Source organism: Citricoccus sp. SGAir0253, from assembly GCF_005877055.1.
In the GTDB taxonomy this organism is placed as follows: domain Bacteria; phylum Actinomycetota; class Actinomycetes; order Actinomycetales; family Micrococcaceae; genus Citricoccus.
In genome coordinates, this window is the sequence record NZ_CP039424.1 from 284358 (window position 1) to 341726 (window position 57369).

General features: G+C 73.8%; 44 protein-coding genes and 2 pseudogenes (2 of these 46 running past the window's edge). 24 read left to right on the forward strand and 22 right to left on the reverse strand.

From position 1 onward, the window contains the following. Positions 1–838, forward strand: a pseudogene (locus E7744_RS01335) (CaiB/BaiF CoA transferase family protein); it begins 304 nt to the left of the window's first position. Positions 839–916: 78 nt separating this feature from the next. Here the strand turns inward: E7744_RS01335 and E7744_RS16055 are convergent. Beyond that, positions 917–1102, reverse strand: coding sequence for a helix-turn-helix domain-containing protein (locus E7744_RS16055; RefSeq protein ID WP_246858501.1), 186 nt, complete (start codon positions 1100–1102; stop codon positions 917–919). Further along, complete coding sequence (locus E7744_RS16445; protein WP_138424632.1) at positions 1090–2487, reverse strand: PucR family transcriptional regulator ligand-binding domain-containing protein; 1398 nt, start codon at positions 2485–2487, stop codon at positions 1090–1092. Before E7744_RS16445 ends, E7744_RS16055 begins: the two co-directional genes overlap by 13 nt. An 81-nt stretch (positions 2488–2568) precedes the next feature. Between E7744_RS16445 and E7744_RS01345 the strand changes: the two genes are divergently transcribed. From E7744_RS01345 to E7744_RS01365, 5 genes are all read left to right on the forward strand, one after another. Continuing rightward, entirely contained in the window at positions 2569–4011 is a 1443-nt protein-coding gene (locus tag E7744_RS01345) for an aminotransferase class III-fold pyridoxal phosphate-dependent enzyme (protein WP_246858601.1), read from the forward strand. Positions 4012–4141: 130 nt separating this feature from the next. Beyond that, on the forward strand, positions 4142–5347 hold the full coding sequence (locus E7744_RS01350; RefSeq protein ID WP_137772563.1) for an acyl-CoA dehydrogenase family protein: 1206 nt from the start codon (positions 4142–4144) through the stop codon (positions 5345–5347). Between the two features lie 43 nt (positions 5348–5390). Further along, on the forward strand, positions 5391–6875 hold the full coding sequence (locus E7744_RS01355) for an aldehyde dehydrogenase family protein (protein ID WP_137772564.1): 1485 nt from the start codon (positions 5391–5393) through the stop codon (positions 6873–6875). Then, on the forward strand, positions 6872–7789 hold the full coding sequence (locus E7744_RS01360; protein WP_137772565.1) for a 3-hydroxyacyl-CoA dehydrogenase family protein: 918 nt from the start codon (positions 6872–6874) through the stop codon (positions 7787–7789). Before E7744_RS01355 ends, E7744_RS01360 begins: the two co-directional genes overlap by 4 nt. Positions 7790–7981: 192 nt before the next feature. Next, on the forward strand, positions 7982–9475 hold the full coding sequence (locus E7744_RS01365; protein WP_137772566.1) for an APC family permease: 1494 nt from the start codon (positions 7982–7984) through the stop codon (positions 9473–9475). A gap of 41 nt (positions 9476–9516) precedes the next feature. Here E7744_RS01365 and E7744_RS01370 read toward each other — a convergent pair whose 3' ends face one another. Together E7744_RS01370 and E7744_RS01375 are read right to left on the reverse strand one after the other, a co-directional pair. Beyond that, on the reverse strand, positions 9517–11736 hold the full coding sequence (locus tag E7744_RS01370) for a tannase/feruloyl esterase family alpha/beta hydrolase (RefSeq protein ID WP_168199715.1): 2220 nt from the start codon (positions 11734–11736) through the stop codon (positions 9517–9519). Positions 11737–11939: 203 nt separating this feature from the next. After that, on the reverse strand, positions 11940–12923 hold the full coding sequence (locus tag E7744_RS01375; RefSeq protein ID WP_137772568.1) for an MDR family oxidoreductase: 984 nt from the start codon (positions 12921–12923) through the stop codon (positions 11940–11942). Between the two features lie 243 nt (positions 12924–13166). On the opposite strand from E7744_RS01375, the gene E7744_RS01380 reads away from it, so the two are divergent. Beyond that, complete coding sequence (locus E7744_RS01380; protein WP_137772569.1) at positions 13167–13601, forward strand: universal stress protein; 435 nt, start codon at positions 13167–13169, stop codon at positions 13599–13601. A gap of 138 nt (positions 13602–13739) precedes the next feature. Here the strand turns inward: E7744_RS01380 and ppsA are convergent. Beyond that, positions 13740–16177: pseudogene (gene ppsA, locus E7744_RS01385) on the reverse strand (phosphoenolpyruvate synthase). 85 nt (positions 16178–16262) lie between these two features. Next, the gene (locus E7744_RS01390; RefSeq protein WP_246858502.1) at positions 16263–19064 is read right to left on the reverse strand and encodes a cation-transporting P-type ATPase; all 2802 of its coding nucleotides are present in this window, start codon (positions 19062–19064) and stop codon (positions 16263–16265) included. Positions 19065–19304: 240 nt separating this feature from the next. Here E7744_RS01390 and E7744_RS16450 point away from each other — a divergent pair, with 240 nt between their 5' ends. Then, positions 19305–20405 (forward strand): hypothetical protein, encoded by a 1101-nt coding sequence (locus E7744_RS16450; RefSeq protein ID WP_137772572.1) that lies wholly within the window; start codon positions 19305–19307, stop codon positions 20403–20405. Between the two features lie 69 nt (positions 20406–20474). On the opposite strand, the gene E7744_RS01400 is transcribed toward E7744_RS16450, so the two are convergent. Together E7744_RS01400 and E7744_RS01405 are read right to left on the reverse strand one after the other, a co-directional pair. Next, the gene (locus E7744_RS01400; RefSeq protein ID WP_137772573.1) at positions 20475–21371 is read right to left on the reverse strand and encodes a sulfite exporter TauE/SafE family protein; all 897 of its coding nucleotides are present in this window, start codon (positions 21369–21371) and stop codon (positions 20475–20477) included. Beyond that, on the reverse strand, positions 21368–21958 hold the full coding sequence (locus E7744_RS01405; protein WP_137772574.1) for a rhodanese-like domain-containing protein: 591 nt from the start codon (positions 21956–21958) through the stop codon (positions 21368–21370). The genes E7744_RS01400 and E7744_RS01405 overlap by 4 nt, the downstream gene beginning before the upstream one ends. Before the next feature lie 134 nt (positions 21959–22092). Here E7744_RS01405 and E7744_RS01410 point away from each other — a divergent pair, with 134 nt between their 5' ends. Continuing rightward, positions 22093–22350: a metal-sensitive transcriptional regulator gene (locus E7744_RS01410; RefSeq protein ID WP_137772575.1), complete on the forward strand. Its 258-nt coding sequence runs from the start codon at positions 22093–22095 to the stop codon at positions 22348–22350. A 91-nt stretch (positions 22351–22441) separates the two neighbouring features. Here E7744_RS01410 and E7744_RS01415 read toward each other — a convergent pair whose 3' ends face one another. Further along, the gene (locus tag E7744_RS01415) at positions 22442–23881 is read right to left on the reverse strand and encodes an MBL fold metallo-hydrolase (RefSeq protein ID WP_137772576.1); all 1440 of its coding nucleotides are present in this window, start codon (positions 23879–23881) and stop codon (positions 22442–22444) included. Positions 23882–24105: 224 nt separating this feature from the next. On the opposite strand from E7744_RS01415, the gene E7744_RS01420 reads away from it, so the two are divergent. After that, positions 24106–24309, forward strand: coding sequence for a hypothetical protein (locus E7744_RS01420; protein ID WP_371415365.1), 204 nt, complete (start codon positions 24106–24108; stop codon positions 24307–24309). A 132-nt stretch (positions 24310–24441) separates the two neighbouring features. On the opposite strand, the gene E7744_RS01425 is transcribed toward E7744_RS01420, so the two are convergent. Beyond that, positions 24442–25017 (reverse strand): NADPH-dependent F420 reductase, encoded by a 576-nt coding sequence (locus E7744_RS01425; protein WP_137772578.1) that lies wholly within the window; start codon positions 25015–25017, stop codon positions 24442–24444. A 127-nt stretch (positions 25018–25144) separates the two neighbouring features. Between E7744_RS01425 and E7744_RS01430 the strand changes: the two genes are divergently transcribed. Further along, positions 25145–25687 (forward strand): MarR family winged helix-turn-helix transcriptional regulator, encoded by a 543-nt coding sequence (locus E7744_RS01430; RefSeq protein WP_137774775.1) that lies wholly within the window; start codon positions 25145–25147, stop codon positions 25685–25687. Positions 25688–25895: 208 nt separating this feature from the next. Here the strand turns inward: E7744_RS01430 and E7744_RS01435 are convergent, their stop codons facing one another. Next, positions 25896–26420: a hypothetical protein gene (locus tag E7744_RS01435; protein ID WP_137772579.1), complete on the reverse strand. Its 525-nt coding sequence runs from the start codon at positions 26418–26420 to the stop codon at positions 25896–25898. A gap of 607 nt (positions 26421–27027) precedes the next feature. Here E7744_RS01435 and E7744_RS01440 point away from each other — a divergent pair. After that, positions 27028–28458: an aminomethyltransferase family protein gene (locus tag E7744_RS01440; protein ID WP_137772580.1), complete on the forward strand. Its 1431-nt coding sequence runs from the start codon at positions 27028–27030 to the stop codon at positions 28456–28458. Positions 28459–28834: 376 nt separating this feature from the next. Beyond that, complete coding sequence (locus tag E7744_RS01445; RefSeq protein ID WP_137772581.1) at positions 28835–30007, forward strand: hypothetical protein; 1173 nt, start codon at positions 28835–28837, stop codon at positions 30005–30007. Between the two features lie 139 nt (positions 30008–30146). On the opposite strand, the gene E7744_RS01450 is transcribed toward E7744_RS01445, so the two are convergent. The 4 genes from E7744_RS01450 to purB form a co-directional block, all read right to left on the reverse strand. Continuing rightward, positions 30147–30923 (reverse strand): winged helix-turn-helix domain-containing protein, encoded by a 777-nt coding sequence (locus tag E7744_RS01450; protein WP_246858503.1) that lies wholly within the window; start codon positions 30921–30923, stop codon positions 30147–30149. A 510-nt stretch (positions 30924–31433) separates the two neighbouring features. Next, positions 31434–32294, reverse strand: a complete 861-nt coding sequence (locus tag E7744_RS01455) for a methylenetetrahydrofolate reductase (RefSeq protein WP_137774776.1) — start codon at positions 32292–32294, stop codon at positions 31434–31436. 131 nt (positions 32295–32425) lie between these two features. Further along, positions 32426–33163, reverse strand: a complete 738-nt coding sequence (locus tag E7744_RS01460) for a trimeric intracellular cation channel family protein (RefSeq protein WP_137772583.1) — start codon at positions 33161–33163, stop codon at positions 32426–32428. Between the two features lie 29 nt (positions 33164–33192). Beyond that, positions 33193–34647, reverse strand: coding sequence for an adenylosuccinate lyase (gene purB, locus E7744_RS01465; protein ID WP_137772584.1), 1455 nt, complete (start codon positions 34645–34647; stop codon positions 33193–33195). Between the two features lie 138 nt (positions 34648–34785). On the opposite strand from purB, the gene E7744_RS01470 reads away from it, so the two are divergent. Next, positions 34786–36261 carry an aldehyde dehydrogenase family protein gene (locus E7744_RS01470; RefSeq protein WP_137772585.1) on the forward strand — a complete coding sequence of 492 codons (1476 nt, stop codon included), beginning with the start codon at positions 34786–34788 and terminating at the stop codon, positions 36259–36261. Between the two features lie 75 nt (positions 36262–36336). Here the strand turns inward: E7744_RS01470 and E7744_RS01475 are convergent, their stop codons facing one another. Further along, positions 36337–38715, reverse strand: coding sequence for a DUF1989 domain-containing protein (locus E7744_RS01475; RefSeq protein ID WP_137772586.1), 2379 nt, complete (start codon positions 38713–38715; stop codon positions 36337–36339). A gap of 490 nt (positions 38716–39205) precedes the next feature. Between E7744_RS01475 and E7744_RS01480 the strand changes: the two genes are divergently transcribed. The 3 genes from E7744_RS01480 (at position 39206) to E7744_RS01490 (ending at position 43158) form a co-directional block, all read left to right on the forward strand. Next, positions 39206–39559 (forward strand): hypothetical protein, encoded by a 354-nt coding sequence (locus tag E7744_RS01480; protein ID WP_137772587.1) that lies wholly within the window; start codon positions 39206–39208, stop codon positions 39557–39559. Position 39560: 1 nt separating this feature from the next. Next, positions 39561–41027, forward strand: coding sequence for a class I SAM-dependent RNA methyltransferase (locus E7744_RS01485; RefSeq protein WP_137772588.1), 1467 nt, complete (start codon positions 39561–39563; stop codon positions 41025–41027). Positions 41028–41181: 154 nt separating this feature from the next. Then, entirely contained in the window at positions 41182–43158 is a 1977-nt protein-coding gene (locus tag E7744_RS01490; protein ID WP_137772589.1) for an amino acid transporter, read from the forward strand. Here the strand turns inward: E7744_RS01490 and E7744_RS01495 are convergent. Both E7744_RS01495 and E7744_RS01500 read right to left on the reverse strand, forming a co-directional pair. Continuing rightward, positions 43155–43592: a hypothetical protein gene (locus E7744_RS01495; RefSeq protein WP_137772590.1), complete on the reverse strand. Its 438-nt coding sequence runs from the start codon at positions 43590–43592 to the stop codon at positions 43155–43157. The two genes, E7744_RS01490 and E7744_RS01495, sit on opposite strands and share 4 nt — an antisense overlap. Positions 43593–43695: 103 nt before the next feature. After that, positions 43696–45732, reverse strand: a complete 2037-nt coding sequence (locus tag E7744_RS01500; RefSeq protein ID WP_137772591.1) for a primary-amine oxidase — start codon at positions 45730–45732, stop codon at positions 43696–43698. Between the two features lie 344 nt (positions 45733–46076). On the opposite strand from E7744_RS01500, the gene E7744_RS01505 reads away from it, so the two are divergent. The 4 genes from E7744_RS01505 to E7744_RS01520 all read left to right on the forward strand — a co-directional run bounded on the left by E7744_RS01505 (position 46077) and on the right by E7744_RS01520 (position 51063). After that, a complete protein-coding gene (locus E7744_RS01505; RefSeq protein ID WP_137772592.1) occupies positions 46077–46670 on the forward strand; it encodes a TetR/AcrR family transcriptional regulator in 594 nt (197 codons plus the stop codon). Positions 46671–46850: 180 nt separating this feature from the next. Continuing rightward, positions 46851–47783, forward strand: a complete 933-nt coding sequence (locus E7744_RS01510) for a helix-turn-helix domain-containing protein (protein ID WP_137772593.1) — start codon at positions 46851–46853, stop codon at positions 47781–47783. Between the two features lie 153 nt (positions 47784–47936). Further along, positions 47937–49463, forward strand: coding sequence for an APC family permease (locus tag E7744_RS01515; RefSeq protein WP_137772594.1), 1527 nt, complete (start codon positions 47937–47939; stop codon positions 49461–49463). A gap of 190 nt (positions 49464–49653) precedes the next feature. Further along, on the forward strand, positions 49654–51063 hold the full coding sequence (locus tag E7744_RS01520) for an aldehyde dehydrogenase family protein (protein WP_137774777.1): 1410 nt from the start codon (positions 49654–49656) through the stop codon (positions 51061–51063). Positions 51064–51160: 97 nt separating this feature from the next. Here E7744_RS01520 and E7744_RS01525 read toward each other — a convergent pair whose 3' ends face one another. Both E7744_RS01525 and E7744_RS01530 read right to left on the reverse strand, forming a co-directional pair. Beyond that, complete coding sequence (locus tag E7744_RS01525) at positions 51161–52681, reverse strand: DUF1846 domain-containing protein (protein WP_168199716.1); 1521 nt, start codon at positions 52679–52681, stop codon at positions 51161–51163. A gap of 89 nt (positions 52682–52770) precedes the next feature. Next, on the reverse strand, positions 52771–53817 hold the full coding sequence (locus E7744_RS01530) for a GTP-binding protein (RefSeq protein WP_137772595.1): 1047 nt from the start codon (positions 53815–53817) through the stop codon (positions 52771–52773). A gap of 72 nt (positions 53818–53889) precedes the next feature. Here E7744_RS01530 and ykgO point away from each other — a divergent pair, with 72 nt between their 5' ends. Beyond that, entirely contained in the window at positions 53890–54012 is a 123-nt protein-coding gene (gene ykgO / locus E7744_RS01535) for a type B 50S ribosomal protein L36 (protein ID WP_137774779.1), read from the forward strand. 16 nt (positions 54013–54028) lie between these two features. Here ykgO and E7744_RS01540 read toward each other — a convergent pair whose 3' ends face one another. Further along, entirely contained in the window at positions 54029–54652 is a 624-nt protein-coding gene (locus E7744_RS01540) for a flavin reductase family protein (protein WP_137772596.1), read from the reverse strand. 183 nt (positions 54653–54835) lie between these two features. Here E7744_RS01540 and E7744_RS01545 point away from each other — a divergent pair, with 183 nt between their 5' ends. Both E7744_RS01545 and E7744_RS01550 read left to right on the forward strand, forming a co-directional pair. Beyond that, a complete protein-coding gene (locus tag E7744_RS01545) occupies positions 54836–55189 on the forward strand; it encodes a hypothetical protein (protein WP_137772597.1) in 354 nt (117 codons plus the stop codon). Beyond that, positions 55189–56940 (forward strand): hypothetical protein, encoded by a 1752-nt coding sequence (locus E7744_RS01550; RefSeq protein WP_137772598.1) that lies wholly within the window; start codon positions 55189–55191, stop codon positions 56938–56940. Before E7744_RS01545 ends, E7744_RS01550 begins: the two co-directional genes overlap by 1 nt. A 29-nt stretch (positions 56941–56969) precedes the next feature. Here the strand turns inward: E7744_RS01550 and E7744_RS01555 are convergent, their stop codons facing one another. Beyond that, positions 56970–57369, reverse strand: the 3' portion of a protein-coding gene (locus E7744_RS01555; RefSeq protein ID WP_137772599.1) for a phage holin family protein. It continues 8 nt past the right edge of the window; the window shows 400 of its 408 coding nt (coding positions 9–408); the start codon falls outside the window, past its right edge; its stop codon occupies positions 56970–56972.

Genomic DNA, 57369 nt, shown 5'->3' on the forward strand with positions numbered 1-57369 from the left:
CCGGCTTCGGCGCGGCCGGAGGCCGGGACATCCCCGGCTACGACTTCATCGTGCAGGCCCTCGGTGGGCTGATGAGCATCACGGGCGAGGCCGAGGGCTCGCCGTACAAGGCCGGCGTCGCACTCGTGGACGTGCTCACCGCCAAGGACGCCACCATCGCGGTGCTGGCCGCGCTCCGGGCCCGGGAGCACACCGGGCGCGGCAGCCACGTGCAGGTCAACCTGCTCTCGAGCCTGCAGGGCGCCCTGGCCAACCAGGGCCAGGCCTACCTCGGCGCGGGCACGGTGCCCGGCCGGATGGGCAACGCCCACCCTCGATCGTGCCGTACCAGCTGCTGGAGTGCGCGGACGGCCCGCTCGCCGTGGCCTGCGGCAACGACGGGCAGTTCGCCCGCCTCGCGGCCGTGCTGGGGGACGCGGACCTCGCCCGGGACGAGCGCTTCGCCACCAACAGCGCGCGGGTGGGCCACCGGGAGGAGCTCGTCCCCCGGCTGGAGGCGCTGCTCGCCGCCGCTCCCGCCCGCGAGTGGCAGGAGCGGCTGACCCGGGCGGGCGTGCCCGCGGGCCGGGTCGCCGGGATCGACGAGGGCCTGGCGCACGCCGAGGCGCTCGGGCTCGAGCCCACCATCGAGGTCCACGACGCGTCCGGCGCCGCCGTCGGCCGGCAGATCCGCCACCCGGTGACGTGGGAGCCGCCGCTGGCGCCGCGCACGCAGGCCCCGCCGCGGCTCGGCGAGCACACCGAGCAGGTGGTGTCCTGGCTGCGCGACGGCGGCGCCGCCTCGGCGGGACCGGCGGCAGTCACGGCGGGGGCCGGGAGGCCCGGCGTCGCCGGGTAGGCCCGCCGTTCCCGGCCCGGCAACTCCCTCGGTCCGGGCGGGGCAGGCGCCCGGCCGCCGTCGGGCAGGTCCGGCCGCTCAGGCGCCGTGCCGGCGCAGGGCCAGCCACAGCGGGGCGAAGACGTCCGGGTCGTCCAGGTCCACGCCGAGCAGCGAGCGGGCGATGCCGATGCGGTGCCGGACCGAGTTGCGGTGCACGCCGAGCGCACGCGAGACGTCCTCCCAGTGCCCGCGGTGGCGCAGGTACTCCGTCACGGTGCCCACCAGGTCGGCGCGGGGGTAGTCCGCCAGGGCCCGCACCCACGCCTCCGCCGGCGTCTCGTCCGCGCCGCCGGTGCCGACGAGCGAGCCCGCCGGGGCCTGGCGCACCGCCTGGCGCAGCGCCGGCAGCGTCCCGGCCACCTCGTCCACGGGGACCGGGTCCCCCAGGGCGCCGGCCAGGCCGCGGGGATGTCCTCGAGGAGGGGCACGACGTCGGCCCCGCCCTGGCTCCCCTCCCGGCCACCGTCCCGGCCACCGTCCCGCCCACCGCCCCCAGGCGCCGTGCGCTCGCCGCCGGACGCCGGGCCGAGGTCGGCGGGCAGCACCAGGTGGAGCACGCCGCCCTCCTCGTGGCGCAGCAGGCACTCCGCCACCGCCGACCCCAGGGGCGGCAGGCCCTCCTCGCGGGCCAGCGCCGGGGCGGCGCGGACGAGCAGGCCGGCGTCGTCCCCGGGCTGCATCCGCAGGCCCAGCACGCGGACCCGCGGCGGCAGGTCGTGCAGGCCGAGGTCCTCGGCCAGCAGGCGGGCCGCCTCGGCCTGGCCGCGCAGCAGCAGCTTGGCCACGACGGCGCCGAGGGCCGCCGTGGTGCCGGCGAGGGCCTCGCGCTGCCGCGCCTTGATCGCCAGCAGGATGCACACGGTGACGATGACCTGCCGGTCCGCGGCCGTGAGCGCCCGCCCCGGCCCGATCGCGAGGAAGCCGTGGATGCGGTCCCCCGAGGCGATCGGGTACTCCACCACCGGCTGGCCGTGGAGCTCGAACGTGGCCACGGAGTGCGCCCCGGCGCGGTGCAGTCGCTGGGTCTCGGAACGCAGCACCGGCAGCCACGCCTCCGTCTGCGCCGGCCAGTAGGTCTCCGGGCCGGGGTCCACGGGCAAGTACGCCGCCCAGCCGCCGAGCGCCTGGGCGATCCCGCGCACCACGGCGGGGGTGGCCTCCGGGCGCATCGCCGCCCGGGCCAGCGCGGTCTGGGTGCCCAGGCTGTTCATGAGGTCGGCCTGGCCGCTGCGGGCCGTCAGGCCCCAGAAGGCGCGGGAGACGGACTGGAAGGGCACGGCGTGGGGCACCGACAGCAGCTCGATGCCCGCCGCCGCGCAGGTCTCCACGAGGTGGGCCGGGACCTGCTCCAGCCAGGGCCCCAGGCCGATCCCCAGGGCGGGCAGTCCGATGGCCCGGAGCCGCTCCACGTAGGCGGCGGTGGTGGCCTCGTTGCCGCCCAGCGGCATGCCCGTGGTCAGCAGCAACTCGCCGCCGTCCAGGAAGGGGGTGGGGTCCTCCAGCTCGGAGATGTGCACGCCGCTGAGCTGGCGGGAGGACGGCGGGCGTCCGCCGACCGGCACGAGGTGGGGGCCGAGTTCCGTGCTGAGCTCGAGGAGGGAGACCATGGATGGATTATCCGATATCCGGGGCCGCTCTGGCCGGAATGCTCAATGACGGATGTCACCGGCCTCCGTAGCGTCGGCGCCATGACCCAGATCGCCGATGCCCCCGTCCACGCCGGCTCCCTGCCGCAGTCCCGCCACCTCGCCACCGCCGTGCCCGGCCCGCGCTCCCGTGCCCTGCACGCCGAGCGCCGCGCCGAGGTCAGCGACGGCTTCGGCACCGTGCTGCCGGTGTTCGTGGAGAGCGCCGACGGCGGGATCCTCCAGGACGTGGACGGCAACCGCCTCATCGACCTGGCCTCCGGGATCGCCGTGACCAGCGTGGGGGCGGCCAACGCCCGGGTGCGCGAGCGTGTCACCGCGCAGTTGGAGCGGTTCACCCACACGTGCTTCATGGTCACCGAGTACGACTCCTTCACGCAGGTCTGCCGCTGGCTCAACGAGCACACCCCCGGCGACTTCGAGAAGCGCACCGCCCTGTTCTCCACCGGGGCCGAGGCCGTGGAGAACGCGGTGAAGATCGCCCGCTCGGCCACCGGCCGGCCGCACGTGCTCGTCTTCGACGAGGCCTACCACGGCCGCAGCCTGCTGACGATGGCCATGACCGCCAAGGACAACCCCTACCGCCTCAACTTCGGCCCGCTGCCGCGCGAGGTGGTCCGGGCCGCCTCCGCCAACCCGCTGCGGCCGTCCGTGACGGGCGCCGTGGCCGGCGCCGGTGCCGCCGGCGAGGCCGGGGCGGCAAGGGACGCCAAGGTTGCCGGGGAGGAGATCGCCGCGCGGGCCCTGGCCTCCGTGGAGGCCACCCTCGCCGAGCACGGCGCCGAGACCTTCGCCGCCATGGTCATCGAGCCCATCCAGGGCGAGGGCGGGTTCATCGTCCCCGCCCCGGGCTTCCTGGCCGGGCTGCGCCGGATCGCCGACGAGCACGGGATCGTGCTGGTCATCGACGAGATCCAGGCCGGCATGGGCCGCACCGGCACCCTGTTCGCGAGCGAGCACGAGGGCGTGGCCGGGGACATCACCCTCTCCGCCAAGGCGCTCGCCGGCGGCCTGCCCCTGTCCGCCGTGACGGGCCGGGCCGAGCTCATGAACGCCGTGCACGCCGGCGGCCTCGGCGGCACCTACGCCGGCAACCCGCTGGCCTGCGAGGCGGCCCTGGCGGTGTTCGAGGAGTTCGAGGACGGGACGCTGCTGGCCCGCGCCCGCGAGATCGAGGCGATCGCCCGCGAGGTGCTCGAGCCCCTGACCCGCCAGACCGCCGTCGTCGCCGAGGTCCGCGGCCGCGGGGCCATGCTCGCCCTCGAGTTCGCCGAGCCGGGGACCCTGGCGCCGCGCCCGGACCTGGCCGCGGCCATCTCGAAGGCCTGCCACGCCCAGGGCGTGCTGACCCTGACCTGCGGCACCCACGGCAACGTGATCCGGCTGCTGCCGCCGCTCGTCATCGGCGCCGAGCTGCTGCGCGACGGCCTGGACGTCCTGCGCGCCGCCGTCCTGGAGGCCGCGGGAGCCGACACCGCCCGCTGACCTCGCCCGCCGACGTCGCCCGCCGACCTCGCCCTCCCGACCACCCCGCCCGCGCCGGCGCCCGCGCCGGCACCGCACCCGACCCCACGGACCGACCCCACGGACCCCGGCCCCCCAGACAAGGACGACCATGACCACCCTCGCCACCGGCCCGGCCGCCGACGCCGCCCTGGACATCGCCGACCCCGCCGACCTCATCGACATCGACTCCCTGCTGACCCCCGAGGAGCTCGCCACGAGGGCGCGGGTGCGCGCCTTCGTGGACGCCGAGATCCGGCCGAACATCGCCGAGTGGTACGAGAAGGCCCACTTCCCGCTGGAGATCGCCCCGGCGCTGGGGCGGCTCGGCCTGCTGGGCATGCACCTGACCGGCCACGGCTGCCCGGGCCGCTCCGCCGTGGAGTACGGCCTGGCCGGCGCGGAGCTCGAGGCCGGGGACTCCGGGCTGCGGACCTTCGTCTCCGTGCAGGGCTCGCTGGCGATGTCCGCGATCCACAAGCACGGCTCGGAGGAGCAGAAGCGGCAGTGGCTGCCGGCCATGGCCGCCGGCGAGGCCGTGGGCTGCTTCGGGCTCACCGAGCCCACGGCCGGCTCCGATCCCTCGTCCATGCGCACCTTCGCCCGCCGGGACGGCGGGGACTGGGTGCTCAACGGCACCAAGCGGTGGATCGGCCTGGCGAACGTCGCCCAGGTGGCCGTCATCTGGGCGCAGACCGACGAGGGCGTGCGCGGCTTCGTGGTGCCCACCGAGACCCCGGGGTTCGCCGCGACGCCGATCGAGCCCAAGCTCTCGATGCGCGCCTCCATCCAGTGCGAGATCGAGCTGACCGACGTCCGGCTGCCCGCGGACGCGGTGCTGCCGGGCGCCGTCGGGCTCAAGGGGCCCTTCAGCTGCCTCAACGAGGCCCGCTACGGCATCATCTGGGGCGCCATGGGCGCGGCCCGGGACTCCTTCGAGGCGGCCCTGGCCTACGCGCAGGACCGGCTGCAGTTCGACAAGCCGCTGGCCGGCTACCAGCTCACCCAGCAGAAGCTCGTGGACATGGCCCTGGAGATCAACAAGGGCTTCCTGCTGGCGCTGCACATCGGCCGGCGCAAGGACGCCGGGACGCTGCGGCTGCACGAGATCTCCGCGGGCAAGCTCAACAACTGCCGCGAGGCCATCGCGATCGCGCGCGAGGCCCGCACCATCCTGGGCGGCAACGGCATCACCCTCGAGCACTCGCCGCTGCGCCACGCCAACAACCTCGAGTCCGTGCGCACCTACGAGGGCACGGACGAGGTGCACACCCTCATCCTGGGCCAGCGGCTCACCGGCATCCCGGCCTTCCGCTGACACCCGGCCCGACACCCGGACTCACACCAGGAGACGATCCCGCATGATCACCGAAGCACCCCCCACCGTCCTGCTGCGCCACCTGGTCGCCGGCTCCTGGGAGGAGGGCACGGGCGCCCCGCTCGTCTCCGCCAACCCCGCCCGGCCCCACGAGGAGGTGGCGCACGGCCTGCAGGCCACCGCGTCCGACGTCGACCGCGCGATGGCCGCCGCCTCGGCCGCCGCCCGGGACTGGGCCCGGACGCCGATGCACGAGCGCGGCGCCGTCCTGGCACGCGCCGCCGGGGCCCTGGAGCGCCGCGCGGACGAGCTGGGCCTGGAGCTGGCGCGGGAGGAGGGCAAGACCCTCGCCGAGGGCACGGGCGAGGTCCTGCGGGCCGCGCAGGTCCTGCGCTACTACGGGGCGGCGGGGGACCGGGCGGCGGGGGAGGTCTTCGCCTCCCCGCGCCGCGGCGAGCGCATCCTCGTGACGCGCCGGCCGCTGGGCGTCGTCGGGGTCATCACCCCGTTCAACTTCCCGATCGCCATCCCGGCGTGGAAGATCGCCCCGGCCCTGGCCTACGGCAACACGGTGGTGTGGAAGCCGGCCAGCACCGTCCCGCTGCTGGCGGTGCGCCTGGCCGAGGCCCTGCAGGAGGGCGGGCTGCCGGCGGGCGTGCTGAACCTGCTCATCGGGCCGGGGCAGCTCGGGGCCGCCCTGGTGGAGCACCCGGGCCTGGACGGGCTGACCTTCACCGGGTCCACCGGCGTGGGCCGGCGCCTGGCCGCCGCCGCGGCAGCCCGGGGCGTGCCGATGCAGGCCGAGATGGGCGGGAAGAACGCCGCGGTGGTCCTCGCCGACGCCGACCTCGACCTGGCCGCCGAGCAGGTCCTGCTCGGGGCGTTCCGCTCCACGGGGCAGAAGTGCACCGCCACGTCCCGGCTGGTCGTGGACGAGGCCGTGGCCGGGGCGTTCCTGGACCGGCTCCGGGCCCGCCTGGACCGCTGGACCGTGGGGGATCCCACCGACGCCGCCACGCACATGGGCCCGCTGGTCAGCGAGTCCGCGGCCGAGGCCGTCCGGGAGGGGATCCGCACCGCCCTGCGCGAGGGCGCCGCCCTGCTCCACGAGGGGCAGGGTCCCGACGGCGGCGCAGCCTCCGCGTGCTTCGTCCCGCCCACGGTGCTGGAGGTGCCCGCCGGCCCGGCGGGGACGGCGAACACGGCCTGGCGCGAGGAGTTCTTCGGTCCCGTCCTCACGGTGGTCCGCGCCGCGGGGGCCGAGGAGGCCTTCGCCCTGGCCAACGACAGCGAGTTCGGCCTCTCCGCCGCGGTGTTCACCCAGGACGTCAGCCGGGTGCTCGACGCGGTGGACGAGATCGACGTGGGCATCCTGCACGTGAACTCCGAGTCGGCCGGGGCGGACCCGCACGTGCCCTTCGGCGGGGCGAAGAGGTCCGGATACGGGCCCAAGGAGCAGGGCGGCGCCGCCCAGGAGTTCTTCACCCACACCACCACCGTCTACCTGCGCGGAGGCACCCCGGCATGAGCGGGACGACCGGGACGACCGGCACCACCGCGACGACCGGAACGGCCGGGACGATCGAGCACGTCCTCGTGGTGGGCGCCGGGGCCATGGGCCGCCAGATCGCCATGACCGCGGCCCTGGCCGGGTGCCGCACCACGGTCCAGGACATCTCCGCGGACATGCTCGGGGCGGCCCGCGCCGAGCTGGAGGCCTGGGCCGAGGGGCGGGTGGCCAAGGGCCGGCTGGACCGGGACGCCGCGGACGGGGCCCTGGGCCGGCTGGCGTGGAGCCCCGACCTGCCGCGGGCCGCGGCCACGGCGGACCTCGTCATCGAGGCCGCCACCGAGCGGCTGCCGGTGAAGACGGAGATCTTCACCGCCCTCGGCCGGCACGCCCCGGCGCGCGCGATCCTGGTGACCAACTCCTCCACCCTGGGCTCCTCCAAGGTCGCCGACGTCACCGGGCGGCCGGAGAAGGTGTGCAACCTGCACTTCTTCAACCCGGCCCTGGTGATGGAGTGCGTGGAGGTCGTCCGCCATGAGCGCACCTCGGAGGACACCGTGGAGACGGTCATGGCGTTCGCCCGGCGGCTGGGCAAGCGCCCCGTCCTGCTCTCCCGCGAGGTCCCCGGCTTCATCGCCAACCGGCTCATGGGCGCCGTCCAGCGCGAGGCCCTGGCCCTGGCGGAGGCGGGGGTCGCCAGCCTGGAGGACATCGACACCGCCGCGCGCACGGCCCTGGGCCACCCGCTGGGCCCGTTCGAACTCATGGACCTGGTCGGCCTGGACGTCGTCGCCTTCATCGCCGAGGCCATCCACGCGGAGACCGGGGACGAGGCCGACCGGCCGGATCCCGCCGTCGCCGCGCTGGTCGCCCGGGGCCGGCTGGGGCGCAAGAGCGGGGCCGGGTTCTACGACTACGCCGGGAGCTCCTGACCGCTGCCGAGCCCTGGCCTGCGGCGTCCCCGGACGGGGCGCCGCCTGTGGCATGCCCAGGGCGCGGTGCCCCCCGCCGCGCTGACCTGCGGGGCTGGATGATCCGTCCAGACCGCTGGACGAGTCGCCCAAGGAGGGACCCCCGCCGCTGACTACAGTGATCCGGGTCACAAACCGACGAAAGGCAGCAGCATGGCGCTCCGCACCCCTCCTCCGCCGGCTCCGCAGGCACACCCCCAACCGGCCCTGAAGAAGGTCCTCAACCGCTGGGACACCCTCGCCATCGGGGTCGGCTCCATGATCGGCTTCGGCTGGGTGGTGCTGACCGGGGACTGGATCACGACCGCCGGTCCCCTCGGCGCCGCGCTGGCCATGGCCGCCGGCGGCGCGATCATGGGCGTGGTGGGGCTGACCTACTCGGAGCTGGTGGCCGCGATGCCCCGCGCGGGCGGTGAGCACAACTACCTGCTGCGGGCCATGGGGGCCCGCTGGTCCTTCCTGGGCTCGTGGGCGATCGCCGGCGGGTACATCACGATCGTCGCCTTCGAGGCGGTGGCCCTGCCCAAGACCGCGCTGTACCTGTTCCCGGACCTCAACCAGGTCTTCCTCTGGGAGGTGGCCGGCTCCGAGGTCTACCTGACCTGGGCTCTCGTGGGCGTGGTGGCAGCGGTCGTCATCACGGGGATCAACATCCTCGGCGTGAAGCTCGCTGGCGCGGTGCAGACGTTCGTGGTGCTGTTCCTCTTCGCCGTCGGGGCCCTGCACCTCCTCGGCGCCCTGACCAACGGCGAGCCGGCGAACCTCGAGCCGCTGGTGTCCAACGGCGCCGCGGGCTTCTTCGGGGTGCTCATCGTGGTCCCGTTCATGTTCGTCGGGTTCGACGTCATCCCGCAGGCCGCGGAGGAGTGCGACCTGCCCCCGCGCCGCATCGGCCGCTACGTGGTCATCTCCGTGCTCATCGCCGCGGCCTGGTACGTCATGGTCATCCTCACCACGGCGTCCGGCCTCTCGGTCGGCCAGCTCGCCACGAGCGAGCTGGCGACGGCGGACGCGATGGGGGCCCTGTTCGGCACGCCGGCCATGGCCAACCTGCTCATCGCCGGCGGCATCGCGGGCATCCTGACGTCCTGGAACTCCCTGCTCATGGGCGCCTCCCGCCTGCTCTACGCCATGGCGGAGTCCGGCATGCTGCCGCGGTGGTTCGGCACGCTCCACCCCCGGTACGGCACCCCGGTCAACGCCCTGCTGTTCATCGGCGTGCTGTCCCTGCTGGCCCCGTTCTTCGGCTCGGCCATGCTGGGCTGGCTCGTGGACTCCGGCTCGCCGAGCATCGTGATCGCCTACCTGCTGGTGGGCGTCGCCTTCGTGATCCTGCGCCGCCGGGAGCCGGACATGGACCGCCCGCTCCGCGTCGGCGGCCGCGGCAACGGCGGCCTGGTCATCGGCGGGGCGTCCGTCCTGCTGTGCGCCGGCCTGCTGAGCCTCTACCTGCCGGGCATGCCCGCCGGGCTGGGCGCCGCCCCGTGGATCCTGTTCGGGCTGTGGTGGGTCCTCGGCGCCGCCTTCCTGCTGCGGGTCCCGCGGGGCATCACCCCCGGTCCCGACGCCGAGCACCGGCTGCTCGCGCTCCTCGCCTCCCGCCGGGGCCGGGAGGTGCCCGCCCCCGCCGAGCTCGTCGGCCGGTGACGCTGGGACGGGGCGCCTCGACGCCCCGTCCCCCGCCGGCGTCACTGCTCGTCGGCCACCATGGTCTCGTAGCGGTACAGCAGGGTGGCCGCCTCGGCGCGGGTGATGCGCTGTGCCGGCCGGTACGAGCCGTCGCGGTAGCCCTCGGAGATACCCTCCGAGGCCAGCCACGTGATGGCCTGGTAGTGGGTGCTGCCCTCGACCACGTCCGAGAACTCGCTGTCCTCCGGCCCCAGGTGCTCGGGGTCGAACGCCCGGTACAGGAACGAGGCGAACTCCCCGCGGGTGACCGCCCGGCCCGGCTTGAACTCGCCGTCGGCGTAGCCACGGGTGATCTCCTCCGCCGCGGCCCAGGCGATGGGCTCGTGGAACGTGTGGCCCTCGGGGACGTCAGGGAACGGCGCGCCGTCCGCCTCGGTGACCGGGTCCAGGTACCGGTGGATGAAGGCCAGGGACTCGCCGCGGCTGATGTCCCGGTCCTTGCCGAAGGAGCCGTCGGCGTAGCCGCGGCTGATCCCCTCCAGCTGCAGCCACCGCACCGGCTCGAAGAACCGCGATCCCGGCGCGTTGTCCGTGAAGTTCGGCGGGAGCAGTTCACTGCTCGAGGTCACGCACTCGAAGGAGGAGGCGCGGGCCGGCGATCCTGACCCCTGGTACGCGGGCCAGGCCGGGTACTGGCACATCGGCCGGGTCCGGTCGGTGCCCTCATTGGCGTCGTAGGCGGTCAGCGTCCCCGGGGCCTGTCCGTCCTCGACCCAGGCCTCCAGGACACCGAGTCCGTCCCAGGTGGCGTTGAACGGGCCGAAGCCGTGGCCGAGGCCCGGGATCTTGTAGTAGCGGGCGTGATCGGCGAGCGCGTCACCGAACTGCGCGGTGAGTTGCTCCCAGTAGGCGTCCGTGTTGTGCGGGCTGATGAAGTCGTCCGTCGTGCCGTGCGTCAGGATCAGCTTGCCGCCGCGGGCGAAGAAGGGCTCCAGGCTCACGTCGGAGACGTCCGTGATGGCCGCCAGCTCCTGGATGCGGTCCTCCCACTCGGTCGGGTCGAACTCCATGGCGTCGTAGCCCGGATCCTGGGTGATGAGGTACTTCACGTTGGTGGCGCCCACGCTGTAGAGCAGCCCCTCGGTGCCGGACAGCGGATTGGACGGCTGGGGCGAGGCGCCGAACGTGGACCGGTCCCACCGCGCGCCCTCCAGGATGGGCCAGCGCTGGAACTCCGTCATGCCGGCGATCTCGATGCCCGGCTCGTAGGTCGAGTTGATCCTGTCGATGGCCGCCAGCTGCTCCGGGGTCAGGCAGGCGTCCTCCTCCGGTGCGCCCGCCTCGCAGCCGAGGAGTTCCTCCACCTTCTCGATGGTCAGCACCTCGTTGCAGCCGGCCACGTTGGCGATGATGCCGTCCACGACGCCATCGAGGGCCACGGTGTCACAGACCTCGTACACGGTGTCGGTCAGCATCTTCGTGTCCTGCGGGCTGAGCCAGCCGGCGCCACCGTCGGCGTACATGGCGCGGCCGACCTCCAGGGAGGCGAGGTGGAGCATCATCACGTTGTAGGCCGGGTAGTTGGCGACCACGCCCTCGTAGTCGTCGGGGTACCGCGCGGCGGCGTCCAGTGCCTCGTGGCCGCCCTGGGACCCGCCGATGAAGTAGGCGTACTCCGACTCCTCGCCGTAGTAGGCGTCCATGAGGATCTCGGAGACGTCGTGCGTCTTCTTGATGGACCACAGGCCGTAGTCCTTGAGGGACTCCTCGTTGAGGGCGAAGGTGGCGTCGAAGCCCGCGCTGGACCGGTGCCCGCCGTCCGAGCCGAGGGTCGTGTAGCCCTGCGCCAGTGGCGTCTCCAGGTCCTGCGGCTGCAGGCGGTGGTGTCCCGTGCCGGTCACGAGGGTGCCGTTGAAGGCACCGCCGCCGAACTGCAGGGACTTGCCGTTCCAGTCGTCCGGCAGGTTCACCTGGAAGGTCACGCCGGGTGCCTCCGGATCGACCGGCCGTGTCTTGCCGATGACCTTGCAGTACGAGCCGTCCGTCTCGTCGGAGACGTGCTCCGCGGTCTCGACGACGGCACCGGACGTCGGTGCCCCGATGCGGTCGGCGTCGATCTCCAGCCCCGCGAGTTCGGCGCAGTGCTCCGCGGGGAGACCGTCCACCGTGGGCGGCGACGATGGGGTGCTGGAGTGGGCGGGACCCGAGAGGCCCACCATCACCAGGGATGCTGCCGCCGCCGCGCCGGTCAGCCTCCGAACGATCGTGAATCCTGACATGCCGAGTCCTCCCCGAGGCAGGCTCCGAGACAGGCCTCCGGGGGTGCTGCCATGGCACCCCATCGCTCGAGGGCCGGGGAGCCGGATGAGTGGTGACCGGCCAGCCGATGCTGACGCTGGCCGTATGCCTGCACATCCTGTGCCGGGGTGGGGGAGCGGTCAAGGGTTCCACTGCCGTGCGGAAGGGCACTTCCCCCTCGGCCTCAGCGGTTGACGTCCACCACGGTCCGCCCGCGGGTGCGCCCGGCCACGATCCGCTCGGCGTAGGGGATGGTCTCGGCCAGCCCGATCGTGGTGGTCATCCGGTCCAGCGCGTCCAGGTCCAGCTCGGCGGCGAGCGCGTCCCAGGCCCGCCGGCGCAGCTCGCGCGGCGCGTTGACGGAGTTGGCGCCGGTGAGGGTGACCGCGCGGAGGATGAACGGCATGACGGTGGTGGGCAGGTCGGCGCCCTGGGCCAGCCCGCACGCCGAGACGGTGCCCCCGTAGGCCGTCTGCGCGAGCACGTTGGCCAGGGTGGTGCTGCCGACCACGTCCACGGCGCCGGCCCAGCGCTGGCGCTGCAGGGGCTTGCCGAGCTCGTCGGAGAGCTCGTGGCGGTCGATCAGCTCCGCCGCGCCGAGCCCGGCCAGGTACTCGCCCTCCTCGTCCGCGCGACCGGTGGAGGCCACCACGCGGTAGCCCCGGCCGGCCAGCAGGGACACGGCCACGGAGCCGACGCCGCCGGCGGCGCCCGTCACGAGGATGTCCCCGGACCCGGGGGTGAGGCCGGCGTCGGCGAGCTGGAGCACGCTGATCATGGCGGTGAACCCGGCGGTGCCGATCGCCGCCGCCCGGGCGGGCGTGAGGGCCGCGGGCAGTTCCACGAGGGCGTCCGGGCGGACGCGGGCCCGCGTGGCGAAGCCGCCGTTCAGGGTCTCGCCGATGCCCTCGCCGTTGAGCACCACGGTGTCCCCGGGGTTCCACGCCGGGTCGTCGGAGCGGGTCACCGTGCCGACGATGTCGATGCCCGGGATGATCGGGAAGGACTGCAGGATGCCGCGGCCCCCGCCCATGATGGCCATGCCGTCCTTGTAGTTGTAGCTGGAGTACAGAACGTCCAGCTCCACGGGACCGCTGAGCAGCTCCTCCTCCGCCACGTCCTCGACGCGCGCCTCGGCGCCCTTCTCCCTCACGATCACTGCCCGCATCCGCGTTCCCTCCGTCGTCCGGTCCGGCTGTCCTGCCCACGCTACGGCGCGGCCTCCCGCCCCGTCAGCCCCCGTGCCCGGTGCCGCGTCAGCCCCCGCCCAATCCTTGTGCGGCCCGCGCGCCGGGGCTTACGGTGGCCGCACTCCACGGGTCCGGCCCTGTGGGAGGCGATCGCGTGCCTGCTCCGCGGCCGGTCCAGCCGGACGTCACGACAGACAGTCACGACAGACAAGGGGAACAGCATGGACGCGTCGAAGCCGGTGATGGTCGGGGTCGATGGCTCCCCGGCCTCGATCGAGGCCCTGCGGGAGGCCAGGACCATGGCGGAGCTGCTCGGGAGCCCGCTCACGGTGGTGGCGGCCTGGCAGTGGCCGGCGGCCAGCGGCGAGCTGCCCGAGACCATCGGATGGGACCCGGAGGCGGACGCGCGGCAGCAGATGACCGAGGCCCTCGCCGCGGTCTTCGGCGACTCGCGGCCCGAGGGGCTGCAGGAGGTCGTCCGCCAAGGCCAGGCCGGGCACGTGCTAACCGAGCTCAGCAAGGACGCGCGCATGGTGGTCGTCGGCAGCCGCGGCCGGGGCGGCTTCCGGGGCCTGCTGCTCGGCTCCGTCAGCTCGGCAGTGGGCGCGCACGCGGCCTGCCCGGTGCTGATCGTCCACGGCAAGGCCGAGAAGTAGCCGGGAGCCTGGCGGTCGCCGGGCCGCCGTCGGAGGGAGCCGTCCGGGAACCCGCATCAGGTGAGGGATTCGCCGCCGAAGAAGCGAGTCTTGGCCGTCGAATCCCTCACCTGATGGCGTGCTCCGGCACCGCCGGCCTCAGGAGTGCCCCACGTTCCCGCCGAACTCCGCCGCCTGCTCGGCCTCGGCGATCACGGGGAGGGTGCGCAGCACGGAGTCCGGGTTCAGGGACATCGAGTCGATCCCGGCCTCCACGAGGAACTCCGCGAAGTCCGGGTGGTTGCTCGGCCCCTGCCCGCACAGCCCCACGGTGATGCCGCAGGACTGGGCGCGGCGGATGACGTCCGCGATCATGGCCTCGACCGCCGGGTCCCGCTCGTCGAACTGCCGCGCCAGGATCTCCGAGTCGCGGTCCACCCCGAGCACGAGCTGGGTGAGGTCGTTGGAGCCGATCGAGAAGCCGTCGAAGCGGCGGGCGAACTCCTCGGCGAGCACCACGTTGGAGGGCACCTCGCACATCATGTAGACGCGCAGCCCGTCCTGCCCGCGCACCAGCCCGTGCGAGGCCATCGCGGCGAGCACCCGGTCGGCCTCGGGCACGGTCCGGCAGAACGGGACCATGACCGCGAGGTTGGTGAAGCCCAGCGTCTCCCGCACCCGGCGCAGGGCGCGGCACTCGAGCGCGAAGCCCTCCCGGTACCGGTCGTCGTCGTACCGCGAAGCACCGCGGAAGCCGAGCATCGGGTTCTCCTCGACCGGCTCGAACGCCCGCCCGCCCAGCAGGTGCGCGTACTCGTTGGTCTTGAAGTCGCTCAGCCGCACGATCACCGGGTGCGGGTGGTACGGCGCGCACAGCTTGCCCAGCCCCGTGGCCAGGCGGTCCACGAAGTACTCGCGCGGGTCGTCGTAGCCCGCGGTCAGCTCCCGGATCCGCCGCGCGTCCTCGGCGGAGTCCACCCGCTCGGGGTGCACGAGCGCCATGGGGTGGACCCTGATGGCCTCGGTGATGATGAACTCCATCCGGGCCAGCCCACCCCGTCCACGGGCAGCCGCCACCACCGGAACGCCGCGGCCGGGCTGGCCACGTTGACCATGACCTTGGTCCGCGGGCGCGGCAGCGACTCCAGGTCCACCTCCTCGGTGCGCCACGGCAGCCGGCCGGCGTACACGTGCCCCTCCTCGCCCTCGGCACAGGAGAGGGTGACCAGCCCGCCGTCGGGCAGGTCCCGGGTGGCGGACCCGGTCCCGACGACGGCCGGCACCCCCAGCTCGCGGCTCACGATCGCCGCGTGGCTGGTGGGCCCGCCGTGGTCCGTGACGATGCCCGCGGCGCGCTTCATCACCGGGCCCCAGTCCGGGTCCGTCATCTCCGCCACGAGGATGGCCCCGTCCCGGAACCGGCCGATGTCCGCGGCGCTGCGGATCACGCACACCTCCGCCGCGACGATCGCGTCCCCGATGGCCGCCCCCGTGGCCAGGCGCTCGCCGGTGCCCTCGAGGTGGTGCACGGTGAACCGGGTGGCCGAGCGCCGGGCCTGGACCGTCTCCGGCCGGGCCTGCACGAGGGACAGCTCGCCCGTCCGCCCGTCCTTGGCCCACTCCATGTCCATGGGCGTGCCGTAGTGCCGCTCCACGGCCACCGCCCAGCGGGCCAGCTGCAGCACCTCCTCGTCGGTGAGCACGAGCGCGGCGCGCTCCTCCGGGGTGGTGGGCACGAGCTCGGTGGGCGCGTCCGCGCCGGCACCGTAGACGAGCTTGACCTCCTTGGCACCCACGGTGCGCTCCAGGACGGGGACGAGGCCGGCGTCGTCGAGGAAGGGCTTGAACACCACGTACTTGTCCGGGTCCACGGTGCCCTGCACCACGGTCTCCCCGAGTCCCCACGCCGCGCTGATGACCACCGCCCGCGGGAAGCCGGTCTCGGTGTCCAGGGTGAACATGACCCCCGAGGAGCCCGTGGCCGAGTCGACCATGACCTGCACGCCCACCGAGAGCGCCACCTGCAGGTCGTCGAAGCCCTTCAGCGCCCGGTAGCTGATCGCGCGGTCCGTGAACAGGGAGGCGAAGCAGCGCCGGCACGCCTCCAGCAGGGCGTCCGGGCCGGTGACGTTGAGGAAGGTCTCCTGCTGGCCGGCGAAGCTGGCCTCCGGCAGGTCCTCGGCCGTCGCGCTGCTGCGCACCGCCACGGCCGGCGCGGCCAGCCCGGTGCGCTCGGCGAGCACCGCGTAGGCCCGCCCGACGGCGTCCGCGACCTCGGGCGGGAAGGGCGCCTCCCGCAGCAGGCGGCGGATGGCCGCCCCCGCCTCGCGCGTGGGCACCTCGCCCGCCCGGGCCCGGTCCAGCAGCTCCCGGATCCGGGGCTCGAGGCCGTTGTGCCGCAGGAACCCCCGGTAGGTGTCCGCCGTCAGGGCGAAGCCGCCGGGCACCCGCACCCCCTCGGCGGACAGGGAGCGGATCATCTCCCCGAGCGAGGCGTTCTTGCCGCCCACCCGGGGCAGGTCGGCCAGCCCGATCTCCTCGAACCACAGGACGTGCTCCCCGTGGCCCTGCCCGTCCTGTCCTGCCCCTGCGCGCATGGGTGCCCTCCCGCGTCCGGCCTGCCGTGGTGGCAGACAGGCTACGACGGGCCCGCCGGGCGGGGACAGGTCCGCGGACCCGGCCTCAGGACCGCTCGCGCACCGCGGAGCGCCGCCCGGCCCGTCCCGCCCCGGATGCTCCGGCGCCGGTCCGGTGGTGGCGCACGCGCTTGTGGATCCCGTCCGCGAGGAGCACGGCGGGCACCGCGGCCAGCGCGACGGCCAGCCCGGCCGGGGGCGGCGGGGCGTGGCCGAGCGCTGCGGCCAGCGGGCCTGGGAACAGGAACCCGAGCAGCAGCACGAGCTCGGCGGCCACGGCCCACAGCAGCATCCGGTTGTCGCCCCAGCCCAGCCGCCACGCCGGGCGGGTGGCGCTGCGGCAGCCGAAGGCGTTGGCCATCTGGGCCAGCACCACGGTGGTGAACGCGGCGCCGGAGGCCAGGGCCACGAGTGCCGGCTCGGGCACCTGGCCCCAGCGCCAGCCCCCGCCCCACAGCACCGCGGCGAAGGCCCCCATCTCGAACACCGCCTGGACGGGGCCGAGCACCCCGAACACGCGCACCAGCAGGGCCCCGTCCAGCAGGTGCCGCCGCTCCGGGGGCCGGCGCAGCACGTCCTTCCCGGGCCGCTCGGCACCGAGGGCCAGCGCGGGCAGCAGGTCCGTGCCGATGTCCAGGGCGAGCACCTGCAGCACTCCGAGGGCCAGCGGGACGTTGCCGCCGGACAGGGCCCACACCACGAACGGCGTCAGCTCCGCCACGTTGTCCGTGAGGTGGTAGGTCAGGAACCGGCGGATGTTGGTGTAGGTGGCCCGGCCCTGCTCCACGGCGGCGATGATGGTGGAGAAGTCGTCGTCCAGCAGGACGAGGTCGGCGGCCTCGCGGGCCACGTCCGTGCCGGAGGCGCCCATCGCCACCCCGATGTCCGCCTCGTTCAGCGCCGGCCCGTCGTTGACGCCGTCCCCGGTCATCGCCAGCACGTGCCCGCGCCGCTGCAGGGCCCGGGCGATCGCCAGCTTCTGCTCGGGGGAGACCCGGCTGACCACCACCCCGTCCCGGTCCACGAGCTCGCCGAGCGCCGCCTCGTCCGCCGGCAGGTCCCGGCCCTCGATGACGACCGGCTCGCCCAGCGCGAGCCCGGTCTGCCGGGCGATCGCCGCGGCCGTGGCCGGGTGGTCGCCCGTGATCATGGCGACACGGATCCCGGCCTCCCGGGCCTGCCGCAGCGCCCCGGGCACGCCGTCCCGCGGCGGGTCCTGCAGGCCCACGAGCCCGAGGAGCTCCAGCCCGGTCTCGAGCTCGTCCGGGGTCGTCGATGGAGCCGTCGACGGGGCGCCCGGCGCCAGGTCCCGGCGGGCCACCGCGAGCACGCGCAGCCCGCGGGCGGCCATGCCCACCACGGCCGCGTGCGCCTGCTCCGCCAGCGCGCGGTCCCGGCAGCGGGCCAGCACGCTCTCCGGGGCGCCCTTGACCAGCAGCTCGTCCCCCACGACGACCGACTCCCGGCGCCGGGCCGGGTCGAAGGCGTACCGGCGCGCGACGGCCGGCTCCGCGAGGGCCGGTGGGGTGCCGTGCCGCTCCCGCGCGGTGGCGCCGGTCGGCCCGGCGCCCACGCCCGCGTCCCGGCCGGAGGCCGCGCCCGCGGCATACGGGGCCAGCCGGTGCGCCGCGGCGTCGAGGGCGGCCTCCATGGGGTCCCCCTCGGCCACCCAGTCCGCCGGGTCGCCGCCCTCCGCGCCCACGCCCTCCACCGCCGAGCCCGCAGGACCGGCACCCTCCCCGCCCGGATGCCGGCCGGCGTCGTGCCGGTGGATCCGCCCGCGGGAGGCGGCCCGGCCCGCCCACGCCGTCAGCGCGGCCCGCGCGAGCGCGGCCGGCGGACCCTCGGCGGTGCCCTCGGGGGAGTAGCCCTCGCCGTCGAGCCCGACGCCGCCCTCCGGTGTCCACACCTCCACCACGTTCATCCGGTTCTGGGTCAGGGTGCCGGTCTTGTCCGTGCAGATGAACGTGGTGGACCCGAGCGTCTCCACGGCCTGCAGGTTGCGCACCAGGGCGTTGCGCCCGGCCATCCGCTGCGCGCCCATCGCCAGGGACAGGGTCACGGTCGGCAGCAGCCCCTCCGGGATCATGGCCACGGCCACCCCGATGGCGAACAGGAACGCGTCCCGCAGCGGCGTGCCGATCGCGATCGAGACCAGGCAGAAGGCCACGCCCAGGCCCAGGGCCACGGCCGAGAGGATCCGCACGATCCGCCGCAGCTCGCGCTGCAGCGGGGTGGGCGGGGGCTGCACCTCGGCCGTGAGGGAGGCGATCGCCGCCAGCCGGGTGCGGGCGCCGGTGGCGGTGACCTCGGCCCGGGCGTCGCCGTTGGCCAGGAAGGTCCCGCCGAAGCCGTCGTCACCGGGGGTCTTGGGGACCGGCTCGCTCTCGCCGGTGAGCATGGACTCGTCCACGGTGCACGTGTCCGTCTCCACGAACCGCGCGTCGGCGGGCAGGCGGTCCCCGGCGGTGAGCACCACCACGTCCCCCGGCACGATCTCGGCGGCGTCCACGCGCACGGTCCGCCCGTCGCGCACCACGGCCACCTGGGTGGGCAGCAGCTCGCGCAGCCGCGCCGCGGCGTGGGCGGCCCGTTCCTCCTGGGCGAAGGCGAAGATCCCGTTGACGACCACGACCGCCACCACGGCCACCGCGAGCTGCGGCATGCCCGCCACGAGCGCCAGCACCGCGGCTCCCCACAGCAGGAGGGCGAAGAAGTGGGTGAACTGGCCGGCGAAGCGCCGCCACGCGGGCACCTGGCGGACACGCGGGAGCTCGTTCCGGCCGGTCTCGGCCTGCACCCGGCGGGCCTCGGCGGTGCTCAGTCCCCGCGTCTCGGTGCCCGGCACCTGCTCATCGCTCCTCCACACCCGGGCCCGACGCCGGCCACGGCTGCCCCACAGTCTGCGGCGGACGGCGCGGGGCGAGGAAGGGTTCGCGACCCGGGGACGGGCCGGGGCGTGGCCGGCGCCCGGGCCGGGCGGGTGCCGCGCCCCCGGCATCCCCTGCCGGGGCCGGGCGGGGTGGATTCCGGGGCGGGTGGGTGCCGGATGCTTCCCGGACCGGGGACGCCGCCCCACAATGCTGGCATGCGTCGGCGTCGGGGCGTCATCGCAGTCCTGCTCCTCGCCCTCACCGCCTGCGGGGCGGTCGAGGCGCCCGACGGCGGTGCGACCGGACCGGCGCCGCGCTCCAGCACCACGGCCCCCGGCCCCGAGGGCGGCTCCTCCGGCATGCCGGGCGGCGAGGGCGACGGCGGTGCGCCGGGAGTGGGGCCGGGCTCCACTGCCGGGCCGGGACTGCCCTTCGAGGGCCCGGTCCCCCCGGGGGCAGGCCCCGGGGGCCGCCCCGGCGCCACGGTCTACCGGCGCAGCACGCCGCGGCGGGTGTGCGCCTCGCTCGGGGCGGCCCGGCCGCTCGAGCTGAGCACCACCGACCCGGCCGAGGCGTGGCTGCTCCGTGACTGGGACGCGTGCCTGCGCACGGACACCACTCCGGCCTACACGTGGCTGCGGAACCGGACGACCGCGGTGTGGTCCCTACCGGGTTCGCCGTGGGCGGTGGTCCAGCAGCACAGCCCGGGCCGGGCGCGTCCCGGGGTGCTGCGGTCCGGCGTCCTGCACCGCGCGTCGGCGGACTGGACGGGCTCGCCCGGTGCCGCGGCGTTCGTGCACCCGGGGGAGTCGGTGTGGATCGCCGCCGACCCGGACCGCGTGCGGTGGCGGGCGGACCTGCCCCTGACGCTGACGTGGTCGGCGGTCGGGGTGATGATGGACCGGGTCGAGGGCCGGGGCAGCGCGGTGATGGCCGAGTTCCTGCGGCGGCGCGAGTCCGGCCCCGGCGTCGCGACCACGTGCGCGGCGGGGTTCTACGCGTACGTCCGGGCCCGCGACGCCCGGGACCGGGAGGACCTGGCCGCCGCGGACCCGGGAGTCGTGGTGCACGAGGGCTTCGAGGCCCTGTCCCGCGGGTCCCCCTGCGCCGAGGCCGCGGCCGGGCTGGACCTGGACGTCGGCGGGCGCCGGACGACCGTCCTGGACGAGGTCATCCGGGCCGTCGCGGGCTCCGGGGCCGCCCTGGACCGGATCCGGGCCGACGTCGGGCCCTACCGGCGGGCCCGGGACCTCGCCGGACTGCGCCTGGGGACGGTGGACGGCCCGACGCCGCGGGCCACCTCCCCGGGGGACTGAGGGGGTGGCCCGCGGTGGCCCGGACGGCGGTCCGGGCGGTGGTCCGGACAGGGGTCGGAGACCCGGTGCTCAGACGCTCTCGAGGACGGGCGTCCGCTGCCGTGCCCGGTGCATCGGGCAGGAACGGACCACGTAGCGGCACAGCAGCACGGCCGCCACGGCGGCCCCGCCCACCACGCCCACGATCGGGCCGGCCGGGGACGGCAGCTCCTGGACGAGGACGAACACGCCCATGGCCAGGACGAAGAAGCCGAAGCCCTCGCGCAGGGCGGCCTCGGGGATGATGCCGGTCAGCCTCGCGCCGACCAGCGAGCCGAGGATCGCGGCCACGGTCACCCCGGCCACGAGGCCCCAATCGAGCTGGACGCTCGTGAGGTAGCCGCCGAGGCCGGCGAAGGACTTCATGGCGATCACCACGAGCGAGGTCCCGACGGCGGCCGGCATGGACAGCCCGCCCAGCAGCACCAGCGCGGGGACCACCAGGAAGCCGCCGCCGGCGCCGACGAGCCCGGTGACCAGGCCGACGACGAGGCCCTCGAGGATGACCTTGACGACCGGCAGCTTCCGGGCGCCGTCGCCGTCCTCGCCGGGGGCGGCGGACTTCTTGCGGCCGCGGATCATGGCGGCGGCGGTGGCCACCATCATCAGGGCGAAGGCGATCATCAGGATGGTGCCCGGGACGTGGCCGCCCAGCAGTCCGCCGCCGAACGCGCCGGCCATGCTGGCCCCGCCGAAGACGAGGCCCGTGCGCCACTTCACCCGGCCCTTGCGGGCGTGGGAGATGACGCTGACCACCGAGGTGGTGCCGACCACGAACAGGGAGGCGGCGATCGCCTCCTTGGCGGGCAGCCCGGCCACGTAGGTGAGGATCGGGACGGTGAGGATCGAGCCCCCCCCGCCGAGCAGGCCGAGGGAGACCCCGATCAGCACCGAGAGGGCGAGGGTGACGATGAGCGTGACGGTCATGGCCGGGGGAGCTGCTCGATGGCCGCGCGGCCGGTGGGCTCGGAGGCCGACTTGTTCCACGGCATCCTGGACAGCACGTTGCCCATGGCACAGGTGTTCGTGGCGGCCGAGAAGCTCAGCCCGGCGCCGATGGCACCGGCGAGCATGCTCACCTTCGGGGAGACGAGCTTGCCGCCCACGAGGCCGGCCAGCACGAGGGAGCCGGCGGCCATGCGGACCTGGCGCTCGAGGGACCAGCGCTGGGCGCCGCGCACGACCTCGCCGCCGGCGGCCTCGAAGGCCGGCACGCCGCCGGTGAGGACCACGGCGTTCTCCAGGCCGGCGGTGTTCAGCCGGGTGCGGGCCTGGCCGGCGCGGACGCCGGACTGGCAGACGAGCACCACGTGGCGGCCGAGGCGCTCGGCGAGCTCGTCCGCGTGCTCCGACAGCAGCGGCAGCGGGACGTTGTAGGAGCCCTTGATGTGCATGCCCTCGAACTCCGCGGCGGAGCGCACGTCCAGCACGATGAGGTCATCGTGGCGGTCGATCCACTCACGCAGGGTCTGGGCGTCGACGTCGGTCAGGGCGGGGGCGGTGGGGGTGGTCAAGAGGCTTCTCTTCCGTTCGTCCGGATATGACTCCATGAGTCTGCCATATACCCATGGGGGTATGCAACACACCCCGGGGGGTATAGAATGGAGGCAACCGAGATCCCCCGCCGCATCCCCGAGGAGCCCCCCCCATGGAACTCGACGCCACCGAGCTCAAGCCCGTCGTCAACCGGCTCAAGCGAGCCCAGGGCCAGCTGGCCGCCGTCACCCGCATGCTGGAGGAGGGCCGCGACTGCAAGGACGTGGTCACCCAGCTCGCCGCGGTCTCCAAGGCGCTGGACCGGGCCGGCTTCGCCATCATCGCCTCCGGCCTGGAGCAGTGCCTCGCCAAGGAGGACGGCTCCATGGACAAGGCGGACATGGAGAAGCTCTTCCTGTCCCTGGCCTGATCCGCCCGGCCCGCCGGCCGCCCCCCTCCCCACGCCGAAGGCCCCCGGTGCATCGAACCGTCGATGCACCGGGGGCCTTCGGCGTTCCCCGTCAGGCGTTCGCCGGCTCCTGCGCCTGCGCGGAGGTCTCCGGCTGGACGCCGTTGCGGGCGGCCCACAGGGACCAGGCGCTGTAGCTGCCGTCGAGCTCGACGACGTCGTGCCCGGCGCGGCGCAGGGCGCTCGCGGCCACCGAATTGCGCACCCCGGACTGGCAGTACGTCACGATGGTGCCCTCGCTGGGCAGCTGGTCCTGGTGCCACAGGACGCGGCCGGCGCTGAGCTGGCGCGAGCCGGGGACGTGGCCCTCGCTGTGCTCGGTCTTGTTGCGCACGTCCAGGACCAGGGCGGCGTCGAAGCCCTCGAGCTCCTCCGGCTGGATGACCCGGGGCGTGGTGATCGGCAGGCCCTGGATCGACGTCACGTAGCCGGCGACCTGGTCGATGCCCACGCGCACCAGGTGGTCCCAGAACTCCTGGGCCTGCTCCTGGTCCTGCGCGAGCAGCACGAGCGGGCGGCCGTCCTTCTCCGGGTCGTAGGCCCAGCCGCCGTAGGTGGCCATCTTGCCCGGGGCCGGGATGCTGATCGAGCCGGCGACGGTGCCGGCGTGGACCTCGTCCACGGGGCGGGTGTCCACGAAGGTGACCCTGTCCTGCTCGAGGTCGCGGGCGACGTCGTCGATCGCCAGCTCCGGCAGCGGGGCGCGGTCGCCCATGACGGCCGGGCCGTCCCGGTTCTCGCGCTTCATGCGGCCGAAGTAGGCGTGGGCGTCCGGCTGGCCGTCCAGCAGCTCGTCCACGAAGCCCTGCTCGTCGTCGTTGGCGAGGTACGTCCCCCACCAGGAGTAGAGGCGCTCGTAGCCGACGGTGGAGGACGGGATGGCGCCGAGGGCCTTGCCGCAGGCGCTGCCCGAGCCGTGGGCCGGGTAGACCTGGACGTGGTCCGGCAGGGTCAGGAACTTCTCCTTGAGGCTGCGGAACAGGTCCTTGGCGCCGCCGAAGCGGGTGTCCACGCCGCCGGCGGCCTCGTCCAGCAGGTCCGGGCGGCCGAGGTCGCCGGAGAAGACGAAGTCACCGGTCAGCATGTAGCCCGGCTTGTCGCTGAAGGCCCCGTCCGTGACGAGGAAGGACAGGTGCTCGGGGGTGTGGCCGGGGGTGTGGACGGCCTGGACCGTGATGTTGCCGATCGTGATCGTGTCGCCGTCGTGGAGCAGGTTGGCCTCGAAGCCGTAGGTCCAGTCGGGGCCGCCCTCGCCGGAGACGTACATCGCGGCGCCGGTCTTGGCGGCGAGCTCGCGGGTGCCGGAGAGGTAGTCGGCGTGGATGTGGGTCTCGGTGACCGCCACGATCTCCATGCCGTTCTTGGCGGCCAGCTCCAGGTAGGGGGTGAGGTCGCGGCGGGCGTCCACCACCACGGCCGTGCCGTTCTTCTGGCAGCCGATGAAGTAGCTGGCCTGGGCGAGGTCCTCGTCGTAGATCCGTTCAAGCAGCATGGGGTCTCCTTCGTTGGGTTCCAGATACCCCCGCGGGTATCCGTTCTGGGTCGAGAGTAATACCTCTGGGGGTATGTCGCAAGTACCTCGGGGGGTATCCCGGGATGCGGTATGCTGGTCAACAGATACCCCCTGGGGTATATTCCGGAAGGTGCCGACGGACGTGTCCGGTCCACCTCCGACCCTATGACCGACGAGAAGGAGAACTCATCATGTGCCAAGCGGTGACCTGCAGGAAGTGTGGCAGGACCACGTGGGCCGGCTGCGGCAACCACGTGGACCAGGTGATGCGCCGGGTGCCGGCGGCCGAGCGCTGCACGTGTGGGCAGCAGGGCGCGGCCCGCGCGGCCGACGCCCCGTCCGCCGGGGTGTCGGGTGGCGCCGGCGCGTCCGGTGGCGGCTGGCTCGGGCGGCTGTTCGGGCGCTGAGGTGGCACGGCGAAGGCCGGGCCCGCCCACGGGGGTGATCCGTGGGTGGGCCCGGCCTTCGCCGTCGCTGGGCGCGGGGTGCGCGGCTCGCACGCTGGGCGCGGGGTGCGCCGGGGTGCGAGTGGAGAGGTGTCAGGAGATGACGGCGAAGCCGCCCGTCCAGGAGACCTTCTCCGCCGCGGCCAGGGAGATCTGCAGGAAGCCGAGGGCCTCGAGCTCGCGGGCGCGCTTCAGGGCGCCGGCGTCGATCGCGCGCAGCCCGGAGGAGGTGACGACCTGGGCCAGGGTCTCCTTGGCCCGGGCGTCGTCCCCGGCGATGAGCACGGTGGTGGGGTCCTCGCCCACGGTGCCGGAGGCGAGGGTGCCCGCGAAGGTGGTGTTGAACGCCTTCAGGACCGCGGAGGACGGCAGGGCCGTGGCCAGCTCGGCGGCCGCCGAGGAGTCGGCGGGGACGGTCAGGGAGTCGAAGGTCTGGAAGTCGACCGGGTTGGTCAGGTCCACCACGACCTTGCCCGCGAGCTGCTCGCCGCGCTCGGCGACGATCCCTGCGAGCGCCGGGTAGGGGACCGCCAGGACGACGATGTCGCCGGTGACGGGCTTGTCGCCGTCGGAGCTGCCGAAGGACTCGACGGCGTGGCCGCCCTGGGCGAAGCGGGACGAGAGGGTCTGGCCCATGTTGCCGGTGCCGATGATGCTGATGCGTGCCACGGTGTTCTCCTAAAGATAGGGATTTGGTTGTTGCTACAAGCAGTACGCTAGCACGGTAAGATTGAAGGTACAACTACTTTCTCGACCTGCGGGAGGACCGATGACCGAGCAGTCCGCGAGCACGCCCATGGCCGAGCCGCCGTGGCTCACCGACGAGGAGCTCGCCGCCTGGATGCGGCTGGTGGCCCTGGTGGAGTTGCTGCCCGGCGTGCTGGACTCGCAGCTGCGCCGGGACGCCGGGCTCATGCACTTCGAGTACTACGTGCTCGCCATGCTCTCCGAGGCGCCGGGGCGGACGCTGCAGATGCGCGACCTGGCCGCCCGCACCAACGCCACCCTCCCCCGGCTCTCGCACGTGGTGCGCCGCCTCGAGGACCGCGGCCTGGTGACCCGCGCGCCCTGTCCCGACGACGGCCGGGCCACCAATGCGTCCCTCACCGAGGCAGGCTGGGCCAAGGTGCAGGAGACCGCCCCCGGCCACGCGGCCACCGTGCGCGAACACGTCATCGACGCGCTGGAGCCCGGGCAGGTGCGGCAGCTGCGGGAGATCGCGGGCCGGGTGCTGGCGCGGCTGGATCCCCAGGGGCGGATGGCCCCGGCCTATACCCGCTACGACGCGGCGGCCGACCGAGTGGCCGGTCGGCCGACCGGCCGGGGCGTCGACCAGTAGAGCGTCCGGAGGGCCCGCGGGGGCGTTCCTCCCCATGTCGGGAGCGAAGGGGTCATGGCCCGCATGCTTGGTGCCCTCGGGCATGGATGGGCCCCGGAGCCCAGGGAATGGTGCTCCGGGGCCGGGGGTCCGCAGGCCTGGGAAGGGGATTGCGGATCCTCCTGGGGCGGTGGGGCAGGGGTCCTGCCCTACCGCTCGAGGACGGCGACTAACCCGTGATCAGGATCGCCGGATCGGTGAACCCCGCGAAGGTCAGCGAGTACTCCCAGCTGATGGCGGTACCGGTGACCTCCGGGGTCCAGTTGGGGTTCGGGCACGAGAAGTCAGCCAGGAACTCCTCCGTGCTCGTTCCGGTCGCGGACTGCTCCGGGACGATCAGCCGGCCGTTCTTGGTGGAGGTGATCACGCTGCTGGTGGTCGTGGTCTCGGACTCCGTGAACGGCTCGACGATCTTGCTGTTGACGCCCGGGTTGTGGCAGACGCCGGTGAACGTGCTGGTGACCGACAGTGTCACGGTCGCGTTGGTGTTGCCCACGCCTGCGATCTGGGTGCCCGTACAGGAGACGGTGAGGCCGGTGAGGGTGCAGACCGGCTCGCCATAGCCCTTGACGTAGTGGGCCCCCTGGGGAGCGTTGGCGAAGTTCGTGGCTGCCTGGGCGGCAGCCGTGCCCACGGTGAGGGCGAACAGCATGGCCACGAACAGGGCCAGGGCGCGGCGAAGTGTGCGTTGCATTGTCCAGACTTTCTGCTGATGCCTTCGGCGCGACGCCGGAGGCAGTCGTACCAGGAGATCGCAGATCCGGCTCTCGCCGGTCCGTGTGCGCTCCGGAGGGCCTCTCCGGCCTCCGGGAGCCACCCGGCCGCAGTCCGCAGGGGGGGCTGCGCCTTTCGGGTCGGGCGAGCGACGAGCCGCGCCATGCCTGGACTGTCCTCGCCCTCACGAGGTCATGGCCGTCTCCGGCCGATGGCCCTGCTGACGTTGCCACCGGGGACGGTGGCAACACGCTGGAGCAGTGTCTCTTCGGACGAGGAGGCGAGTCGGTCGCGTGGACCGCTGGCGTCGCAGGGAACTGGGGTGGACACCCCAGCCGGTCTATCGCTGCGAGCGGGCCACTCGGGCCTCGGTTCCCCGTCAGGACAGGTCTAGCAGGCGGGAAAGAGGCGGCGCAAGACAAGGGAAACGCCCGATTGTCCTGACGGGATGGGCGCGGAGAAAAAGGGGGTCCAGCCTCTCGACACCACTATGGGCATAGGTATATGGTCGTTCCAGTCGTTGTGGTGTGGCTCACGTCGGGCCCCCCGAGACTCCACTGGAGAAAACCGAGAAAGGACCGTCTCCGATGACCGAGACCGTTGCCAACGCCAAGTCGCTGCAGGACGTTCTGGATGCCTCCGGCAACGTCGTCGACCGACTGCGCAACTCGCAGATCGGCGCCTACATCTACCCCGTCGTCGCCCCCGAGTTCTCCAACTGGCGCTCCGAGCAGCGCGCCTGGCGCGAGAGCGCCGTGCTGTTCGACCAGTCCCACCACATGGACAACCTGATCCTGCGCGGTCCGGACGCCATCAAGCTCATCTCGGACACCGCGATCAACTCGGTGGCCAAGTTCCCGGTCAACAAGGCCAAGCAGTACGTCCCCACCACGCCGGCGGGCCACGTCATCGGTGACGGCATCCTCTTCCGCCAGGAGGAGGAGGAGTACGTCTACGTCGGCCGCGCCCCCGTCACCAACTGGATGCTCTTCCAGGCCCAGCGCGGCGACTACAAGAACCTGGACATCGTCGAGGACCGCCGCTCCCCGTCCCGCCCGATGGGCAAGCCGGTCAAGCGCGAGTACTACCGCTTCCAGATCCAGGGCCCGCGCGCCTGGGAGATCATCGAGAAGCTCCACGGCGAGAGCCTGGAGCAGCTGAAGTTCTTCAGCATGGACTGGATGAACATCGGCGGCACCCAGGTCCGCACCCTGCGCCACGGCATGTCCGGCGCCCCGGGCCTGGAGATCTGGGGCCCGTACTCCGACTACGACCGGATCCGGGAGACCATCCTCGAGGCCGGCGCCGAGTTCGGGCTCGTCCCGGTCGGCTCGCGGGCCTACCCGTCCAACACGCTCGAGTCCGGCTGGATCCCGTCCCCGCTGCCGGCCATCTACACCGGTGACGGCATGCTGGCCGAGTACCGCCAGTGGCTCGGCGCCGACTCCTACGAGGCCAACAACGCCGTGGCGGGCTCGTTCGTCTCGGACGACATCGAGGACTACTACCTCAACCCGTGGGAGCTGGGCTACGGCAACTTCGTGAAGTTCGACCACGACTTCATCGGCCGCGAGGCCCTCGAGAAGATCGACCCGGCCGCCCAGCGCAAGAAGGTCACCCTGGCCTGGGACGGCGAGGACCTGAAGCGCATCCAGGGCTCGCTGTACGACCTGGACGGGCCGACCTACAAGTACTTCGACCTGCCGCTGGCCAACTACGGCTCCTCGAACTTCGACAAGGTGATCGACGACGACGGCAACGTCGTGGGCCTGTCCATGTTCACCGGCTACTCGGCCAACGAGCGCCGGGGGCTGTCCCTGGCGACCATCAACCCGGACGTGCCCGAGGGCGCCCGGCTGAAGGTCGTCTGGGGCGAGGAGGACGGCGGCACGAAGAAGACCACCGTCGAGCCCCACGAGCAGACCGAGGTCAACGTCACCGTCTCGCCGGTGCCGTACTCGGCCGTGGCCCGCGAGTCCTACCACGAGGGCTGGCGCACCGCCGGTGCGAAGGGCTGACATCGGCTGACCCGCACCGGGCTGCCCGGGCGGGCCCGCCCCCAGCACGACGGCGGCGCCTCCTCCCAGCGGGAGGGGGCGCCGGCGTCGTGCTGGGGTGAGGTCCCTCCGGCGAGCTCGGGCACGGGGCGCACCGCGGGCGCCGCACCGCAGGCCGACATCCCGTCCCCACCCCAGCGCGGTGGATCATGCCCCGATGGACACATGCCTCCCGAGTGCCGGCATGATCCGTCCATCCGGGCATGGTGGACCTGGCGGTCGCCCCGGGCCGTCGCCGGGGCGGTGCCGGGTCGCCGCCGAGGGTGGACGGGCGCGTCGTCCACACCGACGGGGAAGGGGAGCTTCGTCCCCCGCCGCGATCGACTGGGCTGGGCGTATGACGACGCCGAGCCGTGAGGGCAGGGCACCACGCGCGGGCCTCTACGGACGGCACCCCGTGGAGCTCCGGGACGACGGCACCCTCCTGGCCTGGACCATCCCGATGATCCTCTCCGACCGCTGCGGAGCGCCGGCCCAGGACCCCCGCCGGTTGTCCCGCGCCGTGGACCGGGGGGACCTGGTGCGCGTGCGGCCCGGGGCCTACGCGGACCGCACGGCGTGGAACTCGGCCTATCCCCTGAGCCGGTACCTGGCCACGGTGCTCGCCATCGCCGCCTCCCGGCGCTCGGGTCCCGCCGTCTTCTGCCGGGAGGCGGCTCTGGTGCTCCACGGGATCGGCGTCTGGTCGTGTCCGCGGGAGGTCAGCGTGCGGGCCGGCCGGGTGGGATCATCGGGCACGCGGCGACCGCGTCCCGCGGCCGGATCGACGCACGCCCCCTTCGCGGAGCGGCACCGCCTCTGGCCGCGGGCCCGGGACGCTGCCGGCACCGTGCCGGCGGATGATGCCGTGGAGCTGGTGCTGGGCGGCGTCCGGTTGCGGGTCGAACGTCTCGACCTCGTGCTGGCGGACACGATTCCCCACGTGGTGCCGGCCGAGGCCGCGGCGGTCCTGGACGCCTTGCTGGCCGGCAGGCCCAGCGGGCTCCGGAAGGCAGGCGTCCCGGCTGCAAGACCGTGGGAACTGGAGGAACTGCTGTCCGTGGGAAGGCTGTGCACGTCCGGCGCGGCGACGGACCGCTTCCGGAATCGGGCGCTGTTCGCGACCGCCGGCACCGAGTCGCCCGGGGAATCCGTCAGCAGGTCGGTCATCCGCGACCTGGGGTTCGAGGTTCCCGAGACCCAGCACCGGGTCCATGACGGCCACGGGGGACTGCTGGGCATCACGGACTTCTGGTGGAGGGGGGCCGCCATCGTCGGGGAGTACGACGGAATGGGGAAGTACCTCGGGCGGCGCAGCTACTCCGGCCTGCCTCCGGAACAGGTCATCGCCCGGGAGAGGCGCCGCGAGGACGCCATCTGCGACCAGGGGCTGACGATGGTCCGTTGGCTCGCCGAGGACCTCAGGCGCCCCGCCCTGCTGGAGGCGAAGCTGGTGCGGGCCGGGGTGCCCCGAGCCACGCGCCGACCTGTGAGGGAGCGGGCAGGGGCGGGAGCAGGGGCACGGGACTGACTACAGGGCAGCCGGAGGTCCAGGGCATTCAGGCCAGGATGGACATCTCCCCGCGGATCGCCGCCCTGGATCGTCCCTCCCATGATGATTCGAGGTCTGCGCCCACGCGGGTCGCCGTCCGGACTCCGCTCCGCATCCCCTAGATGCAGTACTCCGGGGCCGGCCAGAAGGCGACGTCGGGGTGCTCCGTGAAGCGGTACCCGTGGCCGCGCTCCGTGCGCACGGTGCCGGCCAGGCGGCCCAGCTTGGTGCGCAGCCGGCGGACGTGCACGTCGATGGTCCGCTCGTTCGGCACCTCGTGGGCGTCCTTCCACAGCGTCTCGAGCAGCTCGTCCCGGCCGATGATCCGTCCGCTGTTCTCCACGAGGACGTTGAGCAGCTCGAACTCCTTGTGGGTCAGCCGCACCCGCTCCCCGTCCAGCCGCACCTCGCGGCGCGGCAGGTCGATGAGGATCCCCGGGACGGCCGGGGGGCGTTCGGGCTCCGGGGCGGGGGAGGGCGCCTGGGCCTGCACCAGTTCGGCGCGGAGCCCGGGCGGGGCGGTGGGGTCGCCCAGCGCCCGGCGCACGACGTCCACGTCCGCACCGGGCGTGCCGCTCGGCACGATCGCGACGGCGGCGGCAACCTCCGCGCCCGGGACCACGGCCTCGACGTGGCGGCGCAGCTCCGTGGCCAGCCGGGCCAGGCTGGTCCCCGCGGCCGAGGCCGCCGCCTCGGTCATGCCGACGTGGAGCACGAAGCCGCGGGCCTCGACCTGCGGGGCGGGCCGGAGGGTGGGGTCTGGGACCGCGGCGAGCGCTGGGCGGGCCTGCATCGGGACGGCCTGCAGGGCGCTCGTGCGGTGGGGGCGGCTCCGGTCCAGGCGACGGGGGCCGGAGTAGGGGAGCGAGGTGCGGCGCTGGGGGATGGCGGTCATGCGGAGGGTCCTTGGGTCGCCTCCCATGGGGGCCGAGGCCGAGGGAGCCGATCGGTTCACGATCGTGTCCGCCGTCGACGGCCCACACGGGAGCCGGCTCGGACGGACCGCCGGCGGGATCGCCGGACTGGCCCGGCCCGAGGGGTGTTGTCCGGGTCACGGTTTCTGCGTTCCAGAATCCGGAATCCCGGAGGTGCCCCGCAAGTAAGTTAAGTCACACTCGCTAACCCAGTTGTCAGGCGGATCAATGCCATACCGCCTGCGTATGAATGGGCGTCGCGGGCTAGGGGTTTACCGGGGTGGGGACAGGGGAATGCTGACCCCGTGACCTTTCGTGACCTCCCGTGAACCCTCGTGACCCGCCGGTGCCTGCCTGGGCCCCCGGGCGCGGGACGGGCCCGGGCGCCTGTGGGTGCCCCGGGGCGACGGGCCGTGGTGCCTGGCGGTCGCCCGAAGGGCGCGGCGGGCCCGGGCCCCCCTCGGCGGCCCGGGCCCGGTGGCGGGGGTGGATCAGTGCTTGCGCTGGTACTCCGCGATCCACTCGGCGGTGGCCCGCATCCCGCCGAAGGTGTAGAAGTGCAGCTTCACGTCCCCGTGCGCAGGGGTCATGGCCTGGTCCAGGGCGGTGATGAGCTTGTCCGGCCCGGCGGTGCCGAGGAGGTTGGTCAGGGAGAAGCCGTACTTCTTGGCGATGCCGGCCGAGGTGGAGACGCCGAAGCGGCTCGCGTACGTCAGCAGCCGCTTGATGCCGGCCGGTCCCGGCACGCCCACGCGGATCGGCAGGTCCACGCCACGGCGGCGGACCTCCTCGATCCAGTGCACGATCGGGTCCACGTCGAAGCCGAACTGCGTGAGGATCGTGCCGTTGAGGCCCTGCTCCTTCAGCGAGGCGTTCTTGCGCTCCAGGGCGTCCCACAGCTGGCCCTCGGAGATGTCCGGGTGGCCCTCGGGGTAGCCGGCGATCGAGACGTCGGTGAAGCCATGGTCCTTGAACAGGCCCGTCTGGATGACGTCCAGCGAGGAGGCGTAGGGGCCCATCGGCTCGGACGGGTCCCCGCCCACGGAGAAGGCGTGCGTGGCGCCCACCTGCTCGCGCAGGGCGGTGAGGAACTCCTCGAGCTCCGCGCGGGAGGTGAGCCGGCGGGCCGAGATGTGGGGGACGGGCACGAAGCCGAGGTCGCGGGCGGCCGTGGAGGCCTTCACGCGCATGGACAGGTCCTCGTTGCCGAGGAAGGTCACGTTGATGCGGGTGCCCTGCGGGATGGCGGGGGCGGCCTCGCGCAGGGACTCGATGTCCTTGTCCTTGCCGGTCATCTCCAGCGAGGGCTCGGTCATGACGGTCTGGCGGCCGGTGGCGGGGGTCGTGTTCATCGCATGGTCCTCGGGGGTCGGGAGGGCGGCCTGCCGGCGGCGGCCGGAGCAGGCGCGCGTGGTCTCGGTCACACTGCCGAGCACGAGACTAATATAACTATCCCGATAGGTATAGGGGTGATCCCCAGCGGTCATCGCCCGGGGTTGAGCCCCCGGTCCGCGTACGGCGCCATCCACCGCTTGCGCAGGGACACCAAGCGGAAGGTGAACACGGCCACCATGACGAGCCCGGCGGTGAGCACGTTGAACCACCCCAGCCACCACAGCAGGGAGGTGAGCCCGGCGCCGAACAGGGCCGGCACCGCATACAGGCCCCGCGGGTTGAAGATCTCCGGCACCTCGTTGGCCACCACGTCCCGCAGCAGCCCGCCCACCACGGCCGTGCTCATCCCCAGGAGCACGGCCATGACCGGGGTGATGCCCGCCGCCAGCGCGGTCCGCGCGCCGGTGACGCAGAACAGGGCCAGCCCCGCGGCGTCGAACACGAGCAGCGTCCGGCGCATGCGGTCGTGCCGCACCATCCGGGCGTAGACCACGGCGGCGGCGAGCGTCGGCGGGATCAGGTACAGCGGGTTGGAGAACGCGTTGGGCACGGACTGGTTGATGATCAGGTCCCGCACCACGCCCCCGCCGAGCCCGGCGAGGAAGGCCAGGAACAGCGAGCCGACGATGTCGAAGTGCCGCCGCGCGGCGAGCAGCGAGCCCGAGACCGCGAAGAAGAACACGCCCAGCAGGTCCAGGACCAGCAGTGCCGTCGGCAGGGCGTCCTCCAGCTGCTGGACCACCGGGCCGAGCTCGTTCGAGGGCGTGGGCAACTCCGGCGAGGGGCTCGCCGCCCGCCACAGTGACCACAGGGACAGGGTGATCACTCAGGCCTCCTCGGGTCCGGACCTGTCGCTCAGACGCCCCGCGCCAGCTCCTCGGCCAGCCCGGTGTAGGAGGCGGGGGTGAGCGCCATCAGGCGCGCCTCGGCGTCGGGCTCCAGGCCCAGCCCCGCCACGAACTCGCGCATCCGCGCCCCGTCCACGCGGTGGCCGCGGGTGAGCTCCTTGAGCCGCTCGTAGGGGTCGTCCATGCCCTCCACGCCGGCGATCGCCTGCGCGCGCATGACGGTCTGCACGGCCTCGCCGAGGACCTCCCAGTTCGCGTCCAGGTCTCCCTCCAACACGGGCTCCGCGACCTTGAGCTGCTTCATGCCCTTGGTGACGTTGGACAGGGCCAGCACCGAGTGGCCCAGGGCCACGCCGATGTTGCGCTGCGAGGTGGAGTCGGTCAGGTCGCGCTGCCATCGGGACTCCACGAGGGTGGCGCCGAGGGAGTCCAGCAGGGCGTTGGACAGCTCGAGGTTGGCCTCGGCGTTCTCGAAGCGGATCGGGTTGACCTTGTGCGGCATGGTCGAGGAGCCGGTGGCGCCGGCCACCGGGATCTGCGCGAAGTAGCCGATGGAGATGTAGCTCCACACGTCCACGCAGAACCCGTGCAGGATGCGGTTGAACCGGGCGACGTCCGCGTACAGCTCCGCCTGCCAGTCATGGGACTCGATCTGCGTGGTCAGCGGGTTCCACGTCAGCCCCAGGTGCTCCACGAACGTGCGGGAGACCTCCGGCCAGTCGGCGTCCGGCGCCGCGGACAGGTGCGCGGCGTAGGTGCCGGTGGCGCCGTTGATCTTGCCCAGGTACTCCTGGCGCTCGATCCGGGCGAGCTGGCGCTCGAGCCGGAACACGAACACCGCGATCTCCTTGCCCAGCGTGGTGGGCGTGGCCGGCTGGCCGTGGGTGCGGGAGAGCATGGGGATCCCCGCCGCGCTCGCGGCCAGCTCCCGCAGGGTCCCGACGGCGGCGCGGGCGGCCGGCAGCCACACGTCCACGACCGCGTCCCGCACGCCCACGGCGTAGGAGAGGTTGTTGATGTCCTCCGAGGTGCACGCGAAGTGCACCAGCGGCTTGAGGTGGCCCAGCCCCAGGCCCTCCAGGCGCCGGCCGATGTAGTACTCCACCGCCTTGACGTCGTGCACGGTCACGGCCTCGATCTCGGCCAGTTCCGCCACGCCCTCGGGGCCGAAGTCCGTGACGATCGCGCGCAGGCCGTTCTCCTGCTCGGCGGTGAGCGCGGCCAGCCCGGGCAGGACCTGGCGGCGGGAGAGGTGGATGAACCACTCGACCTCCACGTGCAGCCGGTTCCGGTTCAGCGCGGCCTCCGAGAGGTGGTCCGCCAGGGGCGCGACGGCGGCCCTGTAGCGTCCGTCGAGCGGGCCCAGCGGGATGCCGGCCTCGGCGAGGGACTGGCGGGCCGGCGCCGGGGCGGCGGCGGTCGTGGCGGACTGCGGGGACTGCGGCGCGGGGGAGTCAGGCATGGCCACCATTCTTCCACCCCGGGGAGCCGTCCTCCGCTGTTCGCGAAGCCCCTTCCGCAACCCCTATGCCGTGAGGGACCATCGAAGATGGTGCCGCCGTCCCCGCGGCGCCACCCTTCCTGAAGGAGAGAGACCATCATGACTGCGACCGCAGAGACCACCGCCGCCACGTTCGCCGGGCAGCCCATGAACGTGCAGTTCATCGCCGGTTCCTGGCGGGAGGGCCGGTCGGAGCGGGTGAACACGGACACCAACCCGTTCGACGACCAGGTGGTGGCCGAGATCCGCCAGGCCTCGGCCGAGGACCTGGACGAGGCCTACCGGGCGGCGCAGGCCGCCCAGGCCGAGTGGGCCGGGCTGGCCCCGGTCAAGCGCCGGGAGGTGATGCTCAAGGCCGCGCAGCTGCTGGAGGACCGCCGCCAGGAGATCGTCCAGTGGCTGGTCAAGGAGTCCGGGTCCACGGTGATCAAGGCCAACACCGAGGTGTCCCTGGCCATCGGGATCACCCATGAGGCGGCCTCGTTCCCCACCCGGGTGCACGGCACGATCCATCCCTCGAACACCCCGGACCGGGAGATGCGGGTCTACCGCACCCCGGTGGGCGTGGTCGGGGTGATCAGCCCGTGGAACTTCCCGCTGCACCTGTCCCAGCGCTCGGTGGCCCCGGCCCTGGCCCTGGGCAACGCCGTGGTGATCAAGCCGGCCAGCGACACCCCGGTCACCGGGGGCCTGCTGATCGCCCGGATCTTCGAGGAGGCCGGGCTGCCGGCCGGGGTGCTGTCCGTGGTGGTGGGGGCCGGCTCGGAGATCGGGGACGCGTTCGTGGCCCACCCGGTGCCGCGGCTGATCTCCTTCACCGGGTCCACCCCGGTGGGCCAGCAGGTGGGCACCGTGGCCACCGGCGGGGAGCACCTGAAGAAGGTGTCCCTGGAGCTGGGCGGCAACGCCCCGCTGGTGGTGCTGGACGACGCCGACGTGGACGCCGCCGTCGGGCAGGCCGTGCCCGGGGCGTTCCTGCACTCCGGGCAGATCTGCATGTCCGTGAACCGGATCATCGTCCAGGCCCCGGTCTACGACGAGTTCCTGGCCAAGTTCACCGCCGCCGCCTCCGCCGTGCCGTTCGGGGACCCCTCGGCGGAGGGCACCCTGGTCGGCCCCGTGGTCAACGACTCCCAGCTCGAAGGGTTGAAGAAGAAGATCGCCGGGGCCAAGGACGCCGGGGCGACGGTGGCCGTCTCCGGGGAGATCGCCGGCCGCGTGGTGCCCCCGCACGTGTTCGCCGACGTCACGCCGGACATGGAGATCGCCCGGGAGGAGATCTTCGGGCCCATGGTCGCCATCCTCAAGGCCGAGGACGAGGAGCACGCCCTGGAGTTGGCCAACGACCACGTCTACGGGCTCTCCTCGGCGGTGTTCACCCAGGACCTGGACCGCGGGGTGCGGTTCGCCCAGCGGGTCAAGGCCGGGATGACCTTCGTCAACGAGATGACCGTCCAGGACGAGGCGCACGTGGCCTTCGGCGGGGAACGCAACTCCGGGCTGGGCCGGTTCAACGGCGAGTGGGCCATCGAGGAGTTCACCACCGCCCACACCATCGGCGTCACCCGCCTCTGACCCGGATCCGATCGACGGCGGCGTCGCACCCTCGCGGTGCGGCGCCGCCGTCGTGCCCGGCCCCGGGCGCGCCCGTCAGGAGCGCGGCCGGAGCTTCTCCGGGTCGTAGAACGGCAGGGGCACCACGGTGGCCGGGATGCGCTTCTGGTGCCCGTCCAGCTTGCCGACCTCCACGGCGGTCCCCGGGCCGGCGTGCTCCACCGCCATGCGGCACAGGGCGATGTTCTTGCGCAGGACGGGGGAGCGCGTGGCGCTGGTGACCACGCCGACCCGGAACCGGCCCACGTGCACCGGGTCGCCGTGGCCGGCGGGCTCGTTCCCCTCGAGCTCGAGGCCCACCAGGATCCGCTGCGGGTACGCCTTCCGGGTCAGCAGCGCCTCGCGGCCGGAGAAGTCGTCCTCCTTGGTCTTCAGCGGGACGGTGAAGCCGATCCCGGCCTCGAAGGGGTCCACCTGGTCGTCGAAGTCGTACCCGGCGAACACGAGCCCGGACTCGATCCGGAGCATGTCCAGCGCCTCCAGCCCGAGCGGGGCCAGCCCGTGCGGCCGCCCGGCCTCCCACACGGCGTCCCACACCGCCGGGGCGTGGTCCGGGTGGCAGAACAGCTCGTAGCCGAGCTCGCCGGAGTACCCGGTGCGGGAGACGACGACCGGGGTGCCCCGGTGGTCGCCGATCCGGCCGATGGTGAAGCGGAACCAGCCGAGCTCCCCCACCGGGGTGCGGTGCGGGGGCGTCCAGACCAGGTCGCGCAGGACCTCCCGGCTCGCCGGGCCCTGGACGGCCACGTTGTGCAGCTGGTCGGTGGAGTCCTTGACCCAGACGCGGTCCAGGCCGCGGGCGGCGGCCACCTCGCGCAGCCACTCGCCCGTGTAGTCGTCCCCGGGAACCACCCGGAAGTTGTTGTCGCCCAGCCGGAAGACGGTGGCGTCGTCGATCATCCCGCCGGTGTCGTTGCAGATCGCCGTGTAGACGACCTGGCCCTCGGAGAGCCTGCGGATGTTCCGGGTCGCCGCGTACTGCAGCAGCGCCTCCGCGTCCGGGCCCAGCACCTCGACCTTGCGCAGCGCGGAGAGGTCCATGACGGCCACCCTCTCCCGGCACGCCCAGTACTCCGCGATGGGCCCGTGGGCGTCGTAGTGGGTGGGCAGCCAGAAGTTCCGGTACTCGGTGAACTGGCGCGTCAGCGCGCTGGTCCGGGGATGGAACCCCGTCTGCCGGGTGAGGGTGGGCTCGGCGTCGGGGGTGACGCGACGGGAGATGGCCACGGAGAACCTCCGTTCCGCCGGGTACACCCGCAGGTGCACGTCCGTGGGGACCCACCCGTTCGAGGGGTCGATGTCGTCCGGGCAGGCGGAGGACGCGCAGACGAGGTCCCGCTGGGCCTGCATCATCACGTAGTCCCCGGGCCGGGACCACGGCTCGTCGAACACGAGCACGTGGTGCTCGTCGAACATGGTGTTGTAGAACAGGTTCAGTGCGGCCCAGCCCTTGCGGGGCGCCACCCCGTACCGTGCGAGCGCGCCGTTGAAGTTGTCCGTGCAGTTCACGTGCCCCGGGTAGCCGAAGTCCTCGTAGTACTTGGCGTTGCAGGCCAGGGTGAAGGTGTCGTGGCGGCCGACCGTGTCCCGGATGATCTCCACGAGCGGGTCCATGTCCTGGTCGTAGAACTTCCCGCACAGCCCCGGCTGCGGGCAGGAGTGGCCCTCGATGTGGCTGGTGGTGTTCGCGTCCAGCCCGAGCACCCGGCCCTCCTGCAGCGCGCGGGCGTCGAAGGCCAGGAAGTCCGAGCACTGCCGGCCCTCGACGTCGATGACCTGGATGTAGTCGCCCGCCTTCACCTCGTACGCGAACGCCGTGGCCCGGTCCACGCGCACGTCCAGGATGGGCTCGGCCAGCGGCGGGGGCACCTCGATCCCGCGCCGCGAGCGGGGGTTCGCCCGCTGCACCTCCACCATCAGGTCCGAGGGCGGGTTCTGCTCCTCCGGGGACATCGCCCACGTGGGGGCGGCGACGACGGCCGTCAGGTGCCGCTGGGCGGTGAACGTCTCCCGGGACCCGGCCGGCGACCAGTCGCCGAACAGCCGCGCCGCGCGCACCGCGTCCGGGCGCAGGCCGCGGGCCGCCAGGGCGCGGAGCACGACGGCGGCCCCGTCCTGTGCGCGGGCGGCCTCCTCCTCGAGCCCGGCCAGGACGCTGGCGGGCGCGTCCGCCCGCAGGCCCAGGGCCTCGCCGTCCTCCCGTCCCGTCCCGAGGACGGTCACCTCCGCGTGCTGGGCGCCGAACCGGTCCACCACGGTGAGCTCGTCCCCCGGGGCGAGGTCCAGGGCGGTCACGCCGCCGGGCCGCACCCAGTAGCGCTCGTGCCCCGGGACGGTGGAGAGGAGACCCGGCTGGATCAGCCGCGGCCGGGCCGGGTCCAAGGGTGGGGACGGCAGGTGCAGGGGTGCGGTCATGGGAGCTGCTCCTCAGGCGATCCCCGTGATCGCCAGTCGGGGGTGTCGTCGTGCCGCCGCCGGTCGCCCCGGGGCCTTGGCCGTAACGTACCCCACATCGCGGCCGGTGGGGAGGCCCTTGGCCGATCACCGCCGTCACCCCGTCCTGGCCCCTCCGGCGCGGGCATAACCCCGCCCGCGCTCAGCTGTCAACACTCGTCCTGTTCCCAGCCGCCTGACGTGGGCGTGGAGGGAGCGGGGCGGGCTCCGCGGGCCGGTCCGCCGCCCTCCCGGCCTCCCGGGACCGTGGAAATGGGGTACGGCCCCGGGTGCCTCCCGGCCCGGACCCCTGCCTACGGTCAGGGAGGGGCCACGGGTCGTCGCGGGGTATCCCAGCCACGTTCCTCCCGCGTCGATCCGGCCCTCCCGCGGGACCGCCCCGCGGGGCGGTGGACGGGGGACGGGCCGGCGTCGGGACGCCAGGGACCGCGCCTCCGGGGGAGGGGGAGTCGTGGAGCATGCGCTGCGCATCGGCCTGCGGGCCGAGCTGCTGCCCGGGCCGATCGAACTGGAGGTGACGGGGTGCCTCACCGTGGTCACCGTCGGGGCGCTGCTCCGGGTGCTCGTGCGGTCGATGGCCCTCGACGGGTGTCCGGGCATCATCGTGGACCTGCGGGCCGTCGAGACGCTCGAGCCGGCGGCCCTGATGGCCCTGGAGGCCCACGCCTCGGCGCACGAGGAGGCGCGCCGGATCCTCGGCCGGGACGCCGCGAAGGCCCTGCCGGCCGTGCGCATCCAGGCGCCCGCCCCGCCCTGGCACGGCGAGGACCTCGCGGCGGTGCCGGCCCACGGGATGGCAGGGTGACGTGACCGGCACCATGCCCTCGATGGGACAGCGCGAGGTCGCCGAGGACGCCGTCGTCCCGGAACCGGTCCTGCTGGTCCTCGACGTCGGCCAGATGGTCCACGGGGGCTACTGCGTGGCCCACCACCTGGGGCGGGTGGTGTTCGTCCGGCACGCGATCCCCGGCGAGCGGGTCGTGGCGCAGGTGACCGACGCCGGGCCGTCGGTGCGCCCGTGGTGGGCGGACACCGTGCAGGTGGTCCGGGCCTCGGAGCACCGGCGGGCCCACCCGTGGAAGCTGGCCGACTCCCTGCGGGCCTACCGCATCGGCCGCCGGCCCGTGGCCGGGGCCGAGTACGGCCACATCGTCATGGACCACCAGCGCCGGCTCAAGGCCCAGGTCTTCCGGGACACCATGACCCGGATCGGCCGCGTGCGCCCGGACGAGCTGGACATCCACGTCCTCGGCCGGCGGGACGACGAGCCCGCGGGCCTGCACTGGAGCACCCGGCACCAGTTCCGGGTCTCGCCGTCCGGGCGGCTGTCCCTGCCCGTCCACCGCAGCCCGGTCACCGTGCCCGTGCGCAACGCCCCGCCGGCGCTGCCGGCCCTGGGCGAGCTGCCGCTGTGGGACCTCGACTTCTCCGGGGCCTCGGGCGTGGAGGTGGCCCTGTCCGGCCACACCCGGGAGGCGATGGTCCGGGTCCTCGCCACGCCCCAGGTCGCCGCGTCGATGGGCGCGCTGCAGTCCCGGCTGCACGGCTGGCGGGGCCAGCTCTCCGGACTGCCCGACCACGTCTCGGCGGTGGTCGCCCTGCCGCCCCGGCAGCCGGGCGGCGAGGCCGAGCTGATCGGGCTGCGCGGGGAGGACTGGTTGCCGGAGCGGGTGTCCTCCGGGCGGTACGGGACCCGGGCCTTCCGGGTCTCCGGGGACGCCTTCTGGCACCCGCACCGTGACGCCCCGGCGGTCCTGGTGGAGTCCGTGATGGCCGCCGCCGACCCGCGGCCGGGGCACGTGGTGGCGGACCTGTACGCCGGCGCGGGCCTGTTCTCGGCGTTCCTGGCCGAGGCCGTGGGGCCGCAGGGGGCGGTGCTCGCCGTGGAGGCGGCGGCCCGGGCCAGCCAGGACGCCCGCCAGAACCTGCGCGACCTGCCCCAGGTCGCCGTGCTCCACGACACGGCCGAGCGCGCGACCGCCGGGTGGCTGCACGAGCCCGGCCTCCCGCCCGCCGCGGGAGGCCTCGGCGGACGGCGGCTGGACGCCGTCGTGCTGGGGCCGCCGCACGCGGGGGCCGGGCCCGCCGTCCTGGGCCGCGTGCACCGGCTGGGGCCCGGGCGGATCGTCTACGTCTCCGCGAATCCGGTCTCCCTCGCCCACGACACCCGCCACCTGGCGGAGCTGGGCTGGCGGCTGGACGCCGTGGAGGTCCACGACCTGCACCCGAACACCCACCGCATGGTGGCCGTCTGCCGGTTCACCCGCCGCTGACGTCGGCGGACGCGCGGACGGCGCCGGGGGACGGCGGAGGAGGGTGCCGGTGCGGGCCGGCGGTGCGGCCGCCCGCCGGAGGGTTGCAGGACCGGTGCGCTGGAGTACTCTCGGCTCGTCCGAGTGATGCGTCCCGAGTGCGGAGGAAGGCGCGATGACCACCCTGAGCCGGCCTCCGGAGGAGTTCCGGGGCCCGCGCCCCTCCCGGCGGGCCCGGTTGCGCCAGTGGCTCCTGCACGACCTGCCGGGGACGCGGGCCGTGCGCCGCGGGCCGTTCGGGGTACCGGCCCGGCAGGACCGGCGGCATCCGTGGTGGCAGGTGATGTGCCTGACCGGCGTGGACTACTTCTCCACCCTCGGCTACCAGCCGGCCATCGCGGCGCTGGCGGTCGGGGCGCTGTCCCCGCTGGCCACCCTCGTGCTGGTCCTCGTCACCCTGTTCGGTGCGCTGCCCGTCTACCGCCGGGTGGCCGCCGAGAGCCCGCACGGGTCCGGGTCCATCGCCATGCTGGAGGGGCTGCTGCCCCGGTGGCGCGGCAAGCTGTTCGTGCTGGCCCTGCTGGGGTTCGCGGCCACCAGTTTCATCATCACCATGACCCTCTCGGCCGCCGACGCCACCGCCCACCTGATCGAGAACCCGCTGGCCCCGGACTGGCTCGAGGGGCACCAGGTGGGCATCACCCTCGCGCTGCTCGGGGCGCTGGGGGTGGTCTTCCTGCGCGGCTTCCACGAGGTGATCGGCGTGGCCGTGCTCGTGGTGGCCGTCTACCTGGGACTCAACGCCGTGCTGATCGTGGAGTGCCTGGCCGTGGCGCTGTCGCACCCCGTGGCGCTCGCCGACTGGTGGGGGACCCTGTCCGGCTCCCACGGCAACCCGGCCCTGGCGGTGGCCGTGGCCCTCCTGGTCTTCCCGAAGCTGGCGCTGGGGCTGTCCGGCTTCGAGACCGGGGTGGCGGTGATGCCGCAGGTGCGCGGCGGGGACGAGGACACGGAGGCCCGGCCGGAGGGGCGGATCCGGGGCACGCGCCGGCTGCTGGCCACCGCAGCGGGGATCATGAGCGTCCTGCTGCTGACCTCGAGCTTCGTCACGGTGGTGCTCATCCCCGCCGCCGAGTTCGCGCCCGGAGGGGAGGCCAACGGGCGGGCCCTCGCCTACCTCGCCCACCAGCACCTCGGCGAGGGCTTCGGCACGGTCTACGACGCGAGCACCATCACGATCCTGTGGTTCGCGGGGGCCTCGGCCATGGCCGGGCTGCTGAACCTCGTGCCGCGCTACCTGCCCCGGTACGGCATGGCCCCGCAGTGGGCCCGCGCCTCGCGGCCGCTGGTCCTCGTGCTGGTGGCGGTCGCCGTCGTGGTCACCCTCGCCTTCCGGGCGGAGGTGGACGCCCAGGGCGGCGCCTACGCCACCGGGGTGCTGATGCTGATCACCTCCGCGGCCGTGGCCGTCACGCTCTCCGCCCGGACCCGGCGCCAGTGGCGCTCGATGCTCGGCTTCGGGGCGATCGCGGCGGTGTTCGTCTACACGACCGTCACGAACGTCATCGAGCGCCCGGAGGGCCTGCGCGTGGCCGCCGTGTTCATCCTGGGCATCGTGGTGGTGTCCTTCGCCTCGCGGGCGCGGCGCTCCTTCGAGCTGCACGCCACCCGGGTCCATCTCGATGCCACCGCGGTGGAGTTCCTCGACGCCGTGGACGGCGATCCGCTGGCGATCATCGCCCATGAGCCCCAGCGGCTGGACGAGGCCGCCTACCGCAAGAAGCTCGAGGCCGCCCGCACGGTCTACCGGCTGCCCGGCGAGCAGGAGGTGCTCTTCCTGGAGGTCGTCGTGGAGGACTCCTCGGAGTTCGAGACCGAGCTGACCGTCCGCGGGGTGGCCCGGGGCGAGTTCCGGGTGCTGGAGGTGCACGGGCCGGCCGTGCCCAACGCGATCGCCGCGGTCCTGCTGCACATCCGGGACGTGACCGGGCTGATGCCCCACGTCTACTTCCGCTGGACGGAGGGCGACCCCGTGTCCAACCTCGTGCGCTTCCTCCTCTTCGGCGCGGGGGAGATCGCCCCGGTGACCCGGGAGGTCCTGCGCCGCGCCGAGCCGGACGTCACCCGCCGGCCCTGGGTGCACGTCGGCTAGGTCCCCCGGCGGCCGGCGCGCAGGGCCACGGCGCACGCGAAGCAGACCGCCAGCTCGAGCCCGACGACGGCCAGCATCAGTCCTCCGCCCGCGTCCGGTCCCGCGGCGGTCCCCGAGACGGCGGCGGACGCGCCGCCGTGCCGGTGGCCTCCGGGGAAGAACGGGAAGCCGGTCAGCAGCACGACGTGCAGCATCACCATGGCCAGGGCCATCGCCCACAGGTGCCGCAGGGACCGCCCGTGGCACGCGGGGGTCACGCCGGCGGCGGGCCGGAGGATCGCGCGGGCCGTGCCGGCCGCGCACCACAGGCACCACAGCACCATGGCCGCCATCACCGTAGTCAGCACCGGCCCGTGGCCGTGCCCGGCCAGCATGGCCGCGTGCAGCGGCACGGAGGCCGCCACGAGCCCGACCGCCGCCGAGGTGGCCCTCACCGCGGTCCGGGGCCGCGCCGCCGTCGGGCGCGACCCGGGCGCGCGCGGTGCCGTGCCCGGCCCGGGTGCCGCGCTGGAGCGGCGCGGCACCGCGAGGCGGGGCTCAGTGGCCGGGACAGCCGCCATGGCCCTGGCCGTCGGTGCCGTCGGGGGAGGCCGCGCCGCCCGGGGAGCCCTCGCCGCCGGCCGCGCCCTCGCCGGGGGCGCAGCAGTGGCCGGGCGTGGGAGCGGGGACGTCGAGCACGGGGGAGCGGTCGAAGAAGCCCTCGGGCCGCAGCCGGAAGCCCACGTGGTCCACGGGCATGATCGGCCAGTCCTCCGGGCGCGGGAAGTGGGTCAGCCCGAAGGTGTGCCAGACGACCAGGTCCTCGCCGTCCACGTTCCGGTCCGCCCGCGTCCACTCCGGCAGGCCGCCGTCGCCGGCGTGCTGGTTGGGGAAGTCGCCGGTGGGGTAGCGCTCCTCCGGGCGGTACTGCGAGACCCACAGCGCCTTGGACGCGAAGGTCGCCCGGCGGTGGATGGACGAGCCCTCGGCGGCCAGCAGGGTGGGCGTGCCCTCCGGGTGCAGCTTGTACGCGACGGGGTGGCCCAGCCGGTTCTCGGACTCGGTGCTGGCCACCACCCACGTGCGCCCGACCGCGGCGTCCGCGTCCCGCTGGGCCTGCTGCTCGGTGGCCAGCACGGTGCGCCGGCGGGTGAAGGCGTTGCCGCGCGGGTTCTCCGCGGAGACCGGCAGGCGTACCGCGTCCTCCTCCTCCACCCGGCAGGGGCCGCCGTCGAGGGCGAAGTCCAGCCGCGCGGAGAACAGGTGCTGGTGGAAGGGGGCGCCCAGGCCGGGGGCCATCTCGGAGGCGAAGTCCGTCTGTCCGTCCGGGACGGCGGAGGTGAACACGATGCCGGTGGCCTTGGCCTCGAACTCGATGGTGCCGTCGAGGTAGAGGTACCAGTAGAAGCCGTAGTCGTAATTGCCGACCGTGGTGAAGAAGGAGATCACCAGCCGGCGGTTGCGCCGCGTGTAGGCGATCCCGGACCACAGGTCGGTGTGCTTGGAGAGGATGGACCAGTCCTCCTCGTGCATGCAGATGCCGTTCTGGACCTGCCGCGGCTCGCCCGCGTTGTTGACCACCCACGGGGACAGGTAGGTGATGTCCCCCAGGCAGTCGCAGCCCAGCTCCAGGGAGTTCGCCCACTGGCCCACCAGGTACTCGCCGGTGTCGAAGTAGTTCTGCCAGGACCGGATGGGGGAGGGGTCGCCGTAGGGCACCACCATCTCGGCGATCGCGGCGCGGTCCAGGATCCGGCGCTCGCGCTCGCCGTCCCGGAAGGCGATGTTGTGCAGGACCAGGCCCTCGCGCATGTCGAAGCCCACGTCCAGGGACCACTTCTCCCACTCCACGTGGTTGCCGCCCGTCACCGTGAAGGAGGGGCCCTCGGGCTGGGTGATCTCGATCGGCCGCTGCGTGGTGCGGAGCGGGCCGGTCAGCTCCGGGTCGGTGTAGTTGCCGTGCTCCCCCGGGACGGGGACGACGCCGGTGTCGATGACCTGGTCCACGGTCCGCGTGGAGACGTCCACGTAGCCCACGAGCCCGTCGATCGGGTGGGCCCAGGCCGAGTCCGTCGCGTGCCGCTGGTGGAAGGCCAGTCCGCGCAGGATGCGCCGGCCCTTCTCCTCGGGGTACTCGAAGACGCCGGCGGACAGCGGGGCCACGCGGACCTCCTCGACCGGGATCCCGCGCCGCTCCAGCGCGGCCAGCCACTGCGGGTCGCCGGCGAGCACCGACTCCACCACCTCGAACTCCTCCTCGAGCACGGGCAGCTCGCCGGCGGTGGCGGTGTCCAGCTCGGTCCGGGACTCCACGCGGCGGTGCGTGGCCGAGACGACCACGTCGTGCGAGCGGACGCCGTCCGTGTCCAGCAGGAAGACGCGGAAGCGGCGGTCGAGCGGCGCGTCGGCCGGGGTGCCGCGTGCCGGCTCCACGAGGCCCAGGTAGGCGATGCGCATGGACGCCGGGAACAGGCCCGCCTCCGTGAGCACCTCGCGCACGGTGGTGATCTCCTCGGCGGTCTGCAGGGCGTAGGCGCCGGGGGCGGCGAGGGCGTCGCGGCGGCCGATGTCGGTGGTGGTGTCGGTGGTGGTCATGTCCGGACCTTTCGGGAGGGGCTCGGGGGTGGAGGCCGGGGGTCGGGGTTCTCGGGGAACGGGGCGCCGTCCGTGAGGCGCATCACGTTTACATCTACGGTTGTAGAGAATAAACACGGGACGTGCCCCGCGGCAAGGGCCGGTGCTGGATTCCGGCGTCCGTCCCGGTGGGAGAATGGTCCCGACGGCGGCGGGTCGGAGCCGTGACTGCGCCGCGGTGTCGGTCGGTGCCGACGGATCGGCACCCCGTCGGGCGACGGATCGTCTGTCGGCGGGCGCTGACGGCGTGGTCCGTTTGGATGCTGGACGAGGCGTGCCCTGGCGCGCGGAGGAGGGGGCCCGGGATGCCCAAGGTGGTGGACCACGAGGAGCGCCGGCGCGAGCTGGTCGAGGCGACGTGGGGGATCATCGCCCGCCACGGGATGTCCGGGGCCACGATGCGCCAGATCGCCGCCGAGGCCGGCTTTGCCAACGGCGCCCTCAAGCCGTACTTCCCCACGAAGGCCGGGCTCCTCGAGGCCACCTACGCCTTCGTGTTCGACCGCACCAACCGACGTGCCGAGGTGGCCACCCGCGGACTGACGGGGCTCGCCGCCCTGGAGGCCTTCTGCCGCGAGGTGCTGCCGCTGGACGATGAGCGGCTGGACGAGGCGCGGGTGGTCATCCCCTTCTGGCAGGAGGCCGCCCACGACCCGCGGGCCGCGGAGCTCAACAACGCCTCGATGGCCCAGTGGCGGGTCTCGATGTCCGCGTGGATGCGGGAGGCTGGCGCGGCCGGGGACCTCGATCCCGCGGTGGACGTCCCCGCTGCCGCCGACGTCCTGCTGAACTTCCTGTTGGGCTCCCAGGTCTCCGCGGTCATCGACAGCACGGCGACGACCGCGTCGGGCCTCGAGCGGCAGCTCGCCGCCCAGTTGGACCGGCTCCGCCCCCGCTGACCCCGGGCCCCGCCCGCCCGGCTCGCCGAACTTTTTTCCTCCGGTTGGAGAGAAAACCGTGACGCGCGCCGTGGCCCGTCCTAGAGTGGACCGGACGGTGACTGGCGTCACATCCCCCGCGCGGTCCGGCCTCCCGTGGCCGGGCGCCCGACGCCGGCCCGGCCGTCTCGAGGAGGATGCATGTACCAGCAGGATACGGCCACGGACTTCGACCACTGGCGCCGGCTCGTCTCGGACTCGTTCGTGCCCCTGGACGCCGAGCGGGTCCGTCCCGGCGCGTTCACCGGGCGGCTGTCCGGGCGGCACCTGCAGGAACTGGCCATGATGGAGGTCCGCGCCGGCGCGCACGCCGTCGTCCGCACCCCCGAGCACATCGGCCGCTCCGGCGCCGGCTACTACAAGCTCAGCCTGCAGGTCAGCGGCCACGGGCTGCTGGTGCAGGACGGGCGCGAGACCCTGCTGCAGCCCGGCGACCTCGCCATCTACGACACCGAGCGGCCCTACTCGCTGGCCTTCGACGACGACTTCTCCACCCTCGTGCTCATGTTCCCCCGCCAGCTCGTCGGCCTGTCCGCGGAGGACGTGCGCGAGCTGACCGCGACCACCATGGGCGCCGGCCACCGGCTGGGCGAGGCCGTGGTCCCGTTCATCACCCAGGTGGGCGCCCTGCTGCCCACCCTGGACGGGCCGATCGGCCACCGCCTGGCCCTCAACGTGGTGGACCTGCTCTCCACGGTCATGGCGGACGAGCTGTACTCCCGCCCCGAGGCGGACGGCACCCAGCAGTCCCGACTGCTGCGCCGGGTCCACCACTTCATCGAGTCCCAGCTGGCCAACCCGGACCTGGGGCCGGAGATGATCGCCGCCGCGCACTACATGTCCACCCGCGCCCTGCACCAGCTCTTCGCCGCCACCGACCACACCGTGGCCCGCTGGGTCCGCGAACGCCGGCTCGAGCACTGCCGTCGCGACCTGCAGGACCCGCTGCTGCGGGACGTCGCCGTCGGCGCGATCGGCGCCCGCTGGGGCCTGGCCGACCCGGCCCACTTCTCCCGGCTGTTCCGGGCCGAGTACGGGCAGTCGCCCGCGCAGTACCGGCGCGACCACCTCTAGTCCCGCCGGTCCCGGGACCCTGCGCGGATCGTCAACCACCGTTCCCGCAGGGCCAAGCCCCCCGGGCGCCCCGGGCGGCATGCTGGGGGCAATCCTCCACCACCCCTCGGCAACCCCTCCGGATCCCCCCGGACCAGCCCCCCAGGAGACACCATGTCCGAGTCCACCACCACCCGGCAGGCCGGCCCCGCCGCGCCCGCCGGTGCACCCGCCCCGCACCACGACGGCCGGCTGGCCGAGGACGGGCGCCTCGGCGCCCGCCGGATCGGCATCCCGGCGCTCGTGTTCATGATCATCGCCGCCTCGGCGCCGCTGACCGTCATGGCCGGCGGCGTCCCCAGCAACTTCGCGGTCAGCTCGCTCGTCGGCATCCCGCTGTCCTTCGTGGTGCTCGGCGTGGTGCTGCTGCTGTTCTCGATCGGCTACGCCGCGATGAGCCGGCACGTGCACAACGCCGGCGCCTTCTACGCGTACATCGCCAAGGGGCTCGGCAAGCCCGTGGGCGTGGGCGCCTCGCTCGTGGCGGTGGTGTCCTACAACTGCATGCAGATCGGCATCGCCGGGCTGTTCGGGTTCGCCCTGTCCTCCTTCCTGGCCACGGTGGCGGGGATCTCCCTGCCGTGGTGGGCGTGCGCGCTCATCGCCTGGGTGGTCGTCGGCATCATGGGCGTCAACCGCGTGGACCTCTCCGCGAAGGTCCTCGGGATCGTCGTGGCCGCCGAGTTCCTCGTGGTCATCGTCTACGACGTCCTGGCCCTCCGGGCCGCGCCCGAGGGCGTGACCGCGGACGGGCTGATGCCCGACCAGCTGTTCACGGCCGGCGTGGGGGCCGCCCTGGCGTTCTCGATCGCCGCGTTCATGGGCTTCGAGTCCGGCGCCATCTACAACGAGGAGGTCAAGGACCCGCGGCGCACCGCCGGCATCGCCACCCTGGTCGCCATCACCGTCATCGCCCTGTTCTACGGCTTCTCCTCGTGGGCCATGGTGGTCGGCGAGGGAGGGTCCTCCGTGGTGGCCCGCTCGCAGGAGTTCGGCCCGGACCTGATGTTCGTCTTCCTGGCCGACCGGGCCGGGGCGTGGTTCGTGGACCTGGCCAACCTGATGTTCATCACGAGCCTCTTCGCCGCCCTCGTGGCCTTCCACAACATCGTCTCCCGGTACTTCTTCTCCCTCGGCCGCGAGCGCGTGCTGCCCGTGTGGCTGGAGCGGACCGGCGTGCGCTCGGGCGCCCCGGTGGCGGGCTCGCTGGCCCAGTCCGCGCTGGCCCTCGTGGTCATCCTCGTCTTCGCCCTGGCCGGGGCCGGCTCCGACGACCCGCTGTTCCCGGTGCTGACCCTGTTCACGTGGCTGACCAACATGGGCGCCTTCGGGCTGGTGCTGCTGATGGCCCTGACGTCCCTGGCCGTCGTGGGGTTCCTGCGCCGCCGCCCGGACGAGTACTCGCTGTGGACGCGGCTCATCGCCCCGGGCCTGGCCGCCGTCGGGCTGGTCGTGCTGTTCGTGGTGATCGTCGTGAACTTCAACGTGCTCATCGGCTCCGCGGACGCGAGCGTGCTGGGCTGGCTGCTGCCGGCCATCGTCCTGGTGCCCGGGCTGTTCGGCACCGTGTGGGCCTGGTGGCTGCGCGACCGCCGGCCGGAGACCTACCGCGGCATCGGTGCGGGCGGTGAGCTGGACTGACCCGATGACGCCCCGCTCCGCTCGGCCGGTCCCACCGCCCCCGGACGCGCCCGGCCGCCCCGCCGAACCCCTCGACCCGACTCCCTGATCCCAGACTCCCTGACTCCCCGAGTCCCCGATCCCCGACGTCCCGTATTCCCCAGGAGAGGACCCCACCATGACCACCGAGACCACCACCCAGACCGTCGACCTGACCACCTACGCGGGCCTGCTGGCCGCCATCCAGGCCCCCGAGGGGCAGGGAGTGGAGATGATCGACCCGGCCACCGGGGCCGTCGTCGGGCGCGCCCCGCAGTTCGGCGAGGCGGACCTGGACGCGGCCGTGGCCACCGCGCGGTACACCCAGCGCGAGTGGGCCACCACCACCCACGCCGAGCGCTCGGCGCTGCTGGACGAGGCCGCGGACGCCATCGAGGCCTCCGCCGAGGCCCTGGCCGAGCTGCTCTCCCGGGAGCAGGGCAAGCCGCTGAACGGACCGAACGCCCGCTTCGAGGTCGGCGCGTGCGCGGCCTGGCTGCGCGCGAACGCCGCGTTCGAGATCGCCCCGCAGGTGCTCGTGGACGACGAGTCCGGCAAGGCCGTGCTCGAGTACGTGCCGGTGGGCGTGGTCGGGGCGATCGGGCCGTGGAACTGGCCGATGATGATCTCCATCTGGCAGATCGCCCCCTCCCTGCGGATGGGCAACACCGTGGTGCTCAAGCCCTCCGAGTACACCCCGCTGTCCGTGCTGGCCCTGGGCGCGGTGCTGAACCAGGTGCTGCCGGCCGGCGTGCTGCAGGTGCTCTCCGGCGGTCGCGAGCTCGGGGCCCGGCTGACCGCGCACGAGGACGTGGACAAGCTGATGTTCACCGGCTCCACCGCCACCGGCCAGGCGATCATGCGCTCGGCCGCGGACACCCTGAAGCGGCTCACCCTCGAGCTCGGCGGCAACGACGCCGGGATCGTGCTGCCGGACGCCGATCCGGAGGCCATCGCCGAGGGCCTGTTCTGGGGCGCGTTCATCAACACCGGCCAGACCTGCGCGGCGCTCAAGCGCCTGTACGTGCACGAGTCCCAGTACGACCAGGTGTGCGAGGCGCTGGTGGACGTGGCCCAGAGGATGCCGATGGGCGTGGGCCTGGACGAGGAGAACGTGCTCGGCCCGCTGCAGAACCGGCAGCAGTTCGACATCGTGGCCGGGCTCGTGGAGGACGCCCGGGCCGCAGGCGCGCGGATCCTCACCGGCGGCGACCCGGAGGCGGACCAGCCCGGGTACTTCTACCCGACCACCCTGGTGGCGGACATCGACAACGACCACCCGCTCGTGGCGCGGGAGCAGTTCGGCCCGGCGCTGCCGATCGTGAAGTACACGGACCTGGAGCAGGTCATCGAGTGGGCCAACGCCCTCGAGGTCGGCCTGGGCTCCTCGGTGTGGGGCACCGACCTGGAGGAGGCCCGCGCGGTCGCCGCCCGCCTGGAGGCCGGCACCACGTGGATCAACAAGCACGGCGCCGTGGACCCGCGCGTGCCCTTCGGCGGGGTGAAGTCCTCCGGGTACGGGCTGGAGTTCGGGATCGAGGGCCTGAAGTCCGTGGCCCTGCCCAAGGTCACCAGCTGGTGAGCGCGAGCCGCTGACCTCGGTCGTCGACCCTGACCCGGGGGTCTCACGACGGCGGCCCCGCACCTCCCGGTGCGGGGCCGCCGTCGTGCCGTGCCCGCTACCGCTTGCGGTACAGGGCCTTGCGCTGGAACCGCGGCTCCGAGGTGACGAGGATGCCGAGGTTGCGGAAGATGTCCTCGTCCACGGTGCCCAGGATGGTGGTGGTGTGCACGTCGCAGCCGGCCAGGTTGCGCAGCTGGGCCAGGGCGCGGCGGGCGTTGTCGTCGTGCGCGGCCGAGACGGACAGGGCGATCAGCACCTCGTCCGTGTGCAGCCGTGGGTTGCGCGAGCCCAGGTGCTGGGTCTTGAGCGTCTGGATCGGCTCGATGGACTCGGGGGAGAGCAGGTGCACCGCGTCGTCGAGCCCGGCCAGGTGCTTGAGCGCGTTGAGCAGCATGGCCGCCGAGCAGCCCAGCAGCTGCGAGGTCTTGCCCGTGACGATCGTGCCGTCGGCCAGCTCGATCGCCGTGGCCGGCTCCCCCGTGGCCTCCTCCACGGCCAGGGCGGGGGCGACGACGGCGCGGTCCTCGGCGCGGCAGCCCGCCTTGGACATCACCATGGCCACCCGCTGGGAGACCGTGTCGTCCAGGTCGTTGATCCGCTCGTCCACGAGCGCCTTGTAGTACCGCCGGATGATCTCCTGCCGGGAGGCCTCGCGGCAGGCGTCGTCGTCCACGATGCAGCGCCCGGCGAGGTTCACGCCCATGTCCGTGGGCGAGGCGTAGGGGGAGGAGCCGGTCAGCTGCTCCAGCAGGGCCTTCATCAGCGGGAAGACCTCGACGTCCCGGTTGTAGCTGGTGACCTGCTCGCCGTAGGCCGCCAGGTGGAACGGGTCGATGAGGTTGACGTCGTCCAGGTCCGCGGTGGCGGCCTCGTAGGCCAGGTTCACGGGGTGCTCGAGCGGCAGGTTCCAGATGGGGAAGGTCTCGAACTTGGCGTAGCCCGAGGCGATGCCGCGGGCGTGGTCGTGGTAGACCTGCGACAGGCACGTGGCGAGCTTGCCCGAGCCGGGGCCGGGGGCCGTGACCACGATCAGGTCGCGCGTGGTCTCGGAGTACTCGTTGGCCCCGAAGCCCTGCTCCGAGACGATCCGCTGCGTGTCCTGGGGATAGCCGGGGATGACCCCGTGGCGGGCGACCTTCAGGCCCAGCCGCTCGAGCCGCTCGCGGAAGGCGTGGGCGATGTGGTTCGAGTCCTCCAGCTGGGTGAGCACCACGTGCTCCACGAGGAACCCGCGCTCCCGGAAGACGTCCACCAGCCGCAGCACGTCGTCCTCGTAGGGGATGCCGAGGTCGGCGCGGACCTTCTGCCGCTGCAGGTCCTTGGCGTTGATGCAGACGAGGATCTCCAGCTCGTCCTTGAGGCGCTCCAGCATGGCGATCTTGTTGTCCGGCGTGAAGCCGGGGAGCACGCGCGAGGCGTGGAAGTCGTCGAAGAGCTTGCCGCCCATCTCCAGGTAGAGCTTGCCGCCGATCTGCTGGCGGCGCTCGTGGATGTGGTGGGACTGCAGCTCGATGTACTGCTCGCGGTCGAAGCCCACGGGGCGGACGGGGGAGGAGGCGGGGGGCGCGTCAGTCACGCGGCAACGCTAGCACCGGGAGGCAGCGCCCGTGAGGTGGCCGGCCCCGGCCGTCAAGCGCCGGCGCCCGCACCGGCCCCCGCGCCGGCTCAGTTGCCCTCGGGCCCGGCGTGGGCCCACGCGGGGAACGGATCCGGGTACGTCCTCCACGCCGCCGGACCGGCGGCCAGCTCGGCGTCGGCCAGGCAGGCCTCGTCCAGGGCGGTGCGCAGGGCGTCCGCCCGCAGGTCGAGGCCGAAGAACGCCAGGTCCTGCCCGACGGCGAGGACCTCCTCGTCCTCGGCGAGCGCCCCGTCCGCCGCGAGCGGCTCGAGCGAGAGCATGTGGCCCACGTGGCTCCAGGCGGCCACCACCCCGGGCCGGGAGGCGAGCCGGCAGAACCCGGCCGAGCGCAGGACGGTGCCGAACTCCCCGGTGTCCACGCGGTCGTCGAGGAACCGCTCGAGCCGGCCGGGGTGGAACGGGCGCACCTGCTCGTAGTGCAGCTTGCCGACCCGGGGGTCCGTCATGTGCGGGGCGTGCTCGCCGTTGAGGACGGCGACCCACCCGGCCCGCTCCTGGGTGGCCGTGTAGGCCTCGTCCCGGTCGGGCACGGCCAGGGGGCCGTGGTCCAGGCGGAGCCGGGCGTGCGGGCTCAGGTGGCTCACTAGTGCCATCAGGGCCGCGAGGTTGGGCGTGGCGAGGTTCTCCCAGTTGACCAGCACGATCATCGACGCGTACTCGAGCTGCGTCACCGTCAGCAGCGCGTGGGCCATGTACTCCGTCGCGGCTCCGGCGTCCTCTCCCGGGGCCGTGGTCCGCGGGCGTGCGGCGTAGCCGTCGCGGCGCAGGTCGTCCAGCAGGTGCATCGCGTCCGCCACGCAGACCAGGCCGGACAGCCTCGTCCGGCTGCCGGGGGCGGTCATGGCGCCGATGAGCTCGAGGACGCGCGTGTCTGCCGGGAACTCCACCACCGCGCCCGCCGGGCGGTCCGCCCAGGGCGCCAGCGCCAGGGCCTCGTCCACCGGGTCCGGGGCCAGTCGCAGCCGCCACGCGGGGACCAGCGTCCGGTCGGCCACGGCGGCCAGCCGCAGGGCGTGCCGGGAGCGCTCCGGACCGCAGGTGCCGACCACGGCCAGCACATCGACGTCGTTCATGGGGACCTCTCGTTCTCGGGTGGGTTGGGTCCACTATAGTTAATGAGAACCAATAGCAATAAGGAGGTCGGCGTGAAGGTCCGAGCATCACTGAGGTCACTGAAGAACCAGCCCGGGGCGCAGGTGGTGAAGCGCCGCGGGCGCGTCTACGTCATCAACAAGTTGAACCCGCGGTTCAAGGGACGCCAGGGGTAGGCGGGAGGGACGGCCCTCAGCCCGTCCGCGGCCGGTCGATCGCCAGTACCTCGCCGAGCGTGCCCCACTCGTTGCGGCCGAGCCGGGCCAGCGGGTCCAGCCGCTTCGCCTCGGGCAGGGATCGCCCGCGCGCGTCCGTGTGCAGGGTGTCCGAGTCCACCGAGACGTGCACGACCGTCCCGAGCACCAGGAAGCTCGAGCCCACCGGCACCACGCGCTCCAGCCGGCACTCCATGACCGCCGGGGAGCCGGCCACGCGCGGCGGGGCCACCACCACCGAGTCCTCGGCCTCGATCCCGGCGGCCGCGAACTCGCTGACCTGCGGGTCATAGGGCGCCGAGGACTGGTTGGCCTGCTCGAACTGGGACCGGGAGACGAGCGAGATCGTGAACTCCCCGGTCGCCTCGATGTTGTTCAGCGAGTCCTTGCGTCCGGTGGAGGAGAACAGCACGACCGGCGGTTCCTCCGAGGCCATGGTGAAGAAGGAGTGCGGGGCGAGGTTGGCCGTGCCCCCGGCGGACAGCGAGCCCACCCAGGCGATGGGGCGGGGGACCAGGATCGACTTCACCAGCAGGGTGGTCTCGCGGTCCCCCAGGGCGGCGGGGTCGAACTCGGTGCGCCGGCGCGGTTGCGTGTCCATGGCCCCAGTGTGCCGCACGGGCCCCGCGGCCCGCAGGGCCGCGGGGGTGCCCCGGCAGGTCCGGTGCTGCACAGCGGACGGTCCGCCCGGCCCGCTCCCCAGCGCCGTCTCCCCGCCGGGCACGACGGCGGCCGGTTCCCTAGCGTCGGGGGCAACCCTTCCCCTCGAGTCCAGGAGGACGCCATGGTCTCCCCGGTCCCCGACGAGTCCCGGCTCTGGCTGCTGCAGGCGGCGGTGGGCCACCTCCAGCAGGTCGTCACGGAGCTGGGCCAGGTGGGTGCGGGAACGAGGCAGGTCGCGGACCGCATCCACGCCCTGTCCTCCATCGACTGGCGTTCCCCGGCCGGCGAGGCCTTCGCCGAACGCAGCCGGCGCCTGCGGGCCCGCGCCCAGCAGCTCGCCGAGGAGGCGGAGGCCTCGGCGCAGCTCGGCCGGAACGCCATCACGGACCTGGAGCACCGGATCGGCCGGCTGCAGGCGGAGCTCGCGGCGGCACGGACCGTCCTGGCGGCCGGCGCCGGGCTGGGGATCGGCTGATGGGGCCCCGGGCCGCCGAGGCGCCCGCGCCGCCGTCATACGCGGTGCGCGGCGGGCCGGCGAGCATCCATGCCGAACTCGGGGAGCTCGAGTGGGGCAGCGCGCTGCTGGGAGCGGCGGCGGCCGAGGCCACGGCGCTCGCGGTCCGGGCCGCGGGCTGGGAGCACCTGGTGGCGCTCGCGGGCCAGCAGGCCGCCCTGGCGGCGGCCCTGGCCGCTCGCACCGCGGACCTGTCCGCGGGGCTGATGTCCGTGGGGACGGAGGCGCAGTCCCTGGAACTCGCCGTGGGGTTCTCGGCGCGGTCCTACCGGGAGGCCGAGGAGTGGGCGCTGGGGGCGGTCCAGCGGGCCGCCGGCGGGCCCTCGCTCGGCCTGGCGCTGGGCCTGTGGGCGGCCGGGGAGCCGATCCCGCTGCCCGTGACCGAACTGGCGCTGGCCGGGGCGGGAGACCTGCTCCCGGCGCTGCTGGGCGGCATGGGATGGTTCGGCCTGGGCCTGCGGTTGGTCGCGGACGTCCCCGGGAGGCTCGCGCGGGACGCCGGCCGCACCGGTCCGCTGAGCGGCCCCGAGCGCCTGTACCCGCTGATCGTCCGGCTCGGCGGGACCGCGGGGCTCGTGCAGGTCGGTCCCGTGCGCGTGCGCTCGGCCGAGCGCGTGGCCGCACCGGGGAGCCAGTCCGGGGAGTACGCGCTGGACGGCTCGCTGGGCGGGCTGCTGGACCACCTGGACCGGGGCCGGCTGGAGGCGGCGGGCCCCGGCGCCGTCCAGGTCACCCGCATCGCGCCCACGGCGCCGGGGGCGCCGGAACGGGTGTGGCTCGTGGCCCTGCCGGGCACCCAGTCCGGGGACTTCCGGGATGCCTCCGGGTGGTCGACCAACCCCTTCGACGCGAGCGGCAACGGCGAGGCGATGGCCCTGGACTCCCAGCACGTGGCGACCGGGGTGGCCGAGGCGCTGCGGGCGTCCGGGGCACAACCGGGGGACACCCTCGTGCTCTCGGGCTACAGCCAGGGCGGGATCCACGCCGCGCGGCTGGCCGCCGACCCCCGGATCAGGTCCGAGTACGACGTGCAGGGAGTCCTCACCGTCGGCTCGCCCACCGGGGAGATCGCGCTGCCGCAGGACGTGGAGGCGCTGCACCTGGAGCATGACGAGGACGTGGTCCCGGGGCTGGACGGCCGCGGCAACCCGCAGGGCGCCCACCGGACCACCGTCACGTTCTCCGGCACCGTGGCCGGTGCCGGGGCGGGCGAGGGGCGGGCCGGGGACTCGACGTTCAGCGCCCACGGGTTCGAGAACTACCGCGCCCACGTGGCCCGGCTGGACGCCGGCGGCGAGGCGGCCGCGGCGGCGCCGGTGCTCGCGGCCCCGGCGGCGGACGGGGTCCCCTCGGCCGTGGTGGACCGGCCGGCACCGCCCGGGCGGCCACCGCTCCTCGGCGGGATGGCCGTGGGCGGGACAGCGTCCGGCCCGGCTGGGGATCTCCTCTCCGCCCGCCCGCCGGCCGATCCGGCAGCCCCGGCGGCCTCCGCGGTCGGCCCGCCGGCCGCCCCGGCAGCCCCGGCGGCCCCGGAAGGGCCGAGCCCCGCCGAGCGGCTCGCCCCCACCACCGAACGCCTGGCGGCGCTGACCACTGGCGCGGCCGTCACCCGCTCGGTCACCCTCGAGCGCACCCGTCCGGGCCATCCGCGCCACCCGCTGGAGGCGGGACCGGACCGGGGGGAGGCCCGCACGACGCGGTCCCCGCGGTGACGGACGGGGCCGGGGCAGGGAGAGGCGGGTCAGTCCCCGCGGCCGCGGCGCGTGCCGAGGATGCCGTTGGCGAGCACGGAGACGATCGAGATGACGATCGCCGCGATCACGGCCGTCCACCAGAAGTCGTCCACCGTGACCTGCATCGGCAGGTAGGAGGTCAGCCAGACGGTGAGCATGAGCATGCCGGCATTGATGATGATCGTGAACAGCCCCAGGGTCAGGCACGTGATGGGCAGGGACAGGAACGAGATGAGGGGCTTCACCACCGCGTTCACTGCCCCGAAGACCAGGCCGATCACGAGGTAGGCGATCAGCGTGTCGACCGTGGGGTCGCCCGTGACCGCCTCCCGGGCGTGGACGTCCATGCCCGGCAGCAGCCAGGCGGCGACCCACAGGGCCAGGGCATTGACGATGACGCGCAGCAGG

Excerpts from the sequence above, each read along its gene's own strand:
- E7744_RS16445 (WP_138424632.1), bottom strand. The coding sequence starts at position 2,487 with ATGGTCTCCCTCCTCGAGCTCAGCACGGAACTCGGCCCCCACCTCGTG.
- E7744_RS01345 (WP_246858601.1), top strand. The coding sequence starts at position 2,569 with ATGACCCAGATCGCCGATGCCCCCGTCCACGCCGGCTCCCTGCCGCAG.
- E7744_RS01350 (WP_137772563.1), top strand. The coding sequence starts at position 4,142 with ATGACCACCCTCGCCACCGGCCCGGCCGCCGACGCCGCCCTGGACATC.
- E7744_RS01355 (WP_137772564.1), top strand. The coding sequence starts at position 5,391 with ATGATCACCGAAGCACCCCCCACCGTCCTGCTGCGCCACCTGGTCGCC.
- E7744_RS01360 (WP_137772565.1), top strand. The coding sequence starts at position 6,872 with ATGAGCGGGACGACCGGGACGACCGGCACCACCGCGACGACCGGAACG.
- E7744_RS01365 (WP_137772566.1), top strand. The coding sequence starts at position 7,982 with ATGGCGCTCCGCACCCCTCCTCCGCCGGCTCCGCAGGCACACCCCCAA.
- E7744_RS01370 (WP_168199715.1), bottom strand. The coding sequence starts at position 11,736 with ATGTCAGGATTCACGATCGTTCGGAGGCTGACCGGCGCGGCGGCGGCA.
- E7744_RS01375 (WP_137772568.1), bottom strand. The coding sequence starts at position 12,923 with ATGCGGGCAGTGATCGTGAGGGAGAAGGGCGCCGAGGCGCGCGTCGAG.
- E7744_RS01380 (WP_137772569.1), top strand. The coding sequence starts at position 13,167 with ATGGACGCGTCGAAGCCGGTGATGGTCGGGGTCGATGGCTCCCCGGCC.
- E7744_RS16450 (WP_137772572.1), top strand. The coding sequence starts at position 19,305 with ATGCGTCGGCGTCGGGGCGTCATCGCAGTCCTGCTCCTCGCCCTCACC.
- E7744_RS01400 (WP_137772573.1), bottom strand. The coding sequence starts at position 21,371 with ATGACCGTCACGCTCATCGTCACCCTCGCCCTCTCGGTGCTGATCGGG.
- E7744_RS01410 (WP_137772575.1), top strand. The coding sequence starts at position 22,093 with ATGGAACTCGACGCCACCGAGCTCAAGCCCGTCGTCAACCGGCTCAAG.
- E7744_RS01415 (WP_137772576.1), bottom strand. The coding sequence starts at position 23,881 with ATGCTGCTTGAACGGATCTACGACGAGGACCTCGCCCAGGCCAGCTAC.
- E7744_RS01430 (WP_137774775.1), top strand. The coding sequence starts at position 25,145 with ATGGCCGAGCCGCCGTGGCTCACCGACGAGGAGCTCGCCGCCTGGATG.
- E7744_RS01435 (WP_137772579.1), bottom strand. The coding sequence starts at position 26,420 with ATGCAACGCACACTTCGCCGCGCCCTGGCCCTGTTCGTGGCCATGCTG.
- E7744_RS01440 (WP_137772580.1), top strand. The coding sequence starts at position 27,028 with ATGACCGAGACCGTTGCCAACGCCAAGTCGCTGCAGGACGTTCTGGAT.
- E7744_RS01445 (WP_137772581.1), top strand. The coding sequence starts at position 28,835 with ATGACGACGCCGAGCCGTGAGGGCAGGGCACCACGCGCGGGCCTCTAC.
- E7744_RS01450 (WP_246858503.1), bottom strand. The coding sequence starts at position 30,923 with ATGACCGCCATCCCCCAGCGCCGCACCTCGCTCCCCTACTCCGGCCCC.
- E7744_RS01455 (WP_137774776.1), bottom strand. The coding sequence starts at position 32,294 with ATGAACACGACCCCCGCCACCGGCCGCCAGACCGTCATGACCGAGCCC.
- purB (WP_137772584.1), bottom strand. The coding sequence starts at position 34,647 with ATGCCTGACTCCCCCGCGCCGCAGTCCCCGCAGTCCGCCACGACCGCC.
- E7744_RS01470 (WP_137772585.1), top strand. The coding sequence starts at position 34,786 with ATGACTGCGACCGCAGAGACCACCGCCGCCACGTTCGCCGGGCAGCCC.
- E7744_RS01475 (WP_137772586.1), bottom strand. The coding sequence starts at position 38,715 with ATGACCGCACCCCTGCACCTGCCGTCCCCACCCTTGGACCCGGCCCGG.
- E7744_RS01490 (WP_137772589.1), top strand. The coding sequence starts at position 41,182 with ATGACCACCCTGAGCCGGCCTCCGGAGGAGTTCCGGGGCCCGCGCCCC.
- E7744_RS01500 (WP_137772591.1), bottom strand. The coding sequence starts at position 45,732 with ATGACCACCACCGACACCACCACCGACATCGGCCGCCGCGACGCCCTC.
- E7744_RS01505 (WP_137772592.1), top strand. The coding sequence starts at position 46,077 with ATGCCCAAGGTGGTGGACCACGAGGAGCGCCGGCGCGAGCTGGTCGAG.
- E7744_RS01510 (WP_137772593.1), top strand. The coding sequence starts at position 46,851 with ATGTACCAGCAGGATACGGCCACGGACTTCGACCACTGGCGCCGGCTC.
- E7744_RS01515 (WP_137772594.1), top strand. The coding sequence starts at position 47,937 with ATGTCCGAGTCCACCACCACCCGGCAGGCCGGCCCCGCCGCGCCCGCC.
- E7744_RS01530 (WP_137772595.1), bottom strand. The coding sequence starts at position 53,817 with ATGAACGACGTCGATGTGCTGGCCGTGGTCGGCACCTGCGGTCCGGAG.
- E7744_RS01540 (WP_137772596.1), bottom strand. The coding sequence starts at position 54,652 with ATGGACACGCAACCGCGCCGGCGCACCGAGTTCGACCCCGCCGCCCTG.
- E7744_RS01545 (WP_137772597.1), top strand. The coding sequence starts at position 54,836 with ATGGTCTCCCCGGTCCCCGACGAGTCCCGGCTCTGGCTGCTGCAGGCG.
- E7744_RS01550 (WP_137772598.1), top strand. The coding sequence starts at position 55,189 with ATGGGGCCCCGGGCCGCCGAGGCGCCCGCGCCGCCGTCATACGCGGTG.